This is a genomic window from Dongia sp., from assembly GCF_041906375.1.
Lineage (GTDB): Bacteria > Pseudomonadota > Alphaproteobacteria > Dongiales > Dongiaceae > Dongia.
In genome coordinates, this window is the sequence record NZ_JAYRJJ010000002.1 from 445,901 (window position 1) to 503,571 (window position 57,671).

Here is a 57,671-nt window from a genome sequence, read left to right on the forward strand (position 1 = left end):
TTTTGCCCGCAACTTCCTGCTGCCGCAGAAGAAAGCCCTGCGCGCCACGGAAGAGAACAAGAAGCGTTTCGAAACGCAGCGTGCGCAGATCGAAGCCAACAACCTGAAGCTCAAGGAAGAAGCGCAGAAGGTTGCCGGCAAGGTCGACGGTCTCAAGGTCGTGGTCATCCGCCAGGCTTCTGAAACCGGCATCCTGTTCGGTTCGGTCTCCAGCCGCGACATCGCCGAAGGCGTCACCAAGGCCGGCTTCACCGTGGAACGCCGTCAGGTGGTCCTCGACAAGCCGATCAAGACGCTGGGCCTGCATCCGGTCCGCGTTGCCCTCCACCCGGAAGTCGTCGTCACCGTGACGGCGAACGTTGCCAAGTCGGAAGACGAAGCAGCGATCCAGGAGAAGGCCGGCGGCTTCGTCGCCAAGACGGGCGAAGACGAGACGCCCGATCTCGACAAGCTCCTCGCCGAAGCCGCGGAAGCGGCCGGTGAAGCGACGCCGGAATAAGGCGCCCGCCTATCGAGCTGACGGAACGGCCGCCCCCCAGGAGATCTATGGGGGGCGGCCGTTTTGCTTTTATCCGCAAGGACTTCAGCCCCTACGGCGAACCGTCGCGGCACGCCGCCATTGCTTGCTGGCATGGCTGTGGGCGGGGTAAGCTTCTTTCATGCGAGCCACAAGCAAAGCATCGCCCGGTCGTGGGCCGGGCAAGAGGGCACGCCGCTGGATTACCCTGGCGGCGGGGTTCCTGGCTTTATGCCTGCAATTGGCGGCACAGGTCATGCCGGCCGAAGCAATGCAGGGGGCGATGCGCGCTTCTGCCCAAACGGCGGAGGAGGCGCAGGACTTCGCGGCGACCTGCCTCGGCTTCGGCGGCCCCCAAAAGAGCCGGCCGGGTCAGTCCGGGCAGCATGTCTTCTGTCCCGTTTGCTTCACCCTGGCCCAGGCGCAGGGTTTTGCCGCGACTGATGTCACCCTTGTGCAGACGATCGCCTGGCAGGTCCAGCGGCCGGCCTTGCCGGCAAAATGGGTGGCCACCCCGGACGCCCGGGCAGCAGCTTTCGATTCCCAGGCGCCGCCGGCCCTGGCCGTGCTGTAGGCTTTTGCCATAGGCGGGCCGGTCATCCGGCCGCCATCCATCAGATTTCGCATCTTTTTCAGGAGTGATCCCATGAACCGGCGCGCTTTGCTGGTTTCCGCCGTGGCCATTGCGGCCCTGGGCGGAATCGGCGCCAGTTACATTCTCAACAACAAGCATGTGACGGAAACGCTGGCCGTGGGCGGCCCCTTCAAGCTCATCGGAACCGATGGGCAGGAAGTGACCGAGGCCGCCGTGAAGGGAAAATATTCGCTCTTCTTCTTCGGCTTCACCTTCTGTCCCGATGCGTGCCCGACGGCGCTCAATACCTTTACCCTGGTGCTGGAAAAGCTCGGGCCCGACGCGGCGAAGATCCAGCCGGTCTTCGTCTCGATCGACCCCGAGCGCGACACGCCGCAGGTGCTGAAGGAATATCTCGGCTCGTTCGACCCGCGCATCATGGGCCTGACCGGGACAGCGGAAGAGATCGCCGATGCGGCGAAGAAATTCCGCGTCTATTACGCCAAGCAGGGCGAGGGCGAGTACTACCTGATGGATCACAGCACGGCGATCATCGTCATGAACCCCGACTTCGAATATGCCGGCGTTCTGGCCGGTAACATGCAGCCGGATGAAATGGTCACCCGGCTCAAGGAAATCTTTGCTCACGGAGCCTGAACATGAAGAAATTCGCCACCCTCCTCGCAGCCGCCTTGATCACCTTCGGCGGCCTCACCGCGCTTGCCAGCGCGCATGAACAGAAAGCCGGTGATCTGGTGCTGCACCATGCTTGGTCACGGGCAACACCGGGCGGTGCCAAATCCGGGGCCGCCTTCGTCGAGATCGAGAATACCGGCGATACGCCGGACCAGCTCTTGAGCGCCAGTTCGGACGTGGCCGCCATGACCGAAGTGCATCAGATGTCGATGGAAAACGACATGATGACGATGAAGCCCGCCGGCATCGTCGACATCCCCGCCCATGGCAAGGTCGCGCTCAAGCCGCACGGCCTCCACGTCATGCTGATGGGGCTGAAGAAGCCGTTCGTCGAGGGCGATACCTTTGTCGTCACGCTCGAATTCGCCAAGGCCGGCAAGGTCGATCTGCAGGTCGTCGTCGGCAAGGTCGACGATATGGGCGAGGAACACTGAGCCCGGCTCCCCATCCCGCACCGTCATGTCCGGCGAAGGCCGGGCATGGCGGCGCAATATGGGTTTCTGTCAACAAGTGATTGGACCCGACTCGGCTGAATCTCTTTTTCTTATGGGCGTGATTCACGTTATCCACAGGGGCTATGAATCCGGCTTGCTGCTAGGGTCGCCGCCATGGAAGCTTCACAAACGAACAACGTCACCAGGTTGCCCGGCAGCGGTAATGCGCCGACGCGCACCCCTCCCGTCAACTATGAGGCCGAGCAGGCGCTGTTGGGCGCGGTGCTCGCGAACAACCTGGTCTATGACCGGGTCAATGAATTCCTGCGGCCGGAACATTTCGCCGATCCGCTGCATGGCCGCATCTTTGCCGCGATCGGCAAGCTGATCGAGCGTGGGCAGATCGCCAATCCGGTGACGTTGAAGAACCTGTTCGACCAGGACGGGGCACTCGCGGAAATCGGCGGCGCCACCTATCTGGTACAATTGGCCCAGGCCGTGGTGACCGTCATCAATGCCGAGGATTACGGCCGCACGATCCATGACCTGTACCTACGCCGGCAGCTGATCGACCTCGGCGAAGTGACGGTCAACGAGGCCTATATCCACGATACCGACGTCACCGCGCTGCAACAGATCGAAGCGGCCGAAGGCAAGCTCTTCACCCTGGCCGAAACCGGCCAGGTTGAAGGCGGTCCGAAGGATTTCAAGAGCATCGTGGTTTCCGCCCTGCAGATGGCAGAGGCGGCCTTCAAGCGCGACAGCCATCTGACCGGCGTCACCACGGGATTGACCGATATCGACCGGAAACTCGGCGGTCTGCAGCCATCCGATCTCATCATCCTGGCCGGCCGCCCCTCCATGGGAAAGACGGCACTGGCCACGAATATGGGCTTCAACGCCGCCTCGGCCTTCAAGGAAGGGAATACCGGCACGCGCTACAAGGTGGCCTTCTTTTCGATGGAAATGTCCTCCGAACAGCTGGCCTTGCGTATCATGGCCGAGAAGTCGGGCATTTCTTCGGACCGCATCCGCCGCGGCGACATCAAGGGTGACGAGGAGTTCATCCGTGTCGTCGAATCCGCCAATGAGATGAGCTCGGCCGGGTTCTTCATCGACGACACGCCGGCGCTGAGCATTCCGGCACTCCGCACCCGGGCCCGGCGGTTGAAGCGCCAGCACGGGCTCGACCTCATCATCATCGACTATCTGCAGCTGATGCGCTCGGCCAATGCGCGTGGGAGCGAAAACCGTGTGCAGGAAATTTCGGAAATCACCCGCGGCTTGAAGGCCATCGCCAAGGAACTCAACGTGCCCGTGATCGCCCTGTCGCAGCTCAGCCGTGCCGTCGAGCAGCGCGACGACAAGCGCCCGCAGCTCGCGGATCTGCGTGAATCGGGTTCAATCGAGCAGGACGCCGACGTGGTGATGTTCGTCTACCGCGAAGAATATTATCACGAGCGCAAGAAGCCCGGAGATCACGAGACCGACAAGATGCAGGAATGGCAGCGCGAGATGGAGCGCGTCCATAACGTCGCCGAAGTGATCATCGCCAAGCAGCGTCACGGCCCGATCGGCACCGTGCCGCTGCAGTTCGAGGGCATGTTGACCAAGTTCAGCGATCTCCTCCGCAGCGACTACATCCCCGCGCAGACCGAATAAGGCGGGCCGCGACGATGCCCGATTCCTACGCGCCGGTGCTGACGGTCGATCTCGGCGCCATTGTCGCCAATTACCGCCTGCTGGCGGGCCGAATCGGCTCCGCCCAATGCGGCGCTGCGGTCAAGGCCGATGGCTATGGGCTGGGCGCTGCCATGATCGCGCCGCATCTCCGGCGCGCCGGCTGCGGGCATTTCTTCGTGGCCACGGTCGATGAGGGGCTGAGCCTGCGCCCGCTGCTGCCGGGGGCCAGAATCTATCTGATGAACGGCCTGCCCCCGGGGGCGGAGCGCGATATCGCCGGGAATGAGCTTATTCCCATCCTCAATTCGCTGGGCGAGATCGAGCGCTGGCTGGCCGCGACCAGGACCCTGGGACCGCGTCCGGCGGGTTTGCAGTTCGATACCGGGCTCAACCGGCTGGGGCTTTCGCCGGAGGATGCCTTGCGCCTCATCGGCGATCCGCATCGCCTGGATGGGCTCGATCTTGCCATCATCATGAGCCACCTCGCTTGCGCCGACGATCCGGAGCATCCGCAGAACCGCGCCCAACTGCGCCGCTTCCGCGAGATCAGCGACAGCCTGCGCCTGCCGGCGCGCCCGTCCGGCGCTGCCGGATCGGCGAGAGGGCCGCTGCTGTCGCTCGCGGCCTCCTCCTCCATCTTCCTCGGTCCCGCCTATCATTTCGACCTCGCCCGGCCGGGGGCGGCGCTCTATGGCATCAACCCGACCATCGGCGTCGAAAATCCGCTGCGCCCGACCGTGCGGTTGCAGGCAAAAATCCTGCAATTACGCGAGGTTGACTTGAATATGAGCGTTGGTTATGGTGCCTCGCATCAGTTTCGGGGGCCGTCCGTCCTGGCCACAATCGGGGTCGGATATGCGGATGGAATTTTCAGATCGCTGGGTAATCGCGGTGCGGTCTTCGTGGCCGGCCAGCGGGCCCCGATCGTGGGGCGCGTCTCGATGGATTTGATCACGATCGATGTTGGTCACCTGCCCCCGGCAAGCCTACAGCCCGGCATGAATGTCGATTTGATCGGCCCGGACCAGTCGCTCGACGATTTTGCGCGCGATGCCGGCACCATCGGCTATGAAGTCCTCACCAATCTCGGTGCCCGCTTCCAGCGCCGCTATGTCGGTGCCGGCGGATGAGCGTGCCGGTCCTGCAGCCCGTCGGCCGCACCTTCCTCGGCAGCCTTGAGGCGATCGGGCGACTGGTCGTGTTCACGCTGAAATCGCTGCTGCATTGTGTGACGCCGCCCTTCTACCCGCGCCTCATCGTCAAGCAGATGATCGAGCTTGGCTTCTACTCTCTGCCGGTGATCGGCATGACGGCCGTTTTCACCGGCATGGTGCTGGTGTTGCAGACCTATGTCGCCGTTTCGCGCCTCAATGCCGAATCGACCATTCCCTATGTCGTCGTCATTTCGCTCACCCGCGAATTGGGTCCCGTGCTGGCCGGCCTGATGCTGGCAGGGCGCGTGGGTGCCGCCATGGCCGCGGAAATCGGCACCATGCGCGTGACCGAGCAGATCGACGCCTTGCGCACCCTCTCGACCAATCCGTTCAAATACCTCATTGCCCCGCGCCTCATCGCCGCCGTGCTGATGCTGCCGGTCCTGGTCGGCATTGCCGACATCATCGGCGTTTTCGGCGGTTACCTGGTCAGCGTTTTCAAGCTCGACTTCAGCCCGTCGATCTACTTGAAGAACACGGTCGATTTCGTCGAGACCATCGACATCGTCTCCGGCCTCGTCAAGGCGGCCGCTTTCGGCTTCATCGTGGCGTTGATGGGGACCTATAACGGCTTCCAATCGAGGGGCGGTGCGCAAGGTGTGGGCAAGGCCACCACCGATGCCGTGGTCGGCGCCTCGATCCTGATCTTGGCCGCCAACTTCATCATCACCGGGATCTTCTTCAGCCGATGACCGACCTCAAGATCAAGGTGCGCGGGTTGAAGAAGGCTTTTGGCCCCAAGAAGGTGCTGAACGGCATCGATCTTGATGTGCCGCGGGACAAGTCGCTGGTGATCATCGGCGGATCGGGCACCGGCAAGTCTGTGCTGATCAAATGCATCCTCGGCCTCATCGAGCCCGATTCCGGCTCGATCGAGATCGACGGGCAGGAAGTGGTCGGCATGAAGGCGGCCCAGCGCGAAGAGATCATGCGTAAATTCGGCATGCTGTTCCAGGGTTCGGCCCTGTTCGACAGTTTGCCGGTCTGGGAGAATGTCGCCTTCGGGCTCATCGCCGGACGCGGCATGGATCGCCGTTCGGCCAAGGAGGTGGCGCTGAGGAAGCTTGCCGCCGTGGGCCTGGGCCCGGAAGTGGGCGAACTGGTGCCGGCGGAACTTTCCGGCGGCATGCAGAAGCGCGTGGCGCTCGCCCGCGCCATCGCCGCCGAACCTGAGATCATCTTCTTCGACGAACCCACCACCGGCCTCGACCCGATCATGGCGCAGGTGATCAACGAACTGATCGTCAAATGCGTGCGTTCGCTGGGCGCAACGGCGCTTTCAATCACGCACGACATGCATTCGCTGCGCGCCATCGCCGATTATGCCGCCATGATCTATGAAGGCCGCATCATCTGGGAAGGCGACGCCAAGGCGGTCGACCAATCCGGCAACGATTTCGTCGAGCAGTTCGTGCAGGGCCGCGCCGAAGGCCCCATCCGCATGCCCGTCCGGCCGCTCTGAGGCGGACGGCGGTGAAAATCTTACTGAATGCCGCCCCTCACCCCGCCCCTCTCCCGCGAGGGGAGAAGGGGTCTCCAGCGAGTTTGCGCTTAAAGCACGCCTCCTTGCGGCTTGAAGATTATTGTCAGCTACGCACCAGGCCCCTCTCCCCTTGCGGAAGAGGGGTTGGGGTGAGGGGGATGCCAAGCCTTGGCTAAGCCCGTCCGCAATTATGTCTGCCAGTCCTGCGGTTCCGCCTTCCCCAAATGGGCGGGGAAATGCGAGGCGTGCGGGGCGTGGAATTCGATCGTCGAGGAACCGGTCAGCGGCGGCGATGTGCCCAAGGGCCTGTCCGGCAAGCGCGGCAAGGGCGTCACCTTCGTGGCGCTCGACGGCGACGTGCCGCAGACCATCCGCCGCCCGACCGGCATGGCTGAATTCGACCGGGTCACCGGTGGCGGCCTGGTGCGCGGCTCGGCCGTCCTCATCGGCGGTGATCCGGGCATCGGCAAATCGACCTTGATGCTGCAGGTGGCGACGATGCTGCACGGCGTGCGCGTCGCCTATATCTCCGGTGAAGAGGCAATCGAGCAGGTACAGTTGCGCGCCAAGCGCTTGGGGGTCGGCATCGACCAGAACCGCAAGGTCAGCGACATCACCACGGAGCTTGCCGCCGCCACATCCTTGCGCGACATCATGGCCAGCCTCGACCGGCCGGATGCCCCGGAAATCGTGGTGATCGATTCCATCCAGACGCTCTATCTCGACAGCCTCGATTCGGCACCCGGCACCGTGGCACAGGTGCGGACCTGCTCGGCCGAGCTCATTCGCCTCGCCAAATCGCGCGGCTTCACCCTGCTGCTGGTGGGCCATGTCACCAAGGAAGGGCAGATTGCCGGCCCTCGTGTGTTGGAGCACATGGTCGACACGGTGCTCTATTTCGAAGGCGAGCGCGGCCATCACTTCCGCATCCTGCGCTCGGTCAAGAACCGCTTCGGCCCGGCCAACGAGATCGGCGTCTTCGAGATGTCGGACCGGGGCTTGGCGGAAGTGCCGAACCCCTCTGCGCTGTTCCTCGCCGAGCGCCACGGCAATATTTCCGGTGTCTCCGTCTTTGCCGGCATCGAAGGGACGCGCCCCGTGCTGGTCGAGGTGCAGGCCCTGGTCTCACCCTCGCCGCTCGCCACACCGCGCCGTGCCGTCGTCGGCTGGGACAGTGCGCGCCTTGCCATGACGCTCGCGGTCCTCGAAACGCGCTGCGGCCTGGGGCTGGCCGGCAGCGAGGTCTATCTCAACATAGCCGGGGGCCTGCGCATCTCGGAGCCGGCGGCGGACCTCTCGGTCGCCCTGGCGCTCGTCTCCTCGCTCTCCGACCGGCCATCGCCCGCCGACCTCATCGCCTTTGGCGAGATCGGCCTTTCCGGTGAGGTGCGCATGGTTGCGCAGGCGGAAACGCGCCTCAAGGAAGCGGCGAAACTCGGCTTCAAGCGGGCCTTGTTACCAAAGCGGCTCAGCCAGGCCGGCGGCAAGCCGCTGAAGGTACCGGGCATCGAACTCATCGAAATTGGCCATCTGCAAGAGATGATCGATTGGCTCTATAATGAAGTGCGCTCCAATGCGCTTGCCGCCACCGTCAGCGCCAGCCGGGCGCAGCACAAAGGCGGGCAAGCTCAGGGGCAGGGTCAGGCTCAGGGGCAGCAGCAGGCAGGAGACAAGATCCGTTGAACTTCCTCGACCTCATCATCCTCGGCGTTATCGGCCTTTCCACGCTGCTGGCCTTCTCCCGCGGGTTTATCAAGGAATTGCTGTCGATCCTGGGCTGGATCGGCGCCGTCATCGCGACGGTGGCACTGTTCGCACCGGTCCGCGTCATGGTGCGGCAATATATCCCAAACGAGCTGCTGGCCGATATCAGCGCCGGCGTCGGCATTTTCATCGTGACCCTGGTCCTCTGCGGCATGCTCAATCACTGGATTTCGGCCCAGGTGCGCGGCAACGGGCTGGGCGCACTCGACCGGTCGTTGGGCCTCGTCTTCGGCCTGGTGCGCGGGTCGGTTGTGATCTGCGCCGCCTACATCCTGATGGCCTGGGCCTTGCCGAATGCGGCCGAGCGCCCAGATATGGTCAATCAGGCCCGGTTCCTGCCGGTGGTCGAGCGGGGTGCCGCCTTCCTGCTGAAGCTGCTGCCCGACGACATCCTCAAAACCGGTGAGGAAGCGATCAACCGCAGCCTGGACGCGGTCGAACAGGGCCAGGCGATCGGCAATGCCTATCAATCGATTGTCCCCAATTCGACCAATGCAACCGGCGCGGGACAAAGCAGCACAAACACGGGTGCTGCACCGCAAGAACCCGGTGGACAAGATGCCGGATCGGGGTATAAGGACGCCGAACGCAACGACCTAAACCGTCTTATTCAGGGTTCCGAATAACCCGGCCGGAAAAAGGTAAATGCCGATGCTCACGACCAATCCCTTCGATGACGACAAATTGAAGGAGGAGTGCGGCATTATCGGCATATTTGGTGTCGACGAAGCCGCCACCCGCACCGTTCTCGGCCTTCACGCCCTGCAGCATCGCGGGCAGGAAGCGGCCGGGATCGTCTCCCATGATGGCGATGAGTTCCACGCCCACCGGGCCATGGGCCATGTCGCCGACAATTTCTCCCATGAAGCCATTGTCGGCCCCCTGAAGGGCCGCGCCGCCATTGGCCATGTACGCTATTCGACCACCGGTGAAACGGCCCTGCGCAACGTGCAGCCATTTTTCGCCGAGCTTGCCTCCGGCGGCATCGCCGTCGCCCATAACGGCAACCTCACCAACGCCGCAGCCATCCGCCGCGAATTGGTGAAGCGCGGCTCGATCTTCCAGGCGACCTCGGATACCGAAGTCATTCCGCATCTGATGGCAACGCATCTGCGCGGCAACATGGTCGACCGCATGATCAATGCCTTGCATCAGGTCGAAGGTGCCTATTCCGTCGTCGCCATCGCCAAGGACATGGTGATCGGCGTGCGCGATCCGCTGGGCGTCCGCCCGATGGTGCTGGGCAAGCTCGGCGACGGCCATATTCTCGCCTCTGAAACCTGCGCGCTCGACATCATGGGCGCCGACTATATCCGCGACATCGATGCGGGCGAGATGGTCATCCTCGACAAGAACGGCGTCACGTCGATGCGCCCCTTCTCGCCGACCAAGCACCGCTTCTGCGTCTTCGAATACATCTATTTCGCCCGTCCCGATTCGGTGATGGAAGGTGTGAGCGTCTATGACGCGCGCAAGCGCATCGGCGCGGAGCTTGCCAAGGAAGCCGGCGTCGAAGCCGATGTGGTCATCCCGGTGCCGGATTCCGGCGTGCCGGCGGCACTGGGCTATGCCGAAGGTTCGGGCATTCCCTTCGAATACGGCATCATCCGCAACCACTATGTCGGCCGCACTTTCATCGAACCGACCGACCAGATCCGACATCTGGGCGTCAAGCTGAAGCACAACGCCAACCGGGCCAAGGTGCAAGGCAAGCGCATCATCCTGGTCGATGATTCCATCGTGCGCGGCACCACCTCGAAGAAGATCGTCGAGATGATGCGCCAAGCGGGCGCGACCGAAGTCCATATGCGCATTTCCAGCCCGCCCACCTCCTATTCCTGCTTCTACGGCATCGACACGCCGGAACGCAGCAAGCTGTTGGCGGCCCGCATGAACGTGCAGGAAATGGCCGATTTCATCGGCGCCGACAGCCTCGCCTTCATCTCCTTGGATGGTCTCTACCGCGCCATGGGCCATCAGGGTCGCGACAACAAATCGCCGCAATATTGCGATGCCTGCTTTACCGGCGACTATCCGACCGAGCTCACCGACCAGAACAACGAGAAGATCACGCAGCTCTCGCTGCTGGCGGAAAAAAGCGCATGAGCAACACGGCTGAGGCAAAACCCGGCCGCCTTGCCGGGCGGGTGGCGCTTGTGACCGGCGCCTCGCGCGGCATCGGTGCGGCCATCGCCCGCGCCTATGCCAAGGAAGGCGCCGAGCTGATCCTGACCGCGCGCACGGTGGGCGGCCTTGAAGAAATCGACGACGAAATTCGCGCCATCAGTGGCAAGACCAGCCTGCTGGTCCCCTTCGACCTGAAGGATTTCGACAATATCGACCGTCTTGGCGCCGCGCTCTATGAGCGCTTCGGACGCCTCGACGTGCTGGTCGGCAATGCCGGCGCGCTGGGCACGCTGTCGCCGCTGGGGCACATCTCGCCCAAGGAATTCCAGGAGGTCATCGACCTTAACCTCACGGCCAATTGGCGGCTGCTGCGGGTCATGGATCCCTTGCTGCGCCAGTCCGCGGCCGGCCGTGCCATCTTCGTCACCTCGGGTGCCGCCCGGGGGCCCCGGGCCTATTGGGGCACCTATGCCATTTCAAAAGCGGCCTTGGAGATGATGGTGGGCATTTATGCCCAAGAAATCCAGCAGACCAAGGTCCGGGCCAATCTGATCGATCCTGGCCGCGCCCGCACCCGCATGCGCGCCAAGGCCTATCCGGGCGAAGATCCGCAGAGCCTCAAGGCCCCGGATGAGATCATGGAGCCGTTCATCACCCTCGCCACCGCCACCTTTACCGGCAATGGCGAGGTCGTGAAGGCCCAATAATCGGAACTTTTTTTCGGGTTCCCACGGTTGCGATAGCCGATTTCCGGCCATTTCCACCCTTGAATCAGTCCCTTGACCCATTTTCGGGGCCGGGCGCGGCCATGTGACCCGCGTCACTGCAAATCGGCGGCGGCAATCCCAATATCTGTGTGGTCGACAGCGCATCTCTTCCCCGGAGGTCCTGTCGAGAGTTTCCCTGAGTTTGCGATTGAATATGACTTGGGTGTTACCGGATTGGACCTTGATGTCCCGACCCCCACACCCCGCCGGCGGGCATTTCTGCCCCCCAAACTGCCTGCCGGCGTCCCCTTTCTCCCGGTCCGCCCCCAAATCCCTCAATGCGTCACGGCGCTGTCATCTTCCTGCCAGAAAGTTTCGGCAATGATTGCGGCCAATGATGCTGATTTTCCAATCGAGAGAGAATCGATGAGTGTCGCCGCCAAGCGCGAAGACGTTTTTGTGAAACCGGTCTTGATCGGTGTCCGCGGCTGGTACTTCCAGCCGCTGCGGCAGATCCGCAGCGGCTTCAAGGCCGTGCGGGCCAGCTGCCTGATGCCCCGGCCCGCTAACGATCGATAGGGCGAATGATCCCTAGGGCCGCGCCCTAGAGCTTCATCTCTTTGAGGCTGTAGCCCTGCGGCAGCTTGGCGGCCTTGATATCCAGTCGGTCGGCTACCAGCGGAATCTCGACCATCGTGCCCTCATCCAGCGTGAGGCGCAATTTGGCGTCGGTGAAAAGGTCTGCGGCTGTCCCGGTACGGTCCACGAAGATGCGGTCGATACCGTTGGGATAGGCAGCGCTCACCAGATCGATCTTCGGCATCCATTCCAGCGGCGCGTCGTGGTCCATGTCGTCCTGCGTCGCCACCAGCATGATCCGCTGCAACGGCTCGCTTTCCTTGGCATAGGTGATGATGACGGCGCCGTTGGTCGTGCCGGCGAACAATTCGTCATCGGCCGCCGTGACCTTGGCATGATAGGCGAAGATACGCTCGAATGCGAAGCCGCCCTGGGCGCCCATCGTCGCCCATTGCCCGGACTGTCCCTCACCGGTGGCGTTGAACAGATACTTTCCAGTCTCCAGTGAATAGACGGCATAGGTAGGCATTTCGACACAGCAGCCATAGCGCGTGAACGTCAGGAACGAGTTCTGCGCGTGGACGGCATCGGCCTTGCCCTCGATCGTGAAAGCTGCCGGACCTTTCCCCTCCGCGCTCAAGGGATAGACGGTAACCTTGGCGGTCGCCTCTTCAAAATTCTGCTCGGTCATCGGCCCTTCGACCGAAACCTGATGCTGCTCGATTTCCAGCAACTGATAGAGCAAGGCATTCTTGGCGGCGACCGAGGGCAACATATTGGTCTGGTAGCGCCGGCTGTCATTGACGACGCGGAAATTCTCGCCCTCCGGCGCGATCGTGACGGTGGAGGGGCCGGTCTCCTCAACCAGCGGACCGGCATAAGCGAATTGCGGCAGCAGGAAGACCGCCGCCAGGAGCATCTTGCGCATGAAGTCACCTTGCTTGGATGGACGTCCCCGAAAGCGGGGTAAAGACTCTCACGCCTTCGTCGCCGCGACAAGGCAAGCGGTTCAGCCCTATTTCAGGGCGTCCTTGATGCCATAGCCGATATAGGCGCCGCGCAGGTAAAGCGGCCGCAGGAAGGGGAAGGGGAATTTCGGTGGCGGGCGGCGAATGAAGTTCGGCCGCTCCTCCGGCCCGCCGACCATGGCGCGTGCAGCCGCGCGCCCCGACCACGTGCCCATGGCAACGCCATTGCCGTGATAACACATGGCGAAATAGACGCCCGGCTGTTCGCCCCAGGCACCCACATGCGGCACCAGATCCTGGGCGAGGCACAGCAAGCCCGACCAGCGATGCGTGATCTCGACATGGCGCCATTCCGGATAATAGGCGCGGAAGGCCGCCTCGATATTGTCCAGCTGCCGGTCGAGCGCGCCGGGTTCGGCGGAGAGACCGCCGCGCCCACCGAACATCATGCGGCCATCGGGCAATAGGCGGAAATAGTGGAGGAGATAGCGGATATCGTAGACCGGCGTGGTGCTCGTCCAGCCTTGCGCGCCAAGTTCGTTTTCGTTCATCGGCCGCGTCACGACGATGGACGACAAGGCCGGCAGGATACGACCGCCGTAATCGGGATGCAGATCCTCGGACGTATAGGCGGCTGTGGCGATCAGCACCCTATCGGCGCGCACGCGGCCGCGCGGCGTCACCAGAATGTGCTTGCTGCCCTCGCGCGACCAGTTGATGACCTCGCTATTGGCGTAGATCCTGGCGCCGGCACGCGATGCCGCGGCGGCGAGACCATGCACATATTTCCACGGGTTGAGGCCGAAGCCGACCGGATTGGCGACGCCGGCATGGAGCCCCGGCGAATTGAGGCCCTGCTCAACCAGTTCCTCCTTGCTGACAAAAACCTCCTTGGCGCCGAAATTCTTCGCCATGAAGGCGGCATCTTCCTTCAAGGCATCGACCAGCGTCGTCTTGTGCGCGAGCGAGATTTCGCCGACACCCGTCTTGTCGATGTCGAGATTTTCACGCGCGACAATGTCGGCCACCAGTTCGACCGAGGCTGTCTGGCTGCGCCAGAAGGTCTGCGCCTCCTCCAGGCCGAACTTCTCGATCATCTTGCTCCAGGGCATCTTCGACGAGCCCATGCAGCAGAAGCCACCATTACGGCCCGACGCACCCCAGCCGATATAAGACCGTTCCAGCACCACCGCCTGCGTCTGGTGATCGCGTTGCAGATGATAGGCGGCGGAAAGGCCGGTGAAGCCACCACCGATGATGGCGACTTCGGTATCGATCTGTTGTTCGAGCTCCGGGTAGTCGGGGAAGTCTGTCTTCGACTCGCGCCACCAGCTCTTGACCGGGTTGGCGGTATCAAGGGCACTTGGGTGATAGAGGTGCTTCATGATTGTTTGTCCTTTGCCCAGCGCCCGCCGCGTTCGGTATAGAAATCGTCCGAATAGGGATACCACCAGGATTGCAGTTCCGCCTTCGGATCGAGCATCACCATCTTCGACTGACGGAAGGCATTGAGGCCGAGGCGGCTCAAGGCGCGCCCGAGGCCTGACAGTTTCCAGCCGCCGAAGGGCAGCGCGTCATTGTCACCCAGCACATTGTTAACCCAGACCATGCCGGCCTCCAACCGATCGACCGCCGCCATGGCCTCATCGAGCTTGGCGGTGAAGATGGCCGCTCCCAGGCCGAAGCGTGAGCTGTTGGCAAGGTCGATCGCCTGGTCGAAACTGCGCACCCGGATGATGGGCGCCACGGGACCGAACATTTCCGCCTGCATCAGATCCATTTGCGGCGTCACGTCGGTCAGGATCGTGGGTTCGTAGAACCAGCCGGTGTTGAAGCCCGGCGGCACGCGGCCGCCGCAGGCGATCCTGGCACCTTGCGCGACGGCCTGGTCGACCAGGCGCATGACCTTGGCGCGTGCCGCTTCCGAAACCAGCGGGCCGATTTCCACATTGCCGAGGCCCGGGCCGATGCGGAGCGCCTTGGTGCGCGCAACCATCGCCGAGACGAAAGCGTCATGCACCTTCTCATGCACGAAGATGCGCTCGGTCGAGGTACAGATCTGGCCGGACAGGTGGAAGGCGCCCGTGACCGCCGCCGCCGCCGCAACCTCGGGATCGGTGCTGTCCATGACGATCAACGGGTCGGACCCGCCGGCTTCGATGACGCAGGGTTTCAGCAGCCTGCCGCAGGCGCCGGCGACATCGCGGCCGGCTTCCACCGAGCCGGTGAAGGCCACGGCGCCGATGCGCGCGTCGTTGATGAGCGCCTTCGCGGTGTCGACGCCGCCGGTGACGCAGGAAACAACGCCACTGGGGAGCGCCTTGAAATGGTCCATGAAGGCCAGCGTCGAAAGCGAGGTTGCCGGTGCCGGCTTGATCACCACGGCATTCCCCGCCGCGAGCGAGGCGGCGACGGTGAAGGCCATCAGGATGATCGGGAAGTTATAGGGCACGATATGCGCCGTGATGCCGTAAGGGTACCAGCGCGCAAATTGGAGGGACCCCGGCGAGGTGGGGGCCGCAACGAAGCCGCCATCCTCCCGCGCCAGTTCCGCGAAATAGCGGAAGATCGGCGCCACGTTCAAAAGCTCGCCCACGGATTCGGTGAAGGGCTTGCCCATCTCCCGCGTCATCAACTCGGCCGCAGGCCCGGCGGTGGCTTTTTCCATGGAATCGGCCAGGCGATGTAGTGCCGCCGCGCGACTCTTGCCGTCGAGCTTCGCCCATTCTCTCTGCGCCGCCTTGGCTTGTTCCAGCATGGCATCAAGCGTCGCCTGTGCGCATTGGGCGACCTGCCCCACGATCGAGAGGTCGGCAGGATTCCTCACGTCGCCGAGAGACGCGCCGGCGGCAGCGACGTAATCGTTGCCGAGGAAGATCTGGCCGAGGGTTGGGTCGAAGGCGGGCATATTCGCTCTCACTTGTCATGCCCGCGCACGCGGGCATCCATGGATCGGTGCGCTGGATAGATGGATCCCCGCTTTCGCGGGGATGACAGCCATCAACGTCACTTATCGAATCATATAGACCTTGCGCACGGTCTCGTGCACGCGGCAGGTGCCTTTCCAGTCTTGCGGGAAGAAGGCGATCGTATCGGGATAGATTTCGATCACCTCGCCGCTTTCATGGGTGTAGGTGCAGCGCCCCAGCATGAAATGGCAGAACTCGTCGCGGGTGACATGGCAGTTCCAGAAGCCCGGCGTGCAGATCCAGATACCGGTCTCGTTCTCGCCATTGGGGCCTTTGTGCAGGAGGACGCCTGAGGTCATGGACTGACCTTCGATCATGGTCGGGATCGGGCCCCAATCCTTCACCTCGGTCACGGATTTCGGGTTGTAGATGACGGGTGTGGTCAAGATCAGGTGCTCCTATCGCAGCATATAGACATTGCGCAGGGTCTCGTGGACCGTGCAGATGCCGGTCCAGCCGGCGGTGAAATGGACGCAAGTGCCGGGGCGGACCTCGATCACCTCGCCATCATCGCGCACATAGGTGGCGCGGCCGCTGATGAAGTGGCAGAACTCGTCACGCGGAATCGAGAGTGGCCATTTGCCCGGCGTTACAACCCAGAGGCCGGTTTCCGGCGAGTTGCCGCCGACGCTGGCATCCGGCCGCTTGTAGAGCAGGCGGCCTGAGGATTTTGACGGGCCCACAGGATGGTCGGCCGAGCAATCCGGCTGCTCGCCCCAATCGGCGAGGTCGCTGAAATTGGTGGCGTCGTAGATATGCGGCGCCGAGGAATCGAGCTTCGACTTGTTGCTCACGGCTTGAACTTTCCCGTCTCGGCAATCTCGGCGAGGATATTGGCGGCCTTCTCAGTACCCTTGGCCGCCTGCATGTGCTTGGCCACCTCGTTGAGGCGCTGCTTCATCGCCTTATCGGCGAGCAGACGCGAAATCATCGAGCTCAGCTGTTCTTCGGTCCAGGTATAGCGCGGCAGTTGGTCGCCATAACCGGTGTCATGGATGCGGGCTGCGTTGTCCAGTCCGTCCCAGCAGAAAGGCATGATGATGGCGGGCTTCCCGAAATAGAGCGCTTCGTTGAAACTGTTATTGCCGCCGTGATGGATGAAGAGATCGACATGCGGAATGACGGCCGGCTGCGGGTACCAGCTTTCCAGATGCACGTTGCCGGGCACATCCTTGTACTCGCCGATATAGTCGCCGACATTCATCAGGAAGCGGTAGGGCAGCTTGGCGAAGGCCGTGATGAGGTTCTTGTAGAGGTCGACGTCAGCGGCCCCCAACGAACCATACGAGACATAGATCAGCGGCTTGTCATTGTGAACGCTGAACTGCGGAACGGTATAGGTGCCTTCGTCGCGGACACAGCCTTCGAGATATTGGAACTGCTTGGGGTCCAAGGGGACGCGGCGCTTGAAGGCCAGGGGCTTCGGGTAAAGCAGTAGGTTCATGGTGGGTGAGGCTTCGAAGAATTGGCCGAGTGGATAGGGCTTTTCGCCTTGCTTCACCATGAATTCGTTGAAGCGCGCATGCGTGGGCTTAACCAGTTCCAGGAAGCGGTCATCGAAGGCCTTGAAGCCGGCCTTGTCGTTCTCATGGCAGCCGGAGAGATGCGGCGGGATATCCTCGTCCGGAATCTCGTTCTCGGAGCAGGAGATGATGCGCACCCAGGGGCAGCCGGCCTTCTTGATGGCCGGAAAGAGGATGACGTTGTCGACGGCGACGAGGTCCGGTTTGATGCGGTCCAGGTGCTGCCTGAGGCCATCCTCGGCGATGATAGCGGAATCGACGATCGCTTCCCAGACCGGGATGACGTAGGTCGGCAGCTGGTCGATCGGCGAGAGGCGGAAATGCGGCTGCTTCTCGGCGATGAAATTGGCCCAGAACTTCGCAATCTCCTCATCCGACATGCCACCGGACATGTCGACCAGGTTTTCCTCGAACCCGTATTTCTCGAAGACGCCCTTGAAGCCCTTGTCGCAGACGAAGACCGGGTTATGACCCATGAACTTCAAGCGCTGGGCGATACCGACGCAATTGAGCGCCGGACCGAACGCGGCCTCCGGAAACAGGACGATGGTTTTACCTTTGCTCATGTAGATCTCCCTGGAAACGTCTTCTATTCCGACAATATCAAGCTGTGGGCGTCCGACCAGCCGCACCAGACGCGCTGGCCACGCACCACATGGGTGGTGAGCGGGTTGGCGGCAGGCAGGCGCGCCACCAACGGCTTCGCCTGGCCTTGCAGGCGCAGATGCAGAATGAGATCCTGGCCGAGATAGGCCGACCCGTCGACCTCGGCCGGCAATGCAGCGGCCATCTCCGCGCCGGTTACCGTGATCCGCTCCGGCCGCACGGCAAGCGATCCGGCACAGCCCATGGCGATATCCGCGAGATTGGCCGCGGGAAAGATGCCAAGCCCCGGCACTTCGAATCCGTCGGCCACGCGGACGCCGTCGAGGAAGTTCATCTGGCCGATGAAATCGGCGACGAAGCGGCTGCTCGGGCGTTCGTAAAGAGCGCGCGGCTCACCCAATTGCGCGATATGGCCCTGGCGCAACAAAGCGATCCGATCGGCCATGGTGAGGGCTTCCTCCTGGTCGTGGGTCACGACCAGGAAGGCGATGCCGGTTTCCTGCTGCAGGCGCTTCAATTCGATCTGCATCTGCTCGCGCAGCTTCTTGTCCAAGGCACCCAGGGGTTCGTCGAGGAGCAACAGCTTCGGGCGCTTCACCAGGGCGCGTGCCAGGGCCACACGCTGCTTCTGGCCGCCGGAGAGCTGGGCGGGCTTTCGCTTGGCAAGTGCCGACAATTGCACCAGCGCCAGAACTTCGTCCACGCGGCGCGCAAGTTCGGCGCCACGGACACCCTCCATCTCAAGGCCGTAAGCCACGTTGGCAGCGACAGTCATATGCGGGAACAGCGCATAGGATTGGAACATCAGATTGATCGGGCGCCTGTTTGCCTTGAGGCCGGTGATATCGACGCCATCCAGCAGGATGCGCCCCTGATCCGGCTGTTCGAAACCGGCGATCATGCGCAGCAAAGTCGTCTTGCCGCAGCCAGACGGCCCTAGCAAGGCAAAGAACTCGTTGCCGCCCACCGACAGCGACAAATTGTCGACCGCGAGAACCGGACCAAACGCCTTGGTAACGTTTGTCACTTCGAGTAGGGCGCTCATGCTTCCACCTCGCGGTTGATGCGTTGCGAGAGGAAGATGAGAAAGAAGGAGACGAGCATCACGATGGTGGCCACCGCATTGACGTCCGGCGTTACACCGAAACGGATCATGGCGTAAATCTGCATGGGAAAGGTGATGGAAGCGGAACTGGGCCCGCTGGTGAAATAGGCGATGATGAATTCATCGAAGGAAAGCGTGAAACCGAGCAAGGCCGCGGCGATAACGCCGGGGGCGATCACCGGCAAAGTGACGCGGCGGAAGGTCGTGATTTCGCCGGCGCCGAGATCAATCGACGCTTCGATGATCGAGCGGTCGAAATGCTTGAAACGGGTCCGGACGACCGCGCAGACGAAGGAGATCATGAAGGCGGAATGACTGAGGATGACTGAATGGGCACCGAGCGTGAGCTTGATCAGGGAATAGAAGCTCAAGAGACTGATCGCCATCACGATATCGGGGATGATCATCGGTGCGGCAATCAAGGCTTCGGTGGCGATGCGCGGGCGTCGCTCCTCCAACCCCATTGCCAGGAGCGTGCCGATGACGGTCGAGATCAACGTGGCGATTGCGGCGATGAACAGTGAATTGCCGACCGAAGCGATGATCTTCTGGTTCTCGAACAGCTTGCCATACCATTCCAGCGAGAAGCCGCTCCAAACCGTTGGCATGCCCGCCTTGTTGAAGGAGAGCGCCACCAGTACCAGGATCGGTCCATAGAGAAAGACATAGACCAGGCCCAGATGTGCACCGAGCCAGCTCCTCAAGGGATTTGCGTTCATGCCTGGCGCTCCTCGCGGTCGCGCCGGTTGACCAGGATCGCCTGCACGGTAAGAAGCAGCATCATGACGCCGATGACGATGGCAGCGATGGCCGAACCGAAGGGCCAGTCGCGGGCGGTCAGGAACTGGTCATAGATGAGGTTGCCGAGCATGGTGCGCTTGCCGCCGCCCAAGAGATCGGGCGTCACGAAATTGCCGATCGAGAGTACGAAGACGAAGACGCTGCCGGCGGCGATGCCAGGCAAGGTGAGCGGCAGGGTCACGCGCCAGAAGGTCATCATCGAGCTGGCGCCGAGATCGGTCGACGCTTCGCGCAGTTCTGGTGCCAGCTTTGAAATTGAACTGAACAGGGCCAGGATCATGAACGGCACATAGGCATAGGTGAGGCCGACGATGATCGCGAAGTCGTTATAGAGCAGCGGCAGCGGGGTTTCGATGACACCCAAACCGATCAGCGCACGGTTGATGAGCCCTTCGCCATTGAGCAGCACCATCCAGGCATAGGTGCGGATAAGGTAATTGCTCCACAGCGGCAGCATCACCAGGATGAGATAGGCAAGCTGCCGCCGCTTGGGCATGAGCGCTATGCAATAGGCGGCCGGATAACCCAGCGCCAGTGAAACAGCCGTGGTGATGAGAGCTACCCGCGCCGACGCCCAGAAGATCTCTGCATAAAGCGGATCGATGGCACGGGCATAGTTTTCGAAGGTGAAGATATAGTCGATGCCGCCGTAAACGCCGCGCTCGAAGAAGGAATTCACCAGCAGCAGCGCGCATGGGATCACCAGCAGGGCGAGGATCCAGGCGATGCCCGGACCTGTCAGCACGATGCGGCGTGAAATTACCATGATGGTCCCGGCATAGTGATTCCCGAACAGAAAATGGCGGAGCCCGACCGGGCTCCGCCATCGGGTAAGGCGACTTAATTGGCGCTGGTGATCTCGGTCACCGTCTTCGACCACAGCTTCTGGCCGTCGCCGAGGTCGCGCAGCTGCTCATATTTCAGCAGTTCCGCCGGTGTGATGCCGAGATTGGGATATTGCTCGATCAGCTTCGGGTCGAGCGCGTCCATCGCCGCCTTGTTCGGCACCTTGTACAGGATGTTCTCCGCCACCCAGCGATGCACGTCCGGCTTCAGCACGTAATTGATGAAGGCCTCGGCCGCTTCCTTGTTCTCGGAGGCGGAGGTCACGACCATGGTGTCAACCCACATATCGCTGCCTTCCTTCGGGATCACATATTTGATCGCGGCATTTTCGGCGATGCCGTAATTGCACCAGCCGTCCCAGGCCTCGACCATCGACGCCTCGCCGGAAACCAGCTTCTGGTAGAAGGTGGTGTCGTCATAAGTAAGCAGCGTCTTCTTGGTCTCGATCAGCTGGGCCTTGGCCCTGGCAATCTCGTCCTCATTGACAGAGTTTACCGAATAACCCAGCGCGAGCAGAGCCGGCATCATCAGCCAACGATCGGTCGCCAGCATGGTGGTCTTGCCCTTCAAAGCGTCGCTGGGCTTCAACAGGTCGTTCCAGCTGGCCGGCGCCGTGGTAACGATGTCGCTGCGATAGCAAAGGCCAGTGGTGCCCCAGGCATAGGGGACCGAGTATTTGAGCCCTTCGTCATGGCTGAGCTTCATCGCCTCAGGGTAGAGGTTGGCAAGATTGGGAATCTTGGCGTGATCGAGGTCGGCTGCGAGGCCCAGCTTATGCAGCGCTTCGCCGAACTGGCCAGAGACGAACAGCACGTCATAACCCTTGCCGCCGGAAGCGACGACCTTGCCCATGATCTCTTCATTGGTGGCGTGGACGGTCATTTCCGCCTGGATGCCGGTTTCCTTGGTGAAATTCTCCAACAGGTCCTTGGGCATATAGCCATCCCAGTTGGAGATGACGATCTTGCCTTCGGCAAAAGCAGCGCTGCTCAACGTCGCGATGACGGCACAGACGGCGAAACCCAGTGTTCTCCGGATCATTCTTGACCTCCCTGTTTGACGCGAGCGGCGCTCCCAGCACCCCTCTGCGCGAGCGACTAGCATCAAGGGTGGCGCCCGAGGCCGTCAACAGGAAAATGAAAAATAGGTTGACTATTTTCACTGAAATGTTCTGAAGTCCGGACGACTTCAGAAATTCCAGCCACGCTTTCAGCCGGATTAATTGCAGGCATGCCCAGACCCGACCAGGCTAACCGCGACAACGCCCGCAAGGCCGGCATCCGCCCGGCGAAGAAGGGCGCTGCAAAAAAAGACGGGGCGCATGCAGCGCCCGCCACCAAGATCGCCGATCTGTGGCTGGGTCAGCATCTGCGCGGTCTCAGGAAGATGCACGACCTCTCGCTGGAACAGCTGGCCGAGCGCTGCGGCCTGTCGGTGGGCGCGCTCTCGCAGATCGAGCGCGGCATCACCTCGCCCACCATGCGCTCGCTGCGGCGCCTGTCTGAAGTCTTCAATGTGCCGATGTCGCAGCTTTTCCACGAAGGCGACTACCCGCCCGTCGAGGAGCTGGGCCGGATCGTGCGCGCCAAGGGCCGCCGTGTGCTGTCGCTCAACACCAGCGGCGTGCAGAAGGAATTGCTGACACCGGCCGTATCCGGAGCGCTTGAAATCTATCTGGTCACGATCGCGCCGGGCGGCTCGTCGGGACCCGAGCTCTATACACATAAGGGCGAGGAAGGTGGTTATGTCATGGCCGGCGAGATGGTGCTGGAGATCGAGGATCGCACATTCCACCTGAAAACCGGTGATTCCTTCCGCTTCAAAAGCCAGACGCCGCACCGTTTCGCCAATATGAGCAAGGCCGAAACCATGGTCGTCTGGACCAATGTGGTGGGGTGAACTCCCCTCACCCCACCCCCTCTCCCCGAAGGGGCGAGGGGCTTCATAGCAAAATCTGTCGAAACTCCCTCGCCCCGCTTGCGGGGAGAGGGTCGGGGTGAGGGGTCCGCCCTCGCTCTAGCCGAACGCAATCGCCTTCGTTAATCTCGCCACATGCAATCGACCTGTGATCTTGTCATCGTCGGCGCCGGCGCGGCCGGCCTCGCGGCGGCCAAGGCAGCCCGTGCCGCCGGACTGAATATCGAAGTGGTGGAGGCCTCGCATCGCATCGGCGGGCGCGGGCATTCCGACATGACGACCTTCCCGGCCCCGTTCGATCTGGGCTGCCAATGGCTCCATGCCGCCAGCATCAATCCCTATACGAAAGCCGCCGATCGCCTCGGGTTCCGCTATCGCAAGGACCCCTTCGTCTATCGCCTTCATGACGGTAAATGGTGGCTGAACGAAAGCCTGGTTGGCGAATTCGGGACCAGTCTTGCCGCCACCTATGACCGTATTGCCGCCCTCGGCGAGGCTGGAAAGGACGTGCCGGCCGCCGAGGCGATCGATCCGGCCGATCCCTGGGCGCAACTCTTCCGCCGCGCCTATACCGGCTACATGGCCTGGCCACCCGAGGAGGTTTCGACCTACGACACCTCCCGCTTCCGTTTCACCGATGAGGACTGGCCGGTCGAGGACGGCTATGGCGCCCTCATCGCCGCAGATGGTGCCGATCTCGAGGTCAATCTCGATTGCCCGGTGAAATCGATCGATTGGGGCGGCGGCGAGGTCATGGTCGGCACGGCCAAGGGCATGATTTTCTGCCGCGCCGTCTTGGTCACGGTTTCCGTGGCCGTGCTGCAGGCCGAGCGCATCAAGTTCTTCCCTTTGCTGCCGGACTGGAAGCTGGATGCGCTCGGGCGCCTGCGCATGGGACATGCCGAAAAGGTCGGCCTGTGGCTGAAGCGCGATGTATTCGCCGGCATCGGCCCGCATTTCACCATGTTGAACTGGGACGGCGCCCCGACGGCAGGCTTCGTCTGCAAACCCTATGACCGGCCGATGGCAACCTTGTTCGCCAGCGGCCCCTTTGCCCGCGACCTCTTTGCCCAGGGCGCCGACGCCGCCATCGCCGAAGCCAAGGCTCTGCTCGCCAAGGTCTTCGGCGCCGATATCCTCAAGGAAGTCACGACAACCCTGGCAACGAACTGGGTCACCGACCCGCTGATCCTTGGTGCCTATTCGGTCCTCATCCCCGGCGGAGGCGAGGCGAGAGCGGAACTGGCCCGGCCCATCGAAAACCGTGTCTTTTTCGCCGGCGAAGCCACCTCGCCCGACGGCTTTGCGACCGCGCATGGTGCATATAACAGTGGCGTTTCCGCCATCGAGCTGATCCGCAAGGCTTTGATCTAGGCCCACTCTTCCCCGCTTCCGCGCCGCAATGCTAGAGTTCGTTCGCCTATTGGGGGAAAAGCGGCGCATGACGTTCTTTGCCAGGATCGGAAACTTCTTCAGCCGGCTCGCTCGCGCCAAATTCGGCCGAATCGAAGGCATTGTCATCCCGCTCGCTTTGCTGCTGGCGGCGCTGACCTTGCGCGCGAACGATCCGCAGCCGGTGCAGCAGCTGCGCAATATCGTCTTCGACACCTATCAACGCCTCGATCCCCGACCCTACGACCCCGCCGTGCCCATCCGCATCGGCGACATCGACGAGAAGAGCCTGCAGAAATTCGGCCAATGGCCCTGGTCACGCGCGCAGATCGCCAAGATCATCGACCGGCTCGGCGAACTTGGCGCGGCCGCGGTTGCCATTGACATTCTGTTGGCGGAATCGGACCGCACGGCGCCGCAGGCCGTGGCCGCTACCCTGCCGGACGATGTCGCCTTTGCCACGGCCAAGGCGATGATGTCGCAATTGCCCAACCCGGACGAGACCTTGGCTGATTCCATTGCCAAGGTACCGACGATCGTGCCGTTCGCGACATTGGCGACCGATCCGCTGCGACCCCAGGACCTGCCACGTGCCAAGGCAGGCTTTGCTTTTGCCGGGACGCCGCCCACCGCTTTCATGCGCAATTGGAAATACTGGATCGCCTCGCTCGACCTGTTCCAGAAGGCCGCTGCCGGCGTCGGATCAGTCAATGCCGATCCCGATCTCGACGGCATCATCCGCAGCGTTCCGCTGGTGGTGCTGGTTCCCGATCCGTCACCCGATGTCAATGAGCATTTCCGCGGCTCGCTTGCAGCCGAGGCCCTGCGCGTCGCGCAACAGCAAACCACCTACTCGATCAAATCAACCGGCGCCAACAGCGAACGCGGCTTCGGCGACGATCTCGGCGTGGCCAAGATCAAGATCGGTCAAGCGATCGTGCCGACGACCTATGACGGCAGCATCCTGCTTTACGATTCGGGACATCAACCGGAGCGCTTCTTTTCCCTGGCCGACGTGATGGATGCGGATTTTGACCCCAGCATCGTGGCCGGACGCATCATCTTCATCGGCGCTTCGGTCGAGGGCCTGCGCGACTTCAAGCCGACACCGCTCTTTGCCAACATGGCCGGCGTGGAAATCCACGCCCAGATCGCCGAACAGATCATTTCCGGCACCTATCTTGAGCGGCCCTATTGGGCTTTCGTCGTCGAAGGCATGGGACTCGCCGTTCTCGGCCTGGTGCTGACGATCCTGGCTCAGTTGCGCGTGGCGCTGATCGGCCTCGCCGTGGCAATCATCGCCATCGTCGGCTCCTTCGGGACGTCCTACTATCTCTTTCAAACAAAGGGCCTGCTCGTCGATCCCTTTTACCCGGCGGGAACCGCATTCCTCATTTTCGTGACCTCCACTCTCATCGGCTATATCCGTACCGAGCGCGAGAAGGCTCAGGTGCGCGGGGCATTCTCCCTCTATCTCTCGCCGGTGCTGGTCGACCAAGTGTCGAGGAACCGGGAACAGTTGAAGCTGGGCGGCGAGAACCGGCCATTGACCGTGATGTTCTGCGACATTCGCGGCTTCACCAAAATGTCGGAAGGGCTCGACCCGCAGCAACTGACCCATGTCATCAACCAGTTCCTTACTCCCATGACCGACATTATCCAGGCCCATGGCGGCACGATCGACAAATATATCGGCGATTGCATCATGGCATTCTGGAACGCGCCGCTCGACATCCCGCAGCATGAGCGCAAGGCTGTCGCTGCGGCGTTCAGCATGCGCAATGAACTCGTGAAGCTCAATGAGACCTTCGCCGAGGAGGCGGCCCGCACGGGCGCCAAGAAGATCGAGATCAAGATCGGGATCGGCCTCAATACCGGCATCGCCTGCGTCGGTAATATGGGTTCCAAGCAGCGCTTCGGCTATTCGGCGCTCGGCGATACGGTCAACACCGCCTCACGCCTCGAGAGCCTGTCTCCGGCCTATTTCGTGGACCTGGTTCTCGGCGAGGAGACGGCCGCAGCGGCGGCGGACTTCGCGCTCCTCGAACTCGACCAAGTGCGCGTCAAGGGCAAGAATCTGCCGGTGCGCATCTTTACCGGGCTTGGCGACGAGAAGGTCGCCAAATCGAACAGCTTCGTGGCCTTGAAGAGCCTCCATGATTCGATGCTCGGCGCCTATCGCGAGCAGTCCTGGTCATCGGCCAGGGCATCGCTGGCGCTGGCGCGCGAAGCGGCACCGGAATCGCTGGCGAAATTCTACGACATGTACGAAGCGCGCATCGCCGAATACGCCGCCAATCCGCCGCCCGAAGATTGGGACGGCGTCTATGTGGCGATGACCAAGGGCGGGTAACAACCCCTCACCACACCCCCTCTCCCCGCAAGCGGGGCGAGGGGCTTGCCGCCAGAACTCGCTAGAAGCTCCCTCGCCCCACGCAGTGGGGAGAGAGCTGGGGTGAGGGGTCTGCCTCAATCCTCGATGTCGAGGGCGTAGCCGGCCGAACGCACGGTGCGGATGAGATCGGGCAGGCCGTCGACATTGATCGCCTTGCGCAGGCGCCGGATGTGGACGTCGACCGTGCGCGGCTCGACATAGATGTCGCGGCCCCAGACATGATCGAGGAGCTGCTCGCGCGAGAAGACGCGGCCCTGGTTCTCCATTAGGAACTTCAGCAGACGGAACTCCGTCGGCCCCAGATGCAAATCCTTGTTGTCGCGGCGGACGCGATGGGTCGCCAGATCCATCTCGAGATCGGCATAGGTCAGGTTCTCGTCGCCCGATTGCGGACGGGCACGACGCAAGGCGGCCTTCGCCCGGGCCATCAGCTCAGAGGGGCTGAACGGCTTGGTGACATAATCGTCAGCGCCGGTCTCAAGCCCGCGGATCTTGTCGGCTTCCTCGCCCTTGGCGGTCAACATGATGATCGCGGCCGATTTCAGGTCCGGCGTGCGGCGGATCTGGCGGCAGACTTCGATGCCGGAGACCAGCGGCAGCATCCAATCGAGGAGGATAAGGTCGGGCGTTTCTTCCCGCGCCTTCACCAATGCTTCCTCGCCGTTCATCGCCTCGACGACGCGGTAGCCTTCGGCTTCCAGGTTATATTTGAGCAGCGTCAGCAATGCCGGCTCGTCCTCGACCACCAGCACAACCGGCTTGGCGCGGCCATCGGTTGCCGTGTCACCACGAGGCAAATCGGCCCGGCGCGAACGTTCAGCCATTGATCGCAACATTGGTCGTATCTCCCTTGGGGCGCATCTCGTCGATCGGCTTGCCATGCACGAGGAAGTGCACGGTTTCGGCGATGTTGGTCGCATGGTCGCCGATGCGTTCGATATTCTTGGCAATGAACAGCAGATGGGTCGAAGCGCCGATATTGCGCGGATCTTCCATCATATAGGTGAGCAATTCGCGGAAGAGCGAATTGTACATCTCGTCGATGCTTTCATCCGAGCGCCAGGCGGCGATCAACCCTTCCGCATCGTCATTGGCATAGGCCGAGAGCACGGCATTGATCAGCTTGATCGCCAGATCGCCCATGCGCGGGATTGAGCCCGTGGGCTTCAAGGGCGCCTGCTGATTGAGCTGCAGGGCGCGCTTGGCGATGTTCTTGGCATAGTCGCCGATGCGTTCGATATCGGCCGAAATCTTGATCGCGGCAATGACTTCGCGGAGATCCTTCGCCATCGGCTGGCGCAGCGCCAGGATCTTCAGCGAATCCTGCGCCACGGTCATTTCCAGGGCATCGATACCCTTGTCGCTTTCGATGACCCGCATGGCCTTGTCGGAATCGCGCTTGGCGAGGGCCGAGATCGCGTCGCCGAGCTGCGCTTCGGCGCGGCCGCCCATGGCCAGGATCTGCTCGCGCAGGCGGCGTAGTTCTTCGTCGAAGCTCTTGACGATATGGTCGGTGGCTTTCTGCGGCATAATCCTATCGCTCCTTTAGCCGAACCGGCCGGTAATATAGCCCTGGGTCCGCTCGTCCTTGGGGCTGGTGAAGATCTGTTCAGTATCGCCCCATTCGATCAATTGGCCGAGATGGAAAAAAGCGGTTTTCTGGCTGACGCGTGCGGCCTGCTGCATGGAATGGGTCACGATCACGATGGTGAAATTCTCACGCAATTCGTCGATCAGCTCCTCGATTTTCGCCGTGGCGATGGGATCGAGGGCCGAGCAAGGCTCATCCATCAGGATGACTTCGGGGCTGACGGCGATCGCCCGGGCGATGCACAAACGCTGCTGCTGGCCGCCGGAAAGGCCCGTGCCGGGCTGATCCAGCCGCTCCTTCACTTCGTTCCAGAGGCCAGCCTTTTCAAGGCTGGAACGGACGATTTCGTCCATTTCGCCCTTGGTCGCCGCCATGCCGTGGATGCGCGGGCCATAGGCCACATTGTCATAGATCGATTTCGGAAAGGGATTGGGCTTCTGGAACACCATGCCGATGCGGGCCCGCAGCATGACCACGTCGAGCTTTGGATCATAGATGTCTTGGCCGTCGAGGGTGATTTCACCACCGACCTTGCAGCCGTCGATGACATCATTCATGCGGTTGAGGCAGCGCAGAAAGGTCGATTTGCCGCAGCCCGACGGGCCGATCAGCGCCGTCACCATGCGTTCCGGCACGTCGAGATCGACGTCGAACAGGGCCTGCTTGGAACCGTAATGCACGGTCACCTTGCGGCCATGCATCTTCGCGAGAGTGGGGGAGATTGCGTTCATAGGCTCCTACCAGCGCCGCTCGAACCGGCGGCGGACAAAAATGGCGATGGCATTCATGGAGATGAGGAAGGCCAGCAGCACCATGATGCCGGCGCTGGTCTTCTCGATAAAGGCACGCTCCGGGCTGTCGGCCCAAAGATAGATCTGCACCGGCAGCACGGTCGCCGGGTCGCTGGGCCCATGCGGCACGTCGACGATGAAGGCGACCATGCCGATCATCAGCAGCGGGGCCGATTCACCAAGCGCCCGTGCCAGGCCGATGATGGCACCCGTCATGATGCCGGGCGTTGCCAGCGGCAGCACGTGGTGCGTCACCACCTGCAGGGGCGAGGCGCCGATCCCATAGGCCGCCTCGCGGATTGACGGCGGCACGGCTTTCAGGGCCGCGCGCGTGGCGATGATGATGGTGGGCAGCGTCATCAGGGCCAGCACCATGCCGCCCACCAGTGGCGCCGAGCGCGGCAGGCCGAAGACGCCGAGCAGCACGGCAAGGCCCAGCAGGCCGAACACGATCGAAGGTACAGCGGCAAGGTTGTTGATGTTGACCTCGATGATCTCGGTCAAGCGATTCTTCGGCGCGAATTCCTCGAGGTAAATGGCGCTCATGACACCGAGCGGCAGCGCCAGCAGCACCGTCACCAGCATAGTGAAGATCGAGCCCATGAAGGCGCCGAGGATACCGGCCTGTTCCGGTTCGCGTGAATCGCCCGCCGACAGGAAGGTCGTGTTGACGGTGCTCTTGACCTGGCCTTTGTCCTTGAGGGCATCGAACCAGCCGATCTGGCTGTCGGGCACCACACGTTCGGCTTCCGCCACCTCGCGCCTGATGAAGCCCTTGTTCAGCATGTCGATATCGTCGGCGGCCACGACCCAGAAACGCTGGGTGCTGCCGATCAGGTCGGGATTGGCCAGTACCGCCCGGCGGATCGTGTCGCCGGCACCATTGCTGACCAGGCCATAAAGCAGCTTGCGATCGCCGCGGCTGGTAACGTCGGGGAAGGCCGACTTCAGCGATTCCTTGACCAACCCCTGATAATCGGCCGCGGCCAAGGTGTCGGCATCGCTCTTGCCGTCCGGCGTGATGATGGTTGGATCGAGCATGACGTCGAGCGCCACTTCGGTGCGATAGAAGGCGCTGTAGCCGCGCCCGCAAATCGTCACCAACAGGATCCCCAGCATGGCGATGGCGATGCCCACCGCCAGCATGCCGTAGAAACGGAAGCGGCGTTCGGCGGCGTAGCGACGGCGGATCCGGCTCTCGCTGAGATCCGGGCGCTTGATCGCTGGAACTTGTGCGGTGGCGTCACTCATATTGCTCTCGATATTTCTTGACGATGCGAAGGGCGACGATGTTGAGGATCAGGGTGATGACGAACAGCAGCAGGCCGAGGGCGAAGGCTGCCAGCGTCTTCGGGCTGTCGAATTCCTGGTCGCCCACCAGCAGCGTCACGATCTGCACGGTGACGGTGGTGACGGCTTCCAGCGGATTGGCAGTGAGGTTCGCGGTAAGACCGGCCGCCATCACCACGATCATGGTTTCGCCGATGGCGCGGCTTACCGCCAGCAGCACGCCACCCATGATGCCGGGCAAGGCCGCCGGCACCACAACCTGACGGATTGTTTCGGATTTGGTGGCGCCGAGGGCGAAGGCGCCGTCGCGCATGGCCTGCGGCACGGCGTTCATCACGTCGTCCGAGAGCGAGGAAATGAAGGGGATGATCATGACGCCCATGACCAAGCCCGCCGCCAAGGCCGATTCGGAGGCGACATCGAGGCCGATGCTGGCACCGAAGCCGCGAATGAGCGGCGCCACGGTGAGAGCGGCGAAAAAACCGTAGACCACGGTCGGGATGCCGGCCAGGATTTCGATGAGCGGCTTGGCCCACGCGCGCGTCTTGCGGCTGGCATAGTCGGAGAGAAAGATCGCCGACATCAAGCCGACCGGGACAGCGACCACCATCGCAATGACGGTAATCAGCAGCGTGCCCGCAAAGACCGGGATGGCGCCAAAAGCACCGGACTGGCCAACCTGGTCGGCGCGGATCGCCATCTGGGGCGACCATTGCAGGCCAAAGAGGAACTCGAACACCGAAACCTTGGCAAAGAAGCGCAGCGCCTCGAACACCAGCGACAGCACGATGCCGACGGTGGTGAGGATCGAGAGCAGCGAGCAGACGATGAGCAGGATCATGATGGCCCGCTCGACCGCATTGCGGGCGCGGAAGCTGGCGCTGATATGGCGCTGGGCCCAGCCGAGGCCGATAGCGGCGGCACCCAATGTGGCGGCGGCGATGGCCGCCCAGATCACGTCATGGCCGGTCTTTTCATCGCCCGGCAGGTAATGGGCGATGACGGCACCGAGGATAAGGGCGATGGCTCCCGGCAGAAAGGCGCCGAGGCCGACGAAGGTGCCGTGATAGCCAGGCAGCGAATGCAGCTCGCGCGTTACCCCGCCGACGCTGGCAAAGGCCCGGCGACGGCCAAGCTGGAAGCCGACCGAGCTCAGCAGCAGCAGGAAGCCGGTGGCGATCCAGGGGAGCAATGCCGAGGTGGCGCCGAGATCAAGCCCGGCGCCGAGCGAGCTTGCAATCGGCAGGGAGGCGAGCACGGCAGTCGAAACGGCGGCATGTTCGGCGGGCGGCATCGGCACCATGCCCTTGTCGGTGAGATAGCCCTGCGGACCGGACGCCTTCTCGCTCATGAACTCGGCGACATATTCGGCAAGGCCCGGCACAACCGCGCGGTGCTGCTTCTTTACGTAAAGATAGAGCTTGCGGGCGACTTCATAGGCGCCGCTGATGATGTTCTCTTCCGTCGGCAGGATCCCGTCCATCGAGCTGCCCTGCAGCATGTCCTGATTGTCGGCGAGGAAGGAGTAGCCAAGGATACCGAAGGCATCCGGATTGGCCGCGAGCTTCTGCACGATGAGATTGTCGTTCTCGCCGGCATCGATATAGGCGCCGTCCTCGCGGATGGTCTGGCACTTCGCCTTGCGCGCCTTCTCGTCGGCAATGGCGGTGATTTCCGGGAAGGTGTGGCAGGCCTTGTCCATCACCAGTTCAAGGAACGCGTCGCGCGTGCCGGAAGTGGGCGGCGGACCCAGCACTTCGATCTTCTGCGCGGGCAGGTTCGGGTCGATTTCCGACCACATGTTGTAGGGGTTGGCCAACAGCACGCCGTTGACCGGCACTTCCTTGGCCAAGGCCAGATAGAGATTGCGCACGCTGAGCGCGCGGGGTGCACCGCCCTTGCCGGACGCCAGCACGATGCCGTCATAGCCGATCTCGACCTCGACGATATCGGTGACGCCATTCTGCCTGCAATTCTCGACCTCGCCCTCCTTGATCGGGCGCGAGGCATTGGCGATGTCGGGGAAGCCTTCGCCGATTCCGGCGCAGAAGAGTTTCAGGCCGCCGCCGGTCCCGGTCGATTCGACCACCGGGGCCTTGAAGCCGGTTTGCGCGAAATGTTCAGCCACGGCGGTGGCAAAGGGATAAACCGTCGAGGAACCGACGATATGTAGCTGCTCGCGCGCCTCGGCCGCCGGCAACGCAGCCCCCAGCGCGAGGGCGAGGCCCAGGAGGGCCGAAAGTCTGAACCGGGCGGATCCCGGGGTGCCACGCGCGCGAAGCATGATGGATGCTCTCTCCCTTGGTCGTCGCGGGCTGAGTACGACACTATTGTTACAGCTTGATGAACCTCCGAAAAGGCCGATTTCGCAAGGGGTTAGAATCCCATCCGCCGCCCTGCCCCTTGACGCGCGGCGGCTGAATCGGCCAGTTTCGGCGTGAAATCAATCGGATCAACCGGGGTGAGCGACCATGGCCTATGACAGCAACAATATCTTTGCGCGGATCCTCCGGGGCGAGATCCCCTGCGACAAGGTCTATGAGGACGAGCATGTGCTGGCCTTCCGCGACATCCGCCCCCAGGCCCGGGCCCATGCCCTGATCATCCCCAAGGGCGCTTATGTGTCGCTGGAGGATTTTTCAGCCCGCGCCTCGGAGGCCGAGATCGTCGCCTTCCACCGCGCCATCCCGAAGGTCACCGCCCTCATCGGCGTCAATGTCACCGGCTATCGGGCCATCGCCAACAGCGGCGCCGACAGCCACCAGGAAGTGCCGCATTATCACCTGCATCTGCTGGGCGGCCAGCGCCTGGGGCCGCTGCTCAATCTCGCCTGACGTCGCACCCTAAGCTGTGAGCGTCGCTCACGGCTGTTGCAACAAATCGTCAATTGCGGGAATCGGCGCCCCGCGTCATGAACGGCGCAATCGATTGCAACGAGGGGGCCGGCATGCTGACGCTTTACGACAGCGCAATCTCAGGCAACGCCTACAAGGTGCGCCTCATCCTCAGCCATCTCGGATTGCCGCTGAAGCGCATCGAGATGAGCGTCGACGACAGTTCGACCCGCAAGCCCGACTTCCTCAAGGTCAACCGCAACGGCAAGGTACCGGCAATCGTGCTGGAGGACGGCACCGCACTCGCCGAATCCGATGCCATTCTCTATTACTTCGCCGAAGGAACACCCTTCTGGCCGGCGGAGAAGCTCGACCGGGCCCGCGTCCTGCAATGGATGTTCTTCGAACAATACAATCACGAGCCGACCATCGCCGTGGTCCGCCATTGGGTGGCGCATCTGGGAAAGACACCGCAGAACGAGCCCACCCTGCCGGCTAAAATCGCCGCTGGATACCGCGCGCTCGACGTGATGGAAGACCACCTCGCAAAACACGACTACTTCGTCGCCGGCCGCTACACCATCGCCGACATTGCACTTTACGCCTACACCCATGTGGCGCATGAGGGTGGCTTCGATCTTGGCCGCTATCCTTCGATTTCAGCCTGGCTAAAGCGCGTGGCGGGACAACCCGGCCATATCCGCATCACCGACTGACGCCGGTCAATCGACGATCTCGTAATCGACCACGATCGTCGAGCCGCGGGCGAAGACGACGCATTTGACGCCGGCCTGCTCGCAGAGCTGGATGGCATTGTGGGTGTAGCTGCCAGGTCGGCAATAATCGCCCGGGCAGAGCGAATAGCCTGAACCGAGGCCTGATTCCGTCACCACGAAGGCCCCGCCGCCGCGGCCGAGTTCGCGCTTATAGGCCTCGAAATCGTCCCAGACCGATCGGCTGATCTGCAGTTTCTCGTCGCTCGCCAATTGGACGCGCCCCTGCTGGGGTTGGCAGGCGGATGCCAGCAGTGCCAGGCCGGCCACGGCGGCGAGATGGATTTGACGTGGGAAGAAGTTCAGCAAGGATGCCCCTATGGTATGGTCAATAGGAACATCCTCGCATGTTGCGGGTGGTGCTGCCAAGCCCGGCCGGGATGGATTCAGCGATAGGGATCCGCCGCGTCGCGCAAGCCGTCGCCGAGGAAGTTGAAGGCCAGCACCACGACAATGACCGGCAGAATCGGCAGCATCAGCCACGGATAGAGCGCTACCACGTTGATGTTCTGCGCCTCGTTAAGCAAGACGCCCCAGGAGGTGATCGGCGGCCGGATGCCGAGGCCGAGGAAGGAGAGCGCCGTCTCGCCGAGGATCATGCCGGGAATGGCGAGAGTGGCCGAGGCGATGAGATGGCTCATGAAGCTCGGCATCAAATGGCGGAAAATGATGCGCCCGGGCGAGGCGCCCATCAATTGCGCGGCGACGCAGAAATCCTCCTCGCGCAGGGAAAGGAGCCGCGAGCGCACGGCCCGCGCCAGACCGGTCCAATCGATCAACCCTAAGATGATCGTGATGCCGAAATAGACCAGCATCGGCGACCAGGTGACCGGCAGGATTGCCGCCAAGGCGAGCCACAGCGGCAGATGCGGGATCGACCGCAGGACCTCGATCGAGCGCTGCAGCAGGTCGTCGACCCAGCCGCCGTAATAGCCGGCCAAGCCACCGAAGGTCATGCCGAGCACGAAGCTGACGGCAACGCCGATAAGCCCGATGGTGAGCGAGATGCGCATGCCGTAGAGAATACGCGACAACATGTCGCGACCCAATCGGTCGGAGCCCAGCAGGAAGAGTGGCGTGTCATTGTCGGGCGGGCAGAAGAGATGTGTCTTGCCCTCGATGAGGCCCCAGAATTTGTAGGAATCGCCCGCGCAGAAGAAGCGGATCGGGCGCGGGTCGATCACATTTTCCGTGTAGATGCGCTGCAGATTCTCCATGTCGAGCTTGTAATCGAGCGCATAGACGAAGGGTCCGATGAACTCGCCCTGGTGCACCCAATGCACCTTCTGCGGCGGTGCATAGATATAGTCCACATTGCGCGCATGCTGGCCGTACGGTGCCAGAAATTCGACGAACAGGATGGCGAGATACATGATGGCGAGCACGAGGCCAGCGACCATGGCCACCTTGTGGCGGCGGAAACGCAGCCACATCATGCGCCATTGCGACGCCATGTAGATCTTTTCCAGCGCCGGATTGACGCTGTCGATGGCGTAGGGGTCGAACGGCGCCTTGCTGACGAAATGCGGCATGCTGCTGCCGGGGCGGGTATCGGAGCCGCTCATTTTTCAGCTCCTGCGCCGAGGCGGATACGCGGATCGAGCAGCGCCAGCAGCACGTCCGAGATGAAGATGCCGATGACCGTCAGAAAGGCCATGAACATGAGGAAGGAGCCGGCCAGATACATATCCTGCGACCGCAGGGCCGCGAGCAGCATCGGCCCCGTGATGGGCAGCGACATGACGACGGAGACGATGACCGAGCCGGAGATGAGCTCGGGCAGCAACGAGCCGATATCGGCGATGAACGGGTTGAGCGAGATGCGCAGGGGATAGCGCAGCAGCAGGGTGAGCGGCGGCAACCCTTTGGCCCGGCCGGTCGTCACATATTGCTTGTTGAGCTCGTCAAGCAGATTGGCGCGCAGGCGCCGGATCATGCCGGCAGTTCCCGGCAGGCCGATGACCAGCACCGGCACCCACATATGCTCCATCACGCTCATGATCTTGGCCATCGACCAGGGCTGGCCGACATATTCGGCATCCATCATGCCGCCGATCGAGGTGCCGAACCATATGTTGGCGAAATAGAGCAGCACCAAAGCGATGAGAAAGCTGGGTGTCGCGAGCCCGATATAGCCGAGGAAGGTGAAGATGTAGTCGAAGATGGAGTATTGATGCGTCGCCGAATAGACCGCGATCGGGAAGGAAACGATCCACACGAAGAGAATAGATGCCAGCGAGATGATGACGGTCAGCATCAGTCGGTCGCCGACCACTTCCGATACTGGCAGGTTATGCTCGAAGGAATAGCCGAGATCGCCGAAGATCAGGCCGCCGCTCTGATGCTCGAAACCCTCCCAGCGGCCGAACATCCAATGCAGATATTGGACATGCATCGGCTCGTCGAGACCATAGGTCTTGCGCAGGAAATCCATCTTGTCCTGGTCCATGTTCTCGCCGCGCGCCTGCATCTCGGCCATCATAGTTTCCAGGAAGTCGCCGGGCGGGGCCTGGATGATCGCAAAGACGAGCATGCTGATGACCAGCAGGGTCGGGACCATGACCAGCACACGCTGAATGAGGTAACGAAGCATCTCTTGCTGGTTCCTATTGCAGCCGGCTTTCGACCGGGCTGAGTTCCTTGGGCGTTTCCTGCCAGAAGCTGTCGGGCTTGTAGAGGCCGAAATGAGCCCCCGGTTCCCATGACCAGATGCCTTTGGCCGGAACATTGTGGAAGCCGGTCGCGACGACCACCGGCTGCGGAATGTTGGCAACGGTACCGATGGCAAAGACCTGCTCGGACCATAGTTGCAGGATATCGCCCCAGATCTCCGCGCGCGCTTCGCTGGTGGTCGATTCCTTCCAGGCCTTGAGGAGGTCGGCCAGTTTCTGCGCCTCGGGCAGGTCGATCGGAGAACCGTTCATGCCGCCGGTTTCGATATATTGGCCCCATTTCGGCCACATCAGCTGCTGCTGGGTCGAGGGCGCGAATTCCTGCGGGCTCATATCCGCCGTCGGCAGGCCGTTATCGACACCGAAGAAGACCGACATGATGCTGTCGCCGGCAAAGATACGGTCGCGGAATACCTCGCGCTGCGAGGGCTTCACGAACATGTCGATGCCGATGGCGCGCCAATTGTCCTTGATCAGTTCGAGAATGTCGGATTCCTCGGTCGATTCACCAGCCGTGTCAACGATGATGGTCATGCGCCGCCCATCGGGCAGCAGGCGAAAATCTTCATCGTCGCGGGCGGTGAGCCCCATCTCGTCCAGCAGCCGGTTCGCCGTCGACACGTCGAAGCTGGACCAGGCCGTCTGGTAATGCGGCTTGAAGAGGGGGCTCAAGGGCTGGATCGTATTCGCACCTTCCTTGCCGAGGCCATAATAGATCGCCTGGTTGATCTCGTGCCGGTCGATGCCGAGGGAGAGCGCGCGCCGGAACCGGATATCGCGATTGACCGCGCGCCACGCTTCGTCATTGCAATTGAGATTGGGATAGAGCGCGAAATTGGACCCGCGGCTGTCTTCCCAGAGATGCAGCGCGAAGCGGCCGTTCTTCTCCGCCTGTTTCAGGAAGGTGTAATTGTCGAAGCGGATGTAGCGCGCCTGCAGATCAGCCTCGCCCGTCCCGGCCTTGGCGGGAATGAGCTTGCTCTCGGCGATGTCGAACACGACCTGGTCGAGATAGGGGAGCTGCTGACCCTTGGTATCCACACGGTAGTAATAGGGATTGCGCACGAATACGAGCCGGTCTGCCGGCGGCTTGATGCGCAGGACCCAGGGATCGAGCGTCGGCAGTTTCGGATTGTCGTTGCGATACTGATTGCCGCGCCGGTTGAGGAGCGCGCCCCAGCTCGGCTGGCCGCTATCCTTCACCGCCTCCTCAAGCTCCGCCGGATCGGCATATTTCGCGTGGAATTTCTTCAAATATTTCGACGGCATGTAAATGTAGAGCGGGCTCGCCGCCGCCAGCGCCGGCAGGAAGTCGGTGTTGGGCTTCGACCAGCTGTAGCGGATGGTCGTATCGTCGATCACCTCGACCTTCGGCATTTCGCCATCGACCATGAGAATGCGCGGCGGACCAGCCGGCATCAGCTCGGTATTGTTGGCGACATCCTCCCACCAGAAGCGGAAATCTTCGGTGGTGAAGGCCTTGCCGTTCGACCATTTGTGGCCCTTGCGCAGATGGAAGGTGAAGATGCGCCCCTCTTCCACCTCATAGCTCTCGAGGAGATCCGGCACGATCTTGTAGTTGCGGTCATAGCCGACCAGGCGTGCATAGGAATAGGCGACGAGGATGCGGCTATCCTTGGGGCTGGCCATCAGCATGCGCATTTCGCCGCCCGGGCGGCCCAACTCGTCCATGCTGGCCACAGCCGGGTTTTCCGGCAGCCGCTCCGCGACCGGCGGCAAGTCACCCTTGGCCTCATCCTCGGCAAAATAGCTGGGGCCGACATAAGTGCCCACTTCCGCCGCCGGCGCCTGTGCTGCGACCAAGGTCAGGACGGCGGCAAATCCCGCCAACAACCAGTTCCGTGTCATGCCGCGATGCTCCGGATCGAAAGCGCCGCGCGGACCCAATGCCCGTTCCCGATATCGACCAGCGTCGGCTGGTTGTCGGCATCAATGGTGAAGGGCGCCGTCCAGGCTGCGGGCGAGGAGGTTTTGTCTTCCATGACCTTGTTGAAATCCAACGGGCAATCGAGCGACGGATTTGGCACGGCGGCCAGCAGCGCCTTGGTATAGGGGTGGACCGGATTGCGGAACAATTCGCGCGTCGGCGCCAATTCGACCACGCGGCCGGCACACATCACCATGATTCGGTCGGCGACATAATCGACCACCGCCAGATTGTGCGAGATGAAGATATAGGTGAGGCCCAGCTTGGCTTTGAGATCTTTCAGCAGATTGAGAATCTGCGCCTGGATCGAGACGTCGAGCGCCGAAACAGGCTCGTCGCAGATGATGAGATCGGGCCTGAGTGCAAGCGCCCGGGCGATGCCGATGCGTTGGCGCTGGCCGCCGGAGAAACTGTGCGGATAGCGCCGGAGATGCCGGATATCCAGCCCCACCAGGGCCATCAACTCCTTCACCATTTCGGCCCGCGTCGCCGCGTTGCCGACATTGTGGATGACCAGCGGCTCGCTGATGATGTCGAATACCGTCATGCGCGGATTGAGGGACCCGATTGGGTCCTGGAAGACGAACTGCACGCGCTTGCGGTATTCGGCCAGGTCGTTGCCGCTCATATGGCGGACATCGATCGACCGGCCGCGATCGTTGTAGCGGATCTCGCCCGTATCGGCGGATATCGCCTTCATGATGATCTTGGAAAGCGTGGTCTTGCCGCAGCCGGACTCACCGACCAAGCCCAGGCATTCGCCGCGCTGGACCTCGAAGCTGACATCGGAAACGGCCATCACCGATTTCTGCGCCTTCATCGACCACAACCCGCTCTTGCGGATGGTGAAGCCCTTGGAGACGCCGTTGACGCTGAGCAGCGGTCCGGCTTCATCGGCACCCTGCGGCCAGGCCTGCTTTTCGGCAAACAGCGGCCCGGCTTCGCTTCTGATTTCCCGGATGGGCACCAGCCGTTCGGTGGCTTCCATGCCGAAGCGCGGCACGGCATGGAGAAGCGCTTTGAGATAAGGGTGTTCCGGCGCGCCGAAAATCGCCTCGACCGATCCAGCCTCCATCACCTCGCCCTGATACATCACGACGACTTCATCGGCGATGTTGGCGACGACACCGAGATCGTGCGTGATCATCAGCATCGCCATGCCCAGTTCCGACTGCAGATCGGCCATCAATTTAAGGATCTGCGCCTGGATGGTGACGTCGAGCGCCGTGGTCGGCTCGTCGGCGATGAGGAGGGCCGGCTTGCACACCAGCGCCATGGCGATCATCGCGCGCTGGCGCAGGCCGCCTGAAAGCTCGAACGGATAGATCTTCAGCGCCCGGTCCGGATCCGGGAAGCCGACCGCGCGCAGCATGGCGACGGCGCGTTCGCGCCCCTCGGCACCGGACAATTTGGAATGGAGGTGCAACGCTTCGCAGATCTGGTGACCGACCGTATGGACCGGCGAAAGCGAGGTCATCGGCTCCTGAAAGATGATCGAAATGGCGGCCCCGCGAATGGACCGCATCTCGGCCCCATCGCGGTCCAGCTTGGCAATATCGACGATGCCGCTCTTCTGGCCCCAGTCGTTGCCGCTGCCGGCACGTCGGTCGAACAGGATTTCGCCGGAACGGATCCGCGCCGATTTCGGCAGCAGGCCCATGATGGCCTGCGCGCAGACCGATTTGCCGGAACCGGATTCGCCCACCAGCGCCACGGTCTTGCCAGCGGGCACGCGGAAGGAGGCGCCGCGAACGGCCTGGATGGCACCGCCTTCCAGGGCAAATTCGACGGCAAGGTTACGGACGGTCAGCAGGTCGGTCATGCCGGCACCTCGATCCCCAACGACAGCAGATTATGCGCGGTATAGGCATCGACCAGCACGCCGTTTTCCTTGGCGACATGGGCCGCCTTGGTCACCAGGCTCTGGAAATGGGGCAGGTCGGAATCGACGCTGATGCTGCCCCCGTTTTCCGCTTTCAGCTTCAAGGTCATCCAGCCCCCCTTATTGCGCCCCAGCACGGATCGTACCGCGTAGAAGCGCAAACTCAACCCTTTGAGGTCTTTCCAGGCGATGAAACGGCGCGCCCAGGGCCCGGAACGGATACCTTCTTCACTGACTGTGATGCGCGTCACATGGCGATTGGCGGCGTTGGCCGTCACGATGACGAAAAACACGGCCAGGGCGACGAAAAACCAGAAAATGCCGGTACCGGATTCGGTGGTGGACAAGATCTGCACGGACGCGGCCAGGCCCAGAACCCCAAGAAGGTAATCCTTGACCAATGCCGAGAGCGGATACCGGAACTCAAGCATGGAACGCCAACCCCTAACCCCTTACTTCTGCGCGCTATAGCGGCGGCCACAGCGTCCGGGGGTCCAGAAACAGCTCCAGTTCCCCGCGCCGGGCGAGCCAATCTTGCAGGTTCTCGAGGAATCGCCAAGTGGCGGTATCGTGAACGAGGTGATGGGTGAGAATTCCGGTAGGCAATTCCGGCTCAACCAGCCCCGTCCGCCGCGCGGCAAGGTGGCTGACCAGCCGCCCCAGCGCCGCCGCTTCCCCCACAAAGCCGCGGCTGCCGCGCCAGTCGATCACATCCACCTGGGTATTGATTTCATGCACGCCTGCGGCACGGCCCCTTTCCCGCCCATAGGGCAGGTCGTCGAACCGGCTGAGGCCGCGGAAACCGAGGCCGGGCAGCAGCGGCAGCGTTTCATTCGCAATGCGGTTCCAGGGCGGCGTCAGGACCGGCAGAAAGCGGGCGCCGAACAGCCCGCTCAACCGGGCAAGGCCGGCCGCGAGCCCGGCCCGGATGTCCGGCAGCGGCCGGATCGACGGGAATTCGCTGTTCTTGCCGCCCGCCGGGGCATGGCTCACATGGCCGATACCGTGCTGCAGCACGCTGGCCACGGGCCAATCCGCCAGACATAGGCCAAGCGCATCCTCCAGCGGATTGGCGGGTGCTGCCGGGATGACGGCCAGCGCCAATGGCACCCGCGCCGATCGCTGCAATTCCAGGAGCGCCGGCGTTACCGCAACGGCATCGTCATCGCGCCACCACAGGGTCGCTCGCCGGCCAGCGAGGCGCCAAAGATCGACCTCGCGCGCCAGGGCGTCCCAATCGGCGGCAGGCAGCTCAGCCACGGAGCACCCCGGCACGCTTCTTGGCGAGGGCGTTCAAGGTGATCTCGACCGAATGCCTTGCCCCGTCGAGGTCGAGGTCGATCGGCAAGGCGCCGATCTGGGCGCGCCGCGTCAATGTCGCCGCCAGGGCCGCGGGGTCGAGATTGTCGGCATCCAGAACGTCGAGCGCATTGCGTTCGGCGAGCAGTTGCGCCCGCAGCGCCTGCTCGCTCTCCTGTCCTTCCGCAAAGGGCACGATCACTGCCGGGGTATGCAGCGCCAGCAATTCCATCACCGTGTTGTAACCCCCCTGGCTCAGCGACACATGGCAATTGGCGAGCAGCTCGGTAAAATCGGCGCGGAACCGATCGACGACGATGCCCGGATCGATCGCCGCCGCCTGTTGCAGCACCGCAAAGTCGGCCTCGGGCAGGTTGCGCCCGGCGACAAATCGCCAGCGCCGTTCCTTGAGGCTCGAAAGCCGCCGCGCCGCCAGGGCCGCCGTGAAAAGCGGGGCACCGACCGCACCGCCGCCGGCAGACACCAGAACTTCGCCCCCGCTTCGATCCACGGCACCGACCGTCTTGGGCTTCTCGACCACATAGCCGGTATAGTGCAGCCGGTCGGCGATGGCCGGGGCGCGCGGAAAGGTACGCTCGAAGGGCACCAGACGTGGATCACCATGCACCAGCACTAGGTCAAAATAGCGCCGCACCAGATCGGCCGCCTCCGTCACCCGGTCATCGCGCCCCTTGTCCACCAGGATGTCCCGCACCGAGCTTGCCACCAGCAGATTGGCGTTCTGCGCCCAATAGAGCAAAGGCAGCAATTCGAAACGGAACTGCCGCCGCCCGAAAGGATACATTTCGATCACCAGCGCGTCCGGACGGAACGCGGCCGTCTCCTTCAGCACCAGATCGCGGCGCCTGTCCTTCCAGGCGCTGTCGATGACCTGCCCGTCCGCGTCCAGCAGCGCCGAGAACTGGGAATCCGCCGCGAGGCAGGGCGGCAATTGCACGACCCTCGCCGCGCCGAAATCGACGTCCGCCACCGGGACGCCGCCGGACAGGACCAGCACGTCGATACCGGCATCTACATAGGCGCGCGCCAGGGCCGCCGCCCGGCGCAGATGGCCGATGCCCAGAAGATGCTGCACATAGAGGGCGAGGCGGATCTGCTCAGCCATGACCGCCCGCCATTTCGATGTTGAGCTCGACGATTTCGGGTACGCCGCCGGCATTCAGCTGGAATAGATGCGCCCTGCCGTCGCGCAGCTTGGTAGGCGGCTTCTCCGTCATCTCCCAGCCGGTCGCCAGCGCATAAAGCGCGCGTTGCACAGCCTTATGACTGACGAGCACCGCGTCGCGCCCCTCGGCAGCGAGGCGCGCCAGCAGCGGCCGCAACCTTGCCTGCACCTCGCGCGGGCTTTCTCCATTTGGCGCGCGGAAATCGAGGCCCAATGCCTCGCGCGATTCGGCATCCGATCCCGGCGCCTCGCGCAAGGCTTCCAGGCTTTGCCCTTCCCAATCGCCGAAACTCATTTCACGCAGATCCGGCTCGATCTCGGCCACCACGTCCGGAAAGAGGATCGCCGCCGTTTCCCTGGCGCGGCTCAAGGGGCTGGTGAGAACGCGCCACTGGTGCCATGCCGTCGGCACGGACCAGCTGGCGGCCACGATGCGACCCTGCGGCCCCAGACCGATATCGGTGCGACCCTGCAGTCTTTTTTCGACATTCCACTGGGTGGGGGCATGCCGGATGATGGCGCATTGGATGCTCACGCACCCACCACTCTGTCGAGGGTCTTCTTCAAGGTCGCGGCGGCCGCCGCGATATCGTGAAACTTGCGCGCATGAGCGGCGGCGGCAAGACGGACCGGTGCCAGTTCCCGTTCCAGCGCGAAGTCGACATCGGCCGCGAAAGCGGTGGTATCGCCCGGCGTCGACAACCAGCCGGTCTCGCCGTCGGCCACCATTGCCGGCACGCCGCCGCAGGCCCCGGCGATGACCGGCGTGCCGCAGGCCTGCGCTTCGAGGAGCGCCATGCCGAATGCCTCGTTGATCGCCGGCCAGACGAAGAGGTCGGCGCTGGCGTAGATTTCGGGCAGTTCATTGGCGGGCTTCTGCCCCAGCCAGGCCGTGCGCTTCTTGACCATGGCGAAGGCATGTTCGATGTCGGCCCGCGCCGGCCCGTCGCCGACGATGATCAGCTGATAGGCCCGCGTCACATGCCGCAGCGCCTCGGCCAGCGCCTGATAGGAAGCAAGCTTGTCACCCTTGCGCATCATTGCCACGGTCAAGAGCCACGGCATGTCGGGATCCAGATTGTAATGCTGCGACAGCTTCAGCCGCCCCAGCGCCCGGTCCGGCCCGCGCGGATCGGTGCCAAGGAAGGCCTTCAAGTCGAGGAAGGGCGGCAGATCGACCAGCCGCTTGCCGGACACGATGGCCCCCAGGCATTCCTTGTCGGCCGGATTGAGGCAGAAAACGGCAGCGGCTTGGCTGATCGCGTCCTCGGCCGCCGCATGCGAAAAGGCGAATGGCCCGGTGGCACGCTTGGGCGCGTGGCTCGCTTCCGCCGCGATATAAGGAATATCGAGTGCCCTGGCCACGCGCGGTCCCACCCAATCCACGGCCTTGTAATAAAGATGATAGGTGAACCAGGCGCGCGGGCGCTGCCCCTTGGGCAGTTTCCGGTACTTGGCGATCAGCTTCTCGGCGATGCCAAGCCCCCTGGCGGCGAGCCGCTTCTGCTCGGCCTCGGTATCGCCCGTCAGCCGCGCCCGGAACCGGCTGGCAATGACCGGCTCGATCCCGCCCCGGCGCAAAGCGGCCAGCAACAGGCGCCCCACGGTCCTGTCGCCGGACGGATCGGGATGGTCGGGCGCCTTCAACGGCGCATAAAACGCGATTTTCATGCGCCGGATGGTGCCGGGGGATGCGTCGAGGGTCCAGGGAAAAGTGACTAATGGCTCTCCGCCGCAAATCGGCGCTGAAGATCCTCGATGCCGGCCTCCATGGCGAAATGGGCGTGGAGGCGCGTGAAGCCGGCTGCGGCCAGAGCCTCGCGCTTGGCCGGGTCTTCGATCAATGTGCGGATGGCACGGGCAAGTTCCGCCGCATTTTCCGGCGGCACCAGCAGGCCGGTTTCACCGTCATTGATGAGTTCGGGGATGCCGGAAATGTTGGTCGCGATGCAAGCAAGGCGCTGGCTTTGCGCTTCCATCAGCACGTTGGGCAGGCCGTCGCGGTCGCCATCGGCGGCGATCTGGGCGGCCAGAACGAAGAGGTCGGCGGCGCGATAGGCCGCAAGCACCCGCTCCTGCGGCAGGGCGCCCAACCACTGGATGCGGTCGTTGATGCCAAGCCCCGTGGCCTTGGCCTTCAGTTCAGCATCCAACGGCCCGCCGCCGATATGGGTGAGGCGCCATTGGCAATCCTTGGGCAAGAGCGCCAGCGCCTCCAGCAGCGTCGGATAGCCTTTCTTCTCCACCAGGCGCCCGACCGACAGAATCTCGACCGGCCCGGCCTTTGCCGCACGCGCCGGCGGTTCCGGAAAGCGGCGGAAATCGAGGCCATGATAGACCAAGGCCACCTTGGCCTTGTCGTCGACCAGCGTCTGGAGATGCGCGTGGCCGCTGGCCGTGCAGGTCACCAGCCAGTCGAGACTGGCAAGTTTCTCCGCCTTGTCCCAATCAGGCGACGTCCAGATGTCCTTGGCATGAGCCGAGCAGGACCAGGGCGTTCCGGCGATGAGATGGGCGTAATAGGCAACCGAGGCCGGCGTGTGCAGGAAATGGGCATGCAGGCGCAAGGTATCGGCCGGCATCTCGGCCACCAGCACGCAGGCCTGGCCGAAGCGGCGGCCACGATTGGGCGTCGGATCGCGCACCAGATCCTTCAACCATTGCAGGAAGGCGCGCGCGAAACCGCGCCGTTTCAGGGCCACCAGCACCCCGCGAAGAACCCGGCCCGGCTCCTGATAGAGATATTCCGGCAGGTAGGTGACCTTCGCCTTGATCTCGTCATGCACCGGGTGACGGTACTTGTCGGTGGGAAAACGCAGGCTCCAGATCTCAAGCGGGATGCCGCGGCCCTCCAGGCCCAGAATCTCCTGGGCGATGAAGGTCTCGGAGAGGCGCGGATAGCCCTTGAGGAGAAAGAGGATGCGGCCGGTCACGAAGTCGATCGATCAGCGCTTGCGTTGCGCGAGCCGCAGAGAGGCCGGGCGGCGGCCGCGTTCCAGGGCCTGTTGGGCGAGGCGGTTGACGTTGTTGAGCCCGTCGAGCAGGCCCGGCACGACCACTTCGGAGGGGAGCGATTGCTGCGGCAGCTGCCGCAAGGCGGTGGCCATTTTCTTCCAGTCGCGCACGCCGTCATCTTCCAGCATGGCGGCAAGTCCCAGTTCCTCGGCCTTGGCGGCGCGGATGAACTGCTCCATGCGCGGGCGGGTCCGCGGCACGATGAGAGCGCGCTTGTCGAACGACACGATCTCGCAGAAGGTGTTGTAGCCGCCCATGGCGACGACGCCGATGGCGCGTGCCATGACATGCTCCATCTGCGCGTCGAACGTGATCGCTTCGACCTTGTCGAGCTTGGCCGCACGCAGCAGGAATTCCGCCTGGCGGTCGGAATGCATGAAGGGCCCCAGGACCAGAAGGGCGGGATAGGGCAGGCGCTTGTCGTTTTCATAGGCGCGCAGCACCCAATCGACCACGTCCTCGCCATCGCCGCCGCCGCCGGTCGTCACCAGCAGATAGGGCGATTCGATCTTCTGCAGCGGCACCGGCAGGCCCGGCCCCTGCGGCAGGGAGCGGTGCAGGTAGCCGGTATAGATCATCTTGCGCTGCACGGATTTGGGAAGGTCGATCCCCTCCAGCGGCTGGCAGATCTGCGGCAGGCCATAAATCCAGATGGCGTCGTAAAGGTCGCGGAGCGCCGGCAGCACGTTCTTGCGGCGCCATTCGGGCACCAGGGCCGCCGGCTCGTCCATGATGTCGCGGAGGCCCAGGACCAGATGGGTGCCCCGCTCCTTGAGCATTTCCAGCGTCTCGGTCACCTCGCCGCGCAGGCCCAGGGGCTCCTTGTCGACGATGAAGATGTCCGGATCGAAGATTTCGGCCGTATGTTTGATGATCGAGGAGCGCAGGGCCAGCGTCTCCTCGGTGTCGATGAGGAGCGAGAGCGAGGTATAGTCGCCCGACCGCAGCTTGATGACGCCCGGAATGCGCACGAAATCGACCCGGGCACGGAAATTAAAGCTGCCGATGATGGGCGAGCCGGTCAGGATGATGACCGACATGTCCTTGTTCTGCTCGACCAGCCAATGGGCAATGGTCTGGCAGCGGCGCAAATGGCCAAGGCCGAACGTATCATGTGAATAAATAAGGACGCGGGCGCCCCTGGTCATGGCGTCTTCCATTTGCACGCGCCCCGATCCCCCCGAACGCTGCGAGCCTCAACCCATGGCCCGCAATGCACTTGCCCGGGAAGTATGGCACAAGAGAAATGTCGCTCGAAAGCCAAAGTTTGGTGACTGCGGGGAAATGTCCACACTGGCCAAAGCATTGACATGGCGGGATAATTCGTTTCCATTGCGGATCGGGTCGGGGTTTCTTGGGTCACATTTCGGGGAAAAGCCGGGGTCATGGAGCCAAATCTCTTCAAATACATCTGGCGCCATTCCAAGCGTGACCAGCGGGTCATTCTGGTCATCGTCGTTGTCAGTCTGCTGGTGTACTTCGTCTCCCTAGACCTTCCCAAGCGAATCATCAACGACGCGATTCAGGGCGGCGCGTTCAAAGACAGCACGACGGCCAGCTTCTTGAAGCTGGAACTGCCCTTGCCCGAATTTCTGGGCGGCCGGATATCGCTCTTTGACGGCATTCCCCTGCCTCAGGTCGAATATCTCTTTGCCCTCTGTTTTTCCTACCTCTTCTTCGTCGTCCTTAATGGCTGGATGAAGCAGCTGGTCAATACCGAGAAGGGGCGGCTCGGCGAACGCATGCTGCGGCGCCTGCGCTTCGAGCTGTTCGACCGGGTCCTGCAATTCCCGCTGCTGCATTTCCGCAAAGTGAAGCAGGCGGAAATCGCCACCATGATCAAGGACGAGGTGGAGCCGCTAGGCGGCTTCATCGGTGATGCCTTCATCACCCCGGCCTATCTCGGCGGCATGGCGGTGACGGCCCTGTTCTTCGTGTTCATGCAGAACCTCTATATGGGCCTCATCACCATCTCGATGCTGCTGGTCCAGTTCATTCTTATCCCCAGGTTGCGGGTGAAGATCCTGCAGCTCGGCAAGCAGCGCCAGATCACCGCCCGCCAGCTCGCCGGCCGCATTGCCGAAAGCGTCGACGGCGCCATCGAGATCCATGCCAACGACACATCGAATTACGAACGCGCCGATATCTCCAATCGCTTAGGGAAGATCTTCCAGATCCGCTTCGACCTCTACAAACGGAAGTTCCTGGTCAAATATATCAACAACATGCTGGCCCAGACGACGCCATTTCTCTATTTCGTCATCGGTGGCTATTTCGCGCTCAAGGGCCAGTTCGATGTCGGCACGCTCTTTGCCGCCATCAACGCCTATAAGGATCTGCCCTCGCCGATCAAGGAACTGATCGACTGGGACCAGCAGCGCCAGGACGTGCAGATCAAATACGATCAGGTGATCGAGCAGTTCACCCCGCCCGGCATGCTGGAACCGGATCTGCAGCGGCTCGACGGCGAAAACAGCATCGATCCGGCGCCTCTCACCATCGAGCGCGTCACCTATATCGACGAAAGCGGTGCCCCGCTCGTGGAGGACGTATCGCTCGATCTTGCCCCGACCGAACATGTTGCCTTCGTCGGCGCCAATAACAGCGGCAAGGAAGCGCTTGCCGGCCTGATGGCGCGGCTGGTGCGACCGACATCAGGCAAGGTCCGCTATGGTGCGCGCGATCTTGGCGAGCTGCCGGAAAGTGTCACCGGACGGCGCTTTGCCTATCTCGGCGACGAAACCTATCTGCTGCCCGTCTCGCTTGAGGACAATCTGCTCTATGGCCTCAAGCATCGCCCCGTGCGCGAAGCGGTCTATGAGGGCGCGCAACTGATCGCCCATGAACGGCGCCTCTACGAAACCAAGCGCGCCGGCAACCCGACCCTCGATATCCATGCCGATTGGATCGACTATGAAGGCGCCGGTGTGGCCGACCGGGCTGAACTCGAAGCGCGGCTGCGCGAATTGCTGGTGACGGTCGAATTCGAGGAGGACGTCTATCAGTTCGGCCTGCGCGGTCGCGTCGATCCGAAGAGCCATGTTGGCCTGGCCGAAGAGTTCCTGAAGGCGCGCGCCGCCGTGCGCATGCGTCTGGCGGAACCGCAACTGGCCGCACTCGTCGAACCCTTCGATCCGGCACGCTACAACCGCAACATGACGGTGGCTGAGAACGTGCTGTTCGGCACGGCGCTCGATGCCGTCTTCGCACCGGAAGCCCTGGCCACCAACGCCCATCTGTCCGGCGTGCTGTCGGCGGCCCAGATCACCGGCGATTTGATTGCGCTCGGCCAGCAGATCGCGACCACCATGGTCGAATTGTTCGCCGACCTGCCGGCGGGCCACCCCTTCTTCGAACAGTTCAGCTTCATTTCGGCCGAGGACCTGCCGCTGTTCCAGCAATTGACCACCCGGCTGCAGCGGACGGGGCTTGAAGCCGCGACGGCCGAGGACAAACGGCGCCTGATTGCCCTGACTTTCCCCTATATCGAAGCCCGGCACCGTTTGGGCCTCATCGACACGGCATTGGAAGATAAGCTCCTCAAGGCCCGCAGCCTGTTCCGCGACCTGCTGCCCAAGGACCAGGCGGCGTCGATCGAATTCTACGACCCCGACCGCTACAACGCCGCCGCCACGGTGCAGGACAACATCCTGTTCGGCCGCCTGGTCTATGGCCAGGCACAGGCAGCGCAGAAGGTCGGTGCCGTCCTTTCCGAAGTCATCGACAGCCTTGCCTTGCGGCCCCAGGTCATCGCCGTCGGCCTTACCTTCAATGTGGGCGCTGCCGGCAAGAAACTGTCGTTTGCCCAGCGCCAGAAGGCCGGACTCATCCGCGCCTTGCTGAAACGGCCGCAGCTTGTCATTCTCAACAACACGATTTCGGCCTTCGATGAAGCCAGCCAGCGTCGGTTGCTTGCCGGGATCCGTCAGAACATCAAGGACGCGACCCTGGTATTCGTGACGCACACGGCGGCCCTGGCTCGAAACTTCGACCGTGTCGTGGTCATGCTGAACGGGCGTATCGCCGAGGCGGGGAAGCCCGCCGATCTGGACCGGCCGAATTCAAAATTCCAGGCGCTGTTGGGTGCGCCGGAAGGATGATGAAATTTAGGCGGATCGGGGCGACAATCGGGCCGGCTGCCTAGGCAAGCGGCCGATCTGGAATAGGTCTTCTATCTGGGATGGGTGCGATGAGTATTCAGGAAGATGTCGAGGCGCTGAAGCGAATTCCGCTCTTTGCCAAGGTCGAACCGGCCAAGCTCAAGCTGATGGCCTTTGCCAGCGAGCGCGCGCAATACCAGCCGGGCGACCAGTTGTTTCACCAGGGCGATGCCGCCGACGCCGCCTATATCATCCTCAGCGGCTCTGCCGACATCCTGGTCGACACACCGGGCGGGCCGCTGAAAGTGGCCGATGCCAGCCCCGGCGCCTTTGTTGGCGAAATCGGCATCCTCATGGATGTGCCGCGTACCGCGACCATCCGTGCCACCGAACCGATGACCGTTCTAAAGATCACCAAGGAACTGTTCTTCCGCATGGTGACCGACTTCCCCTCGATCGGCATTGAGGTCATGCGCGTCCTCGCCCAGCGCATCGAGCACATGAATATCCAATTGCGCGAAGCGGTGGCGGCACGCAAGTGAGCACTTCGGAAGTGAGAACATCAACGTGAGCCGCCTCGACAGTTTCATCCGCCGCCTTGAAGCGCAGCGCAGCTGCCTTGGCACCGCCGCCGAACGCACCGGCAAACTGCCCGGGATCGTCCTTGAACTCGGCCTCGGCAACGGCCGCACTTTCGATCATCTACGTGAGATCTGCCCGGGCCGCGAAATCTATGTCTTCGACCGCCAGGTAGCAGCACATCCCGATTGCATTCCAGCGCCCGACCGGCTGTTCATCGGTGACTTCACCGCAACCTTGCCGCAAGCCCTGGCGCGCCTGGGCGCTGGTGCCGCAGCCTTCATCCATGTCGATCTCGGCAGCGGTGATGCTGAGGCGAGCCAGGCACTGGCCGCCCGCCTCGCCCCGGATATCGCAGCGCTCATGGCGCCCGGCGCCGTGGTGGTCAGCGACCAGCCCATCACAGCGCCGGCGCTGCACCCGCTCCCGCTACCCGACGGGGTCAAACCGGGCCGCTATTTCATGGCGGAAAAGCTTGGCTAACGCCGGCCCAATTTTCGCCACGAACCGTTACCATGATGCCGCATAACCGCTTGCGGACCTGCCTCGCACTGGAACCTTGAATGCGCCTCAGCTATCTCCTTGCCTCTCTTTTCGGTCTGCTGCTTCTTACGCATGGGGCACTGGCCAAGGTCGCCGATGACCGCGTCAGCGTCCCGCGCGAACCGGGTGAGCCGATGGGCGCCATCGGCATGGTGCTGCATCTGGGTGCCAACGGTGCGGCCCTCGGCACCGGCTTCCTGGTCTCGCCCTGTCATGTGCTGACCGCCGCCCATGTCGTCGCCGAGCCCGAAGGCATCAGCGCCGACCAGGTCATGCTATTTTTCGCCGGCAGCGGCGAATTGGGTCCAGAGTACAAGGAAGCACGCTCCTTCGCGGCATTGAGCCCGGCGCGGCCGGTGGTGTGGGGCGAATCCCATGATTTCGACAGCGGGTCGACCGCGGATCGGCGCGCTGCCTGGCTGAAGGCCGGCTGGGACGATTGGGCCCTGCTGAAGCTCGACCGGTGCCTGGGCGATGAAGGGTTCGGCTATCTCAAATTGAAGCCTGTCTCGACCAGCACGCTCACCCAGGATGGCGGCGCGCTTGCCGCGATCTCGGTCGGCCTCCCCGCCGATCACGACAATGACAAGCTGACCGTCGACCCCAAATGCACCTTGCTCGGCCAGATCGACAGCACCGGCTGGCAGCATGATTGCACCACCCTGCCCGGCAATTCCGGTGGCCCGATCCTCGCTGAGAAGCCCGAAGCCGGCGAAGATTGGCCGCGCGTGCTGGCCATCAGCGTCATCGGCAAGAACGAGCATTGGGAGGAGATGAAGCCGCAGATCATTGATCCGCAGGCGCCTGACTATCTCGATCTGCTGCCGACTGCCGTGCCCGTCTCCGCCTTCCTGTCGCAGATTGCCCCCTATCTGCCGAAGGACCCCATCATCGACGCCTATCTCGCCAAGAATCACGCGACCGATCGGGGCTACGACGTGAACGCGCCCAAACCGGCCGTCCTCGACCTCACCAAGGCGTTGGAGCGGAAGCCCCGCTCGCCCATGCTGCTGACGCGGCGCGGCCTATGGCTGGAAGCCGGCGATGACGAGGCCGCCGCCCTGGTCGACTATTCGGCGGCGCTGCGCGCCGATCCGGGTTTTGCTCCGGCGCTTTACGCCCGCGCGCTGCTGCGCGGCTATCGCAATGACAAGCTGCAGGGCGACGCCAAGGCCGCCATGGCCGACCTCGATCTGCTCATTCGCCGGTTTCCGGGGAGCGCGCGCCTCCACATCACGCGCGGCTCGCTGCTCTTCGGCGACTACGATTATCGCCGCGCCCTCGTCGATTACGACGCCGCCTTGCAACTCGACCCCGGCAATGTCTCGGCCCGGCTCACCCGCGCCAATGCGCGAGTCGAACTGGGCGATATGAAGGGGGCGGGCGAGGATTACGACGCCGCGATCGAGGCCCGGCCGGATGCCGCCTATCTGCTGGTCGAACGGGCCAATTACCACATGCGCGTCGGCGAACCCGATGCCGCCTTCGACGATATCGAAGCGGCTCTGCTGATAGAGCCGGACATGCCCTCGGCCATCAGCGCACGCGCTATCGTTCACCTCGATCTCGGCGAAGTCGACGCGGCATTGTCGGATGCCGACCTCACCATCAAGCTCGACGCCAAGCCGTCCGGCGGGCATATCGCGCTGCGCGGTACGATACGTCACATCAAGGGCGATCTGACTGGCGCCATCGCCGATTACCGCGAAGCCGCCAAGCTCGACCCCACCGAGCCGTTCGACCCGCTGCTGCTCTTTCTGGCGCTGGGCGAAGCAGGCAAGCCCGCGGAAGGCAAGGACGCCTTGCGCGATCTGCTGAAGCGCTGGCCGACCACCGAATGGCCGGCACCGCTCGCCCTCTATCTCATCGGTGAAAGCAGCGATGCGGCATTGAAGCAGGCGGCCACCACCGGCACCGAAGTCTTGCGGAAATACCAGGATTTCGACTGGCACTTCTATCTTGGTGCCGCTGCGATGATCAAAGGCGACAAGAAGAAGGCGCGGGAATATTTTCAGCATGTCGTCGATACCGATATGCGCCAGTTCCTGGAATACAACCTCGCCCGCGTCTTTCTGGAACGCCTGGGCGGCCGCGCCTATCTGAAGACGAATTGAGACGATCAGCCCTTGGGGCTGAGACGGAACCAGGTGACTTCGCCGGGCGTAAAGAGGTCGCGCGCCTTGCGGTACCACAGAGGCGGGGCATGGTCACCGACGATCAGGATTTCCGTGGGCGGTGTTGCCGGATCGGCGAAGGATTCGGCAATCGTGTGCAGTAGCTCGATCCAGGCATCGGCCATGAAGCAAACCTCGCGCTCCGGGACGCGCGGATCCTTGTGCAGACAATCCAGATGGCCGTAACCCTGGTCGGCGATCACCGGCACATGGGTATTGAAGGTCAATAGATAGCTGAATTGCGGCTGGGTCGCCGATTTAAGGCGCGCGGCGACGGTCTGCACCAGCCTGGGGTCGCAAATGCCGACGAAGACGTCGCCACACAGCTTCTCCCCGGGCTGCTGCATGTCCTCGGCGAAATGTCGCTCGACAAAGCCGATATGGGGCCACCATTTGCCGCGCTCGAACATGTCCCGCGAGAAGCCGTGATACCCGTTGGTGAGGTATCCCTTTTGCGTCATGGCAAACGGCAGACAGTCCGGCCGGTCGGTCGTCAGATAGTCCAGGTAGCTGTCGCGCGTGGCGCAGAATTCGCGCATCTCGGCCGAAGTCGTGCCGCCGATGAAACTGTTGGTGCCGCCGGTCACGACATAGCGGCTTTCGATACCGGCCGAGCGGATGGCTTGTTCCAGCATGCCCTGTATCGCTGGGTCGTTGAAATGCCCCATCGCCTCGACGATCACCACCAGCATGTGCCGGCCGTTCGGCTGCTGGACCAGCTGCAGATAGCCGGATTTCTCCATGGCCGATTCGAATGGCCGCTCGGTGCCGACCTTCACCCACATGGCCGAATCGCCCGGCGTATTGAACCAGAGGTCGGCGGGCAGGGCGGCGAGGCCCAGCAGCAGCATCGGCAAGGCACGCGCCCTTCGCATGTGCCGTGCCTGGTGCGTCAGCAGGTAGAATGTACCGCCGAACACAGCGATGAGCAGGACGATCAACACGATATAGAGCTTGGAACTCAGGATATCGAGCTCGTTGATGAAGCGTAGCGCGAACATCGCTTCGGTCAAGGTGAGCCCGAAGAGCTGCGTGGCACAGAACATGATGTCGAAGACCAGCGCGCCCACGAAGAGCAGGACCACGATCGGGCTGGGCAGGAAACGGATGCTGGTCGCTGCCAGCAGATAGAGGATGATCGGCAGAGTCCTGGGCGGCACGGAAATGCCGAACAGAGACAAGGCGACGAAGGCGAGATTGGGCAGGACGAGGCCGACGATCACGAGGAGAACCGCCGGCCGACGCACCCATTTGACCGCTTCGCGCCACATCAGCGTTGCTCGAACCCCATCAGGACATTGACGGTGTTGACGCCCAGCGCCTCGACCGCATAGCCGCCCTCCATCACGAACAGGGTCGGAAGGTCGGCCCAGGCGATGCGCTCGCCCAGGCGGTGATAATCGCCCTCGGCCAGCTTGAAGCGCGAGATCGGGTCATGCTCGAACGTGTCGAGCCCCAATGAGATGACCAGGGCCTCGGCACCATATTGCTCGATCCGCTTCAAGGCGACGTCGAGCGCTTCCGCATAGCGCCGCCAATCCGTGCCCCAGGGCAGCGGCAGGTTCATGTGGTAGCCCTCGCCGGCGCCGGCACCCATCTCGTCGGCATAACCGATGAAATAGGGGAATTCCTGTTTGGGATCGGCATGGAGCGAGATGGTGAGCACGTCGTCGCGCTCGTAGAACATCTGTTGCGTGCCGTTGCCGTGATGATAGTCGACGTCGAGGATGGCGACCCGCTTGGCACCCTGGTCGCGGAAGGCTTGCGCCGCGATCCCGGCATTGTTGAGAAAGCAATAGCCGCCGTAGAAATCGCTGCCGGCATGATGCCCGGGCGGGCGGCAGAGGGCAAAGGCCGCACGCTCGCCGGTCGCCACCAGCTTCTGCGCCGTCAAGGCGGTGTTGGCCGACGCGCGCACGGCGGACCAGGTTCCCGCCATGATCGGCGTTCCCGCATCGATGGCGTAATAGCCAAGCCTGCCGTCGATGCTGTCGGAGAGGCGCCGCCCCAGCCCCGGCACCGGCCAGACATGCGGCAGGGCATCGAAGGTACGCCCCGTCGCCGCCCAGTCGCGCCAGGCGACACTGAGGAAATCCACCAGGCCGCGGTCATGCACCTTGAGGATCGGCTCGAGGCCGAAATCCTGTGGCTTCAAGACCTCGCCGAGCTTCGTGGCCCGCACCCGGTCGATGACGATTTCGGCGCGGCGCGGCATTTCATGGGCCTTCATGAACTGCCCTTCCAGCAGTTCATGCTTGCCGTCATGCAGGCGGTGATCCTCGCTGTAGACCGTGCGCATGATCAGAGGTCCGGGCGCGTCTTGGGCTTGGCGTACCAGCCGCCGACCGCCGCTTCATAGGCGACACCGGCGCGGAACACGTCGGCATCGGCGTAGGTGCGGCCGATGAGCTGGATCGAGGTGGGCACACCGTTCGTGGCATGCCCCGTCGGCACCGCAAGGACTGGGCAGCGCGAGAGGGTGTTGAACGGCGTCGTCATGCACCAGGCGAGAATCTTGGGCAATGGCGAGACCTTGCCGTTGATGCGCACCTGGTCCTTGTTCTCGTCGAAATCGGCCTTCACGGCCGGCAATGCCGTCGTCGGGCAGATGAAGAGATCGTATTTCTCCATCATCGGACCGAACGTCTCATACATCTTCACCGCACCTTCCATCGATTTGAAGAAGAGGTCGGCGCTGGATTTGGAGCCCTTCTTGGCGAAGTTGCGGGCATAGGTCGTCATCAGATGGCCGTATTTCTTGGCCGTCTGGTTGAGCTGGGTGCCGAAGAGATGCTCGAGATGCCACATGCCGGTATCGATGGCATTGCGCGTCCAGCCGAGATCCACTTCCTCGACCGTGGCGCCGAGGCTTTTGAAGACGCGCAGCGCGCGCTTGGTGTTGGCGACCACTTCCTTGTCGACCTCATAGACGTTGAGGTCCATCGAATAGGCGATCTTCCAGCCCTTGATCGGCTTGTAGTCGGTGGGCAGGCGCAGCTTGGGCCGCAGCGAGGCGATGTCATAAGGGCTGGGGCCAGAGACGACGTTCTGCAGCAGGATGGCGTCGGCGATGGTCCGGGTCATCGGCCCGGTATGGCAATAGGGGTCGAGGTTGAAGGGCGGATCGTCCGGGTTGCGGCCATAGGGCGGCTTATATCCGACGACGCCACAGGCCGCGGCCGGAATACGGATCGACCCGCCGATATCGGAACCCATGGCGAGGGGCGCTGTCCCCGCCGCAAGCGAGGCGCCCGAGCCGCCGGACGAGCCGCCGGTGGTAAAGCGCCGGTTCCACGGATTGCGCGTCACACCCCAGAGGCGCGAATGCGTATAGGAGGCGCAGGAGAATTCCGGGGTGGCGGTGCGCGCATGCACGATGCCGCCGGCCTTCAGGATGCGCTCATTGTTGGCCGAGGTCTTGTCGGGCACGAAATTCTGCGTGGTGAGCGAGCCGTAGGAGGTGGGCTTGCCGGCGATCCAGCTCTCGTCCTTGATGGCGATGGGCAGGCCTTCGAGCGCGCCGACCCTGGCGCCCTTCTTCATGAACTTGGCTTCGGCCTGTTTGGCAAGGTCCATCGCCTCGTCATAATGCTTGAACGTGAAGGCATTGATCTTCGGCTCGACTTCCTCGGCCCGCGCAATCACGGCGCTCATCAATTCCACAGGCGACAACTTGCGCTTGCGGAACAGGGCCGCCGCTTCGCTGGCACTCATATAAATGAGATCGTCGTTCTTCATCATGTCCCCCAGAATAGTCGGTGATTGGTTACTTTTTCGTTTGTGCAAATTCACACATTAAGCGCGCATTTTAGGGAGTTGAGCGCCGCCAACGTCTCGCGCAACAGGCCGTTGTTGCGGAAATCCGGCCAGGAGGAGAGCTTCACCGCCGTGAAGCCATAGGCCGGATCGGAATAGATCAGCTGCCCGAAGACCCCGCGCGCCAGCAGCACCGGCGTGCGGTGATCCTCCAGCCAGAATTGCTGGCTGTAGGCACCGTGCGGCGTCGCAATGCGGTAATCGCCGGTGAATTTATCATGATCGCCCCGGCGGCTGCGCTGCACCCAGGCGGCGGGCACGATCTGGCGTCCGTTGAAGAGCCCGTCCTGGGTCAGCATCTCGCCAAAGCGCGCATAGTCGCGCAAGGTTGCATTGAAGCCGCCATCGGCCAGCGCGTAGCCCGCCGCATCGACCGTGTAGCAGGCACTTTCTTCGGCACCCAAGGGCTGCCACAGGTCGCGGCTGACGATTTCGGGAAGACGCCGCCCGGAAATCCGCTCCAGGGCGAAGGCCAGAACGTCGGTTTCGACCGAGCGATAGGAGAAGCGCGCGCCATGGTCGGCCTCGCGCGCCTTCAATCCCAGCACCACGTCCCAGATCGTCTTGGGCCAGTCGCGCCCGTCATCGGGACGCGGTCGCCATTGGCAGGCGACGTCGATCTTGGCGATGTCGGAGAACGGATCGGTATAGGTTTCGTCAAAGGTGACGCCGCTGGTCATGTCCAGCACATGCTGCACCCTGGCCCCAGCATAGGCGGTGGCGGCAAGTTCCGGCAGATAGCGCGTGATCGGAGACTCGACATCGATCCAGCCGCGCGCCTGATAGATGCCGACCAGGATGCCGATCAGCGATTTCCCGACCGATTGCGACAGATGCAGCGTGCGCTCGTTCATGCCGTTCATATAGCGCTCGAACAC

The 57,671-nt window shown here is 62.8% G+C and carries 53 protein-coding genes and 1 pseudogene (2 of these 54 running past the window's edge); 22 read left to right on the top strand and 32 right to left on the bottom strand.

The features are described 5' to 3' along the window. From rplI to ACE3OA_RS08950, 13 genes are all read left to right on the top strand, one after another. Positions 1-499 carry the 3' portion of a 50S ribosomal protein L9 gene (rplI, locus tag ACE3OA_RS08890; RefSeq protein WP_374310118.1) on the top strand. The gene continues 71 nt to the left of window position 1, outside the view, so only the last 499 of its 570 coding nucleotides appear in the window; the start codon falls outside the window, past its left edge; its stop codon occupies positions 497-499. A gap of 160 nt (positions 500-659) precedes the next feature. Beyond that, a complete protein-coding gene (locus ACE3OA_RS08895; RefSeq protein ID WP_374310120.1) occupies positions 660-1,091 on the top strand; it encodes a hypothetical protein in 432 nt (143 codons plus the stop codon). A 72-nt stretch (positions 1,092-1,163) separates the two neighbouring features. Next, positions 1,164-1,748 carry an SCO family protein gene (locus tag ACE3OA_RS08900; RefSeq protein WP_374310122.1) on the top strand — a complete coding sequence of 195 codons (585 nt, stop codon included), beginning with the start codon at positions 1,164-1,166 and terminating at the stop codon, positions 1,746-1,748. Between the two features lie 2 nt (positions 1,749-1,750). Then, positions 1,751-2,221, top strand: coding sequence for a copper chaperone PCu(A)C (locus tag ACE3OA_RS08905; RefSeq protein WP_374310124.1), 471 nt, complete (start codon positions 1,751-1,753; stop codon positions 2,219-2,221). Between the two features lie 174 nt (positions 2,222-2,395). Then, positions 2,396-3,883 carry a replicative DNA helicase gene (locus ACE3OA_RS08910; protein ID WP_374310126.1) on the top strand — a complete coding sequence of 496 codons (1,488 nt, stop codon included), beginning with the start codon at positions 2,396-2,398 and terminating at the stop codon, positions 3,881-3,883. A gap of 14 nt (positions 3,884-3,897) precedes the next feature. Then, positions 3,898-5,034: an alanine racemase gene (gene alr / locus ACE3OA_RS08915; protein WP_374310128.1), complete on the top strand. Its 1,137-nt coding sequence runs from the start codon at positions 3,898-3,900 to the stop codon at positions 5,032-5,034. Beyond that, positions 5,031-5,810, top strand: coding sequence for an MlaE family ABC transporter permease (locus ACE3OA_RS08920; RefSeq protein WP_374310131.1), 780 nt, complete (start codon positions 5,031-5,033; stop codon positions 5,808-5,810). Before alr ends, ACE3OA_RS08920 begins: the two co-directional genes overlap by 4 nt. Next, complete coding sequence (locus ACE3OA_RS08925; RefSeq protein WP_374310133.1) at positions 5,807-6,580, top strand: ABC transporter ATP-binding protein; 774 nt, start codon at positions 5,807-5,809, stop codon at positions 6,578-6,580. The genes ACE3OA_RS08920 and ACE3OA_RS08925 overlap by 4 nt, the downstream gene beginning before the upstream one ends. Before the next feature lie 189 nt (positions 6,581-6,769). After that, entirely contained in the window at positions 6,770-8,284 is a 1,515-nt protein-coding gene (radA, locus tag ACE3OA_RS08930) for a DNA repair protein RadA (protein WP_374310135.1), read from the top strand. After that, entirely contained in the window at positions 8,281-8,991 is a 711-nt protein-coding gene (locus ACE3OA_RS08935) for a CvpA family protein (protein WP_374310137.1), read from the top strand. The genes radA and ACE3OA_RS08935 overlap by 4 nt, the downstream gene beginning before the upstream one ends. Before the next feature lie 25 nt (positions 8,992-9,016). Further along, positions 9,017-10,471: an amidophosphoribosyltransferase gene (purF, locus tag ACE3OA_RS08940; RefSeq protein ID WP_374310898.1), complete on the top strand. Its 1,455-nt coding sequence runs from the start codon at positions 9,017-9,019 to the stop codon at positions 10,469-10,471. Continuing rightward, positions 10,468-11,199, top strand: a complete 732-nt coding sequence (locus tag ACE3OA_RS08945) for an SDR family NAD(P)-dependent oxidoreductase (RefSeq protein ID WP_374310139.1) — start codon at positions 10,468-10,470, stop codon at positions 11,197-11,199. The genes purF and ACE3OA_RS08945 overlap by 4 nt, the downstream gene beginning before the upstream one ends. A 426-nt stretch (positions 11,200-11,625) precedes the next feature. Beyond that, positions 11,626-11,778 carry a hypothetical protein gene (locus tag ACE3OA_RS08950; protein WP_374310141.1) on the top strand — a complete coding sequence of 51 codons (153 nt, stop codon included), beginning with the start codon at positions 11,626-11,628 and terminating at the stop codon, positions 11,776-11,778. Positions 11,779-11,803: 25 nt separating this feature from the next. Here the strand turns inward: ACE3OA_RS08950 and ACE3OA_RS08955 are convergent, their stop codons facing one another. The 10 genes from ACE3OA_RS08955 to ACE3OA_RS09000 form a co-directional block, all read right to left on the bottom strand. Further along, positions 11,804-12,706 (bottom strand): hypothetical protein, encoded by a 903-nt coding sequence (locus ACE3OA_RS08955; RefSeq protein ID WP_374310143.1) that lies wholly within the window; start codon positions 12,704-12,706, stop codon positions 11,804-11,806. Positions 12,707-12,793: 87 nt separating this feature from the next. Then, a complete protein-coding gene (locus ACE3OA_RS08960; RefSeq protein ID WP_374310145.1) occupies positions 12,794-14,131 on the bottom strand; it encodes an NAD(P)/FAD-dependent oxidoreductase in 1,338 nt (445 codons plus the stop codon). After that, on the bottom strand, positions 14,128-15,654 hold the full coding sequence (locus tag ACE3OA_RS08965; RefSeq protein ID WP_374310147.1) for an aldehyde dehydrogenase: 1,527 nt from the start codon (positions 15,652-15,654) through the stop codon (positions 14,128-14,130). The genes ACE3OA_RS08960 and ACE3OA_RS08965 overlap by 4 nt, the downstream gene beginning before the upstream one ends. Before the next feature lie 102 nt (positions 15,655-15,756). Next, positions 15,757-16,101, bottom strand: coding sequence for a cupin domain-containing protein (locus ACE3OA_RS08970; protein WP_320500159.1), 345 nt, complete (start codon positions 16,099-16,101; stop codon positions 15,757-15,759). A 12-nt stretch (positions 16,102-16,113) separates the two neighbouring features. Further along, positions 16,114-16,509 (bottom strand): cupin domain-containing protein, encoded by a 396-nt coding sequence (locus ACE3OA_RS08975; protein ID WP_374310150.1) that lies wholly within the window; start codon positions 16,507-16,509, stop codon positions 16,114-16,116. After that, on the bottom strand, positions 16,506-17,804 hold the full coding sequence (locus tag ACE3OA_RS08980; RefSeq protein ID WP_374310152.1) for a nucleotide disphospho-sugar-binding domain-containing protein: 1,299 nt from the start codon (positions 17,802-17,804) through the stop codon (positions 16,506-16,508). The genes ACE3OA_RS08975 and ACE3OA_RS08980 overlap by 4 nt, the downstream gene beginning before the upstream one ends. Positions 17,805-17,827: 23 nt before the next feature. Continuing rightward, positions 17,828-18,889, bottom strand: coding sequence for an ABC transporter ATP-binding protein (locus tag ACE3OA_RS08985; RefSeq protein ID WP_374310154.1), 1,062 nt, complete (start codon positions 18,887-18,889; stop codon positions 17,828-17,830). Then, positions 18,886-19,668, bottom strand: a complete 783-nt coding sequence (locus ACE3OA_RS08990) for an ABC transporter permease (RefSeq protein WP_374310157.1) — start codon at positions 19,666-19,668, stop codon at positions 18,886-18,888. Before ACE3OA_RS08990 ends, ACE3OA_RS08985 begins: the two co-directional genes overlap by 4 nt. Then, a complete protein-coding gene (locus tag ACE3OA_RS08995; protein ID WP_374310160.1) occupies positions 19,665-20,516 on the bottom strand; it encodes an ABC transporter permease in 852 nt (283 codons plus the stop codon). Before ACE3OA_RS08995 ends, ACE3OA_RS08990 begins: the two co-directional genes overlap by 4 nt. Positions 20,517-20,590: 74 nt before the next feature. After that, positions 20,591-21,637, bottom strand: coding sequence for a spermidine/putrescine ABC transporter substrate-binding protein (locus ACE3OA_RS09000; RefSeq protein ID WP_374310162.1), 1,047 nt, complete (start codon positions 21,635-21,637; stop codon positions 20,591-20,593). Between the two features lie 189 nt (positions 21,638-21,826). Between ACE3OA_RS09000 and ACE3OA_RS09005 the strand changes: the two genes are divergently transcribed. The 3 genes from ACE3OA_RS09005 to ACE3OA_RS09015 all read left to right on the top strand — a co-directional run bounded on the left by ACE3OA_RS09005 (position 21,827) and on the right by ACE3OA_RS09015 (position 26,258). Further along, positions 21,827-22,495 (top strand): cupin domain-containing protein, encoded by a 669-nt coding sequence (locus ACE3OA_RS09005; protein ID WP_374310164.1) that lies wholly within the window; start codon positions 21,827-21,829, stop codon positions 22,493-22,495. A gap of 153 nt (positions 22,496-22,648) precedes the next feature. Then, positions 22,649-23,887 (top strand): flavin monoamine oxidase family protein, encoded by a 1,239-nt coding sequence (locus tag ACE3OA_RS09010; protein ID WP_374310166.1) that lies wholly within the window; start codon positions 22,649-22,651, stop codon positions 23,885-23,887. 67 nt (positions 23,888-23,954) lie between these two features. After that, positions 23,955-26,258 (top strand): CHASE2 domain-containing protein, encoded by a 2,304-nt coding sequence (locus ACE3OA_RS09015; protein ID WP_374310168.1) that lies wholly within the window; start codon positions 23,955-23,957, stop codon positions 26,256-26,258. Positions 26,259-26,374: 116 nt separating this feature from the next. Here the strand turns inward: ACE3OA_RS09015 and phoB are convergent, their stop codons facing one another. The 6 genes and pseudogenes from phoB to ACE3OA_RS09045 form a co-directional block, all read right to left on the bottom strand. Continuing rightward, a complete protein-coding gene (gene phoB, locus ACE3OA_RS09020; protein WP_374310171.1) occupies positions 26,375-27,136 on the bottom strand; it encodes a phosphate regulon transcriptional regulator PhoB in 762 nt (253 codons plus the stop codon). After that, positions 27,117-27,830 (bottom strand): phosphate signaling complex protein PhoU, encoded by a 714-nt coding sequence (phoU, locus tag ACE3OA_RS09025; protein WP_374310173.1) that lies wholly within the window; start codon positions 27,828-27,830, stop codon positions 27,117-27,119. Before phoU ends, phoB begins: the two co-directional genes overlap by 20 nt. Before the next feature lie 15 nt (positions 27,831-27,845). Then, on the bottom strand, positions 27,846-28,622 hold the full coding sequence (gene pstB, locus ACE3OA_RS09030) for a phosphate ABC transporter ATP-binding protein PstB (RefSeq protein ID WP_374310175.1): 777 nt from the start codon (positions 28,620-28,622) through the stop codon (positions 27,846-27,848). A gap of 6 nt (positions 28,623-28,628) precedes the next feature. After that, positions 28,629-29,933 (bottom strand): phosphate ABC transporter permease PstA, encoded by a 1,305-nt coding sequence (gene pstA, locus ACE3OA_RS09035; protein ID WP_374310177.1) that lies wholly within the window; start codon positions 29,931-29,933, stop codon positions 28,629-28,631. Further along, positions 29,926-31,164 (bottom strand): phosphate ABC transporter permease subunit PstC, encoded by a 1,239-nt coding sequence (gene pstC, locus ACE3OA_RS09040; protein ID WP_374310899.1) that lies wholly within the window; start codon positions 31,162-31,164, stop codon positions 29,926-29,928. The genes pstA and pstC overlap by 8 nt, the downstream gene beginning before the upstream one ends. A gap of 162 nt (positions 31,165-31,326) precedes the next feature. Continuing rightward, positions 31,327-32,256: pseudogene (locus tag ACE3OA_RS09045) on the bottom strand (substrate-binding domain-containing protein); the annotation flags it as partial. A 187-nt stretch (positions 32,257-32,443) separates the two neighbouring features. Between ACE3OA_RS09045 and ACE3OA_RS09050 the strand changes: the two are divergent. Further along, entirely contained in the window at positions 32,444-32,806 is a 363-nt protein-coding gene (locus ACE3OA_RS09050; RefSeq protein WP_374310179.1) for a histidine triad nucleotide-binding protein, read from the top strand. 77 nt (positions 32,807-32,883) lie between these two features. Continuing rightward, positions 32,884-33,522, top strand: coding sequence for a glutathione S-transferase family protein (locus tag ACE3OA_RS09055; RefSeq protein WP_374310181.1), 639 nt, complete (start codon positions 32,884-32,886; stop codon positions 33,520-33,522). Between the two features lie 6 nt (positions 33,523-33,528). On the opposite strand, the gene ACE3OA_RS09060 is transcribed toward ACE3OA_RS09055, so the two are convergent. From ACE3OA_RS09060 to ACE3OA_RS09115, 12 genes are all read right to left on the bottom strand, one after another. Beyond that, positions 33,529-33,888 (bottom strand): hypothetical protein, encoded by a 360-nt coding sequence (locus tag ACE3OA_RS09060; RefSeq protein WP_374310183.1) that lies wholly within the window; start codon positions 33,886-33,888, stop codon positions 33,529-33,531. A 77-nt stretch (positions 33,889-33,965) separates the two neighbouring features. After that, a complete protein-coding gene (locus ACE3OA_RS09065) occupies positions 33,966-35,144 on the bottom strand; it encodes an ABC transporter permease (protein ID WP_374310185.1) in 1,179 nt (392 codons plus the stop codon). Then, a complete protein-coding gene (locus ACE3OA_RS09070; protein WP_374310187.1) occupies positions 35,141-36,172 on the bottom strand; it encodes an ABC transporter permease in 1,032 nt (343 codons plus the stop codon). Before ACE3OA_RS09070 ends, ACE3OA_RS09065 begins: the two co-directional genes overlap by 4 nt. Before the next feature lie 13 nt (positions 36,173-36,185). After that, entirely contained in the window at positions 36,186-38,120 is a 1,935-nt protein-coding gene (locus tag ACE3OA_RS09075; protein ID WP_374310189.1) for an ABC transporter substrate-binding protein, read from the bottom strand. Beyond that, the gene (locus ACE3OA_RS09080) at positions 38,117-40,021 is read right to left on the bottom strand and encodes a dipeptide ABC transporter ATP-binding protein (RefSeq protein WP_374310191.1); all 1,905 of its coding nucleotides are present in this window, start codon (positions 40,019-40,021) and stop codon (positions 38,117-38,119) included. Before ACE3OA_RS09080 ends, ACE3OA_RS09075 begins: the two co-directional genes overlap by 4 nt. Beyond that, on the bottom strand, positions 40,018-40,512 hold the full coding sequence (locus tag ACE3OA_RS09085) for a hypothetical protein (RefSeq protein WP_374310193.1): 495 nt from the start codon (positions 40,510-40,512) through the stop codon (positions 40,018-40,020). Before ACE3OA_RS09085 ends, ACE3OA_RS09080 begins: the two co-directional genes overlap by 4 nt. 34 nt (positions 40,513-40,546) lie before the next feature. Beyond that, a complete protein-coding gene (locus tag ACE3OA_RS09090) occupies positions 40,547-41,341 on the bottom strand; it encodes a polysaccharide deacetylase family protein (protein WP_374310195.1) in 795 nt (264 codons plus the stop codon). Beyond that, positions 41,334-42,506, bottom strand: coding sequence for a glycosyltransferase family protein (locus tag ACE3OA_RS09095; RefSeq protein WP_374310197.1), 1,173 nt, complete (start codon positions 42,504-42,506; stop codon positions 41,334-41,336). Before ACE3OA_RS09095 ends, ACE3OA_RS09090 begins: the two co-directional genes overlap by 8 nt. Then, positions 42,499-43,101, bottom strand: a complete 603-nt coding sequence (locus tag ACE3OA_RS09100; RefSeq protein ID WP_374310199.1) for a histidine phosphatase family protein — start codon at positions 43,099-43,101, stop codon at positions 42,499-42,501. The genes ACE3OA_RS09095 and ACE3OA_RS09100 overlap by 8 nt, the downstream gene beginning before the upstream one ends. Next, positions 43,098-44,237 (bottom strand): glycosyltransferase family 4 protein, encoded by a 1,140-nt coding sequence (locus ACE3OA_RS09105; RefSeq protein WP_374310201.1) that lies wholly within the window; start codon positions 44,235-44,237, stop codon positions 43,098-43,100. Before ACE3OA_RS09105 ends, ACE3OA_RS09100 begins: the two co-directional genes overlap by 4 nt. 47 nt (positions 44,238-44,284) lie before the next feature. Continuing rightward, a complete protein-coding gene (locus tag ACE3OA_RS09110; protein ID WP_374310203.1) occupies positions 44,285-45,499 on the bottom strand; it encodes a glycosyltransferase family 4 protein in 1,215 nt (404 codons plus the stop codon). Positions 45,500-45,511: 12 nt separating this feature from the next. Continuing rightward, positions 45,512-46,729, bottom strand: coding sequence for a glycosyltransferase family protein (locus ACE3OA_RS09115; protein ID WP_374310205.1), 1,218 nt, complete (start codon positions 46,727-46,729; stop codon positions 45,512-45,514). A 237-nt stretch (positions 46,730-46,966) separates the two neighbouring features. On the opposite strand from ACE3OA_RS09115, the gene ACE3OA_RS09120 reads away from it, so the two are divergent. The 4 genes from ACE3OA_RS09120 to ACE3OA_RS09135 all read left to right on the top strand — a co-directional run bounded on the left by ACE3OA_RS09120 (position 46,967) and on the right by ACE3OA_RS09135 (position 52,917). Continuing rightward, the gene (locus ACE3OA_RS09120) at positions 46,967-49,681 is read left to right on the top strand and encodes an ABC transporter transmembrane domain-containing protein (RefSeq protein WP_374310207.1); all 2,715 of its coding nucleotides are present in this window, start codon (positions 46,967-46,969) and stop codon (positions 49,679-49,681) included. A gap of 89 nt (positions 49,682-49,770) precedes the next feature. Then, positions 49,771-50,223, top strand: a complete 453-nt coding sequence (locus ACE3OA_RS09125) for a cyclic nucleotide-binding domain-containing protein (RefSeq protein ID WP_374310209.1) — start codon at positions 49,771-49,773, stop codon at positions 50,221-50,223. A gap of 25 nt (positions 50,224-50,248) precedes the next feature. Next, positions 50,249-50,743, top strand: coding sequence for a class I SAM-dependent methyltransferase (locus ACE3OA_RS09130; RefSeq protein ID WP_374310211.1), 495 nt, complete (start codon positions 50,249-50,251; stop codon positions 50,741-50,743). A gap of 80 nt (positions 50,744-50,823) precedes the next feature. Next, positions 50,824-52,917, top strand: a complete 2,094-nt coding sequence (locus ACE3OA_RS09135; protein WP_374310213.1) for a tetratricopeptide repeat protein — start codon at positions 50,824-50,826, stop codon at positions 52,915-52,917. Between the two features lie 5 nt (positions 52,918-52,922). Here the strand turns inward: ACE3OA_RS09135 and ACE3OA_RS09140 are convergent, their stop codons facing one another. The 4 genes in view from ACE3OA_RS09140 to ACE3OA_RS09155 are tightly spaced (at most 47 nt apart) and all read right to left on the bottom strand, a layout consistent with a single transcriptional unit that may run on beyond the window. After that, entirely contained in the window at positions 52,923-54,248 is a 1,326-nt protein-coding gene (locus tag ACE3OA_RS09140) for a hypothetical protein (RefSeq protein ID WP_374310215.1), read from the bottom strand. Continuing rightward, on the bottom strand, positions 54,248-55,276 hold the full coding sequence (locus ACE3OA_RS09145) for a histone deacetylase family protein (protein ID WP_374310217.1): 1,029 nt from the start codon (positions 55,274-55,276) through the stop codon (positions 54,248-54,250). The genes ACE3OA_RS09140 and ACE3OA_RS09145 overlap by 1 nt, the downstream gene beginning before the upstream one ends. A 2-nt stretch (positions 55,277-55,278) precedes the next feature. Continuing rightward, the gene (locus ACE3OA_RS09150) at positions 55,279-56,718 is read right to left on the bottom strand and encodes an amidase (protein WP_374310219.1); all 1,440 of its coding nucleotides are present in this window, start codon (positions 56,716-56,718) and stop codon (positions 55,279-55,281) included. A gap of 47 nt (positions 56,719-56,765) precedes the next feature. Then, a protein-coding gene (locus ACE3OA_RS09155; protein WP_374310221.1) for a serine hydrolase domain-containing protein crosses the window boundary here: on the bottom strand, positions 56,766-57,671 show its 3' portion. It continues 264 nt past the right edge of the window; only the last 906 of its 1,170 coding nucleotides appear in the window; its start codon lies beyond the right edge, outside the window — the gene reads right to left on this strand; its stop codon occupies positions 56,766-56,768.

Coding starts and splice junctions, on each gene's coding strand:
- ACE3OA_RS09055 (WP_374310181.1), top strand. CDS start 32,884: ATGAACGGCGCAATCGATTGCAACGAGGGGGCCGGCATGCTGACGCTT.
- ACE3OA_RS08945 (WP_374310139.1), top strand. CDS start 10,468: ATGAGCAACACGGCTGAGGCAAAACCCGGCCGCCTTGCCGGGCGGGTG.
- ACE3OA_RS08995 (WP_374310160.1), bottom strand. CDS start 20,516: ATGGTAATTTCACGCCGCATCGTGCTGACAGGTCCGGGCATCGCCTGG.
- ACE3OA_RS09005 (WP_374310164.1), top strand. CDS start 21,827: ATGCCCAGACCCGACCAGGCTAACCGCGACAACGCCCGCAAGGCCGGC.
- ACE3OA_RS08955 (WP_374310143.1), bottom strand. CDS start 12,706: ATGCGCAAGATGCTCCTGGCGGCGGTCTTCCTGCTGCCGCAATTCGCT.
- phoB (WP_374310171.1), bottom strand. CDS start 27,136: ATGTTGCGATCAATGGCTGAACGTTCGCGCCGGGCCGATTTGCCTCGT.
- alr (WP_374310128.1), top strand. CDS start 3,898: ATGCCCGATTCCTACGCGCCGGTGCTGACGGTCGATCTCGGCGCCATT.
- ACE3OA_RS08980 (WP_374310152.1), bottom strand. CDS start 17,804: ATGAGCAAAGGTAAAACCATCGTCCTGTTTCCGGAGGCCGCGTTCGGT.
- ACE3OA_RS09065 (WP_374310185.1), bottom strand. CDS start 35,144: ATGAGCGGCTCCGATACCCGCCCCGGCAGCAGCATGCCGCATTTCGTC.
- pstB (WP_374310175.1), bottom strand. CDS start 28,622: ATGAACGCAATCTCCCCCACTCTCGCGAAGATGCATGGCCGCAAGGTG.
- ACE3OA_RS09000 (WP_374310162.1), bottom strand. CDS start 21,637: ATGATCCGGAGAACACTGGGTTTCGCCGTCTGTGCCGTCATCGCGACG.
- ACE3OA_RS08925 (WP_374310133.1), top strand. CDS start 5,807: ATGACCGACCTCAAGATCAAGGTGCGCGGGTTGAAGAAGGCTTTTGGC.
- ACE3OA_RS08900 (WP_374310122.1), top strand. CDS start 1,164: ATGAACCGGCGCGCTTTGCTGGTTTCCGCCGTGGCCATTGCGGCCCTG.
- ACE3OA_RS09015 (WP_374310168.1), top strand. CDS start 23,955: ATGACGTTCTTTGCCAGGATCGGAAACTTCTTCAGCCGGCTCGCTCGC.
- ACE3OA_RS09145 (WP_374310217.1), bottom strand. CDS start 55,276: ATGCGCACGGTCTACAGCGAGGATCACCGCCTGCATGACGGCAAGCAT.
- ACE3OA_RS08985 (WP_374310154.1), bottom strand. CDS start 18,889: ATGAGCGCCCTACTCGAAGTGACAAACGTTACCAAGGCGTTTGGTCCG.
- ACE3OA_RS09075 (WP_374310189.1), bottom strand. CDS start 38,120: ATGACACGGAACTGGTTGTTGGCGGGATTTGCCGCCGTCCTGACCTTG.
- ACE3OA_RS09105 (WP_374310201.1), bottom strand. CDS start 44,237: ATGAAAATCGCGTTTTATGCGCCGTTGAAGGCGCCCGACCATCCCGAT.
- ACE3OA_RS09070 (WP_374310187.1), bottom strand. CDS start 36,172: ATGCTTCGTTACCTCATTCAGCGTGTGCTGGTCATGGTCCCGACCCTG.
- ACE3OA_RS09010 (WP_374310166.1), top strand. CDS start 22,649: ATGCAATCGACCTGTGATCTTGTCATCGTCGGCGCCGGCGCGGCCGGC.
- ACE3OA_RS08920 (WP_374310131.1), top strand. CDS start 5,031: ATGAGCGTGCCGGTCCTGCAGCCCGTCGGCCGCACCTTCCTCGGCAGC.
- ACE3OA_RS08905 (WP_374310124.1), top strand. CDS start 1,751: ATGAAGAAATTCGCCACCCTCCTCGCAGCCGCCTTGATCACCTTCGGC.
- ACE3OA_RS08910 (WP_374310126.1), top strand. CDS start 2,396: ATGGAAGCTTCACAAACGAACAACGTCACCAGGTTGCCCGGCAGCGGT.
- ACE3OA_RS09095 (WP_374310197.1), bottom strand. CDS start 42,506: ATGGCTGAGCAGATCCGCCTCGCCCTCTATGTGCAGCATCTTCTGGGC.
- ACE3OA_RS09150 (WP_374310219.1), bottom strand. CDS start 56,718: ATGATGAAGAACGACGATCTCATTTATATGAGTGCCAGCGAAGCGGCG.
- ACE3OA_RS08960 (WP_374310145.1), bottom strand. CDS start 14,131: ATGAAGCACCTCTATCACCCAAGTGCCCTTGATACCGCCAACCCGGTC.
- ACE3OA_RS08950 (WP_374310141.1), top strand. CDS start 11,626: ATGAGTGTCGCCGCCAAGCGCGAAGACGTTTTTGTGAAACCGGTCTTG.
- ACE3OA_RS09050 (WP_374310179.1), top strand. CDS start 32,444: ATGGCCTATGACAGCAACAATATCTTTGCGCGGATCCTCCGGGGCGAG.
- ACE3OA_RS09140 (WP_374310215.1), bottom strand. CDS start 54,248: ATGTGGCGCGAAGCGGTCAAATGGGTGCGTCGGCCGGCGGTTCTCCTC.
- ACE3OA_RS09115 (WP_374310205.1), bottom strand. CDS start 46,729: ATGACCAGGGGCGCCCGCGTCCTTATTTATTCACATGATACGTTCGGC.
- ACE3OA_RS08895 (WP_374310120.1), top strand. CDS start 660: ATGCGAGCCACAAGCAAAGCATCGCCCGGTCGTGGGCCGGGCAAGAGG.
- ACE3OA_RS09125 (WP_374310209.1), top strand. CDS start 49,771: ATGAGTATTCAGGAAGATGTCGAGGCGCTGAAGCGAATTCCGCTCTTT.
- phoU (WP_374310173.1), bottom strand. CDS start 27,830: ATGCCGCAGAAAGCCACCGACCATATCGTCAAGAGCTTCGACGAAGAA.
- ACE3OA_RS08990 (WP_374310157.1), bottom strand. CDS start 19,668: ATGAACGCAAATCCCTTGAGGAGCTGGCTCGGTGCACATCTGGGCCTG.
- pstA (WP_374310177.1), bottom strand. CDS start 29,933: ATGAGTGACGCCACCGCACAAGTTCCAGCGATCAAGCGCCCGGATCTC.
- ACE3OA_RS09080 (WP_374310191.1), bottom strand. CDS start 40,021: ATGACCGACCTGCTGACCGTCCGTAACCTTGCCGTCGAATTTGCCCTG.
- ACE3OA_RS09135 (WP_374310213.1), top strand. CDS start 50,824: ATGCGCCTCAGCTATCTCCTTGCCTCTCTTTTCGGTCTGCTGCTTCTT.
- ACE3OA_RS09120 (WP_374310207.1), top strand. CDS start 46,967: ATGGAGCCAAATCTCTTCAAATACATCTGGCGCCATTCCAAGCGTGAC.
- purF (WP_374310898.1), top strand. CDS start 9,017: ATGCTCACGACCAATCCCTTCGATGACGACAAATTGAAGGAGGAGTGC.
- ACE3OA_RS08965 (WP_374310147.1), bottom strand. CDS start 15,654: ATGCCCGCCTTCGACCCAACCCTCGGCCAGATCTTCCTCGGCAACGAT.
- ACE3OA_RS09085 (WP_374310193.1), bottom strand. CDS start 40,512: ATGCTTGAGTTCCGGTATCCGCTCTCGGCATTGGTCAAGGATTACCTT.